This is a genomic window from Klebsiella sp. MBT K-1 (assembly GCF_002556465.1).
In the GTDB taxonomy this organism is placed as follows: domain Bacteria; phylum Pseudomonadota; class Gammaproteobacteria; order Enterobacterales; family Enterobacteriaceae; genus Klebsiella; species Klebsiella grimontii.
Genome location: NZ_PDEL01000019.1, coordinates 1 through 55,661, shown reverse-complemented (window position 1 = coordinate 55,661; position 55,661 = coordinate 1). Strand labels below are relative to the sequence as shown.

Here is a 55,661-nt window from a genome sequence, read left to right as displayed (position 1 = left end):
ACAATCTTCGTGTGATAGACCGCAGGTTCCTGCGCCAGATAGGTCTCAACCAGCGGGAGATAGCCGGGCGCCAGCCCGATGCTGCCGCCCAGGACGGCACACTGGCAGTTAACGCTGGCCTTCATGTCGGCAATCAGCCGGGCGATGGTTTGCGCCGAACGGTGGACTAACGACGTTGCCTGCGGATGGCCGCTCTGCGCAAGAGCAAAAATGGATTTGGCCGTCATCCCCTGCAGATCGTCCGTCGCCAGCGCGGCGATCCCTCTGCCGGAGGCAATAGCCTCTACGCAGCCGGTGCGACCGCAGCCGCAGCGCGGACCGTGCGGATCGGCCAGCGTGTGGCCGATATGCCCGGCCAGCCCTTCGTTCCCGGACAGGAGCCGACCGTTGCAGATGATACCGCCGCCCACGCCCGTTGAGATGGTGATGAATACCATCTCGTCGGCATCGACAGACAGGGCGTGATATTCGGCCCAGGCCGCCGCCTGCGCATCGTTCACGACCAGGCACGGTCGCCCCGTCAGCTGCGCCAGCGTCTCCCGCAGGGGAAACTGCGCCAGTCCGCCAAGGTTATCCGGATTTAACGCCGTCAGTACGCCGTGACGAATGATTCCCGTCGAGGCGGCCGCTACCCGCCGGGCCCGCCCCGCGAAAGGCGCGACCAGCGCGCTCAACGCCTCCGTCAGCGCCGCCGGCGTTTTGCTGGCGGGCGTCGGCAGCGCTCGTTTCTCCAGCACGTGATGCTGCGTGTCAATCAGCGCGGCGGCCAGCTTGGTGCCGCCGATGTCTATCGCCAGCGTTGTCATAGCGCAACCTCAGCCAGCGCATCGCGGTACCACTGGCAAATGTGTTCAATACGCGTAATCGCGGAACCGACGGTCACCGCCCATGCGCCTTGCTTTATGGCCTGCGCCGCCAGGGCCGGAGAGTTGAACCGCCCTTCGGCAATGACCCGGTATCCTTTGGCGCTCAGCGCTTGCACTAGTGGGAAATCCGGCTCATTGGGTACTGCTTCCGTGGTATACCCGGACAGCGTAGTGCCGATAATTTCTGCGCCCAGAGCGTGGCAGCGAGTACCGTCTTCAAGGTTCGAGCAGTCTGCCATCGCGACGCAGCCCTGCTGATGAATGCGCTCGATAGTCGCCTTCACGCTGGCCGGACGCGGGCGATCCGTGCCGTCAAAGGCGATAATATCCGCACCAGCCTGCGCCAACGCGTCCACATCCTCAAGGAACGGCGTGATGCGCACCGGCGAGTCCGGCAGGTCGCGCTTGATGATGCCGATAATGGGTACTGAAATAAGTTCGCGCGTGGCCTTCAGGTTATTAATGCCTTCAATACGTACCGCGACCGCACCCGTCTTGACCGCCGCCAGCGCCATCGCCGCGACGATTTCAGGCTTATCTAACGGGCTGCCCGGCACCGGCTGGCACGAGACAATGAGTCCGCCCAATTCTTTAACCTTCACATCCAAAGTATCAAATAAAGACATAGCGCTATCCCTTACTTCCGTTTGCGCCCGACAGCGCCGGGCGCATGAATTTAATGTTTACTGCAAAGCGGTGCGTCCGCTTTGTCGTGACGAACCTTTGCCCCACTGAATGGTTTGCCATCAATGGCGTCATGGGTTCGCAGCGCTTCCGGGCGAATCCAGCGCTGCACGCGGGACGGCATATCGAGGCCAATCAGCAGGATCACCACAAACGTCAGTCCGAAGGAGAGCGACCCCAGCGCCGTACCCAGATGCATATGCTGTGCGACCAGCGCGCCGAGGACCGGCGCCGCCGCCCCGCCCAGAGCGCCGACGTTGTAGGTGAAGCCCAGACCGGCAGCGCGCTGATCGGTGTCGAAGTAACCACCGATCAATTTCGGTAGTATTCCCGCGATCCCCTGGCCCAGCATCTGCTGGAAGAAGAGCAGGAGACCCAGGCCCCACAGGCTGGCGCCGCCGATGGCGAAAACAGGGATAATCAGGACCTGCGAGGCCAGCAGGCTGTAAACGTAGGCTTTACGCGTGCCCAGCCAGTCGCCGAGGAACCCGCCGACGATGCAGCCGACGGCCGCGCCGAATCCGCTGAAGAAAAGCACCTTCGCCACCGCTGCCGGATCGTATGCCAGCTCGGTTTTCAGGTAGGTCGGCAGCAGCGCCTGGATAGGCCAGGAATAGAGGAAGGCGAACAGAACGACAACCATCAGCATTACGCCGGTCGGCCAGCGTTTTCCGCTGCTCTGTACCATAAAGCTGATGAAAATAACGGTGCAAACGAGCGCCAGCGCAATCACTACCAGCGGGTTGTGCTGATTACCTGCGAAGCAGAACCACAGCGCCGCCGTTGCGATCAGCGTCGTTGCTATATTCATGGCGCGGTATTTACCGCGATAGAGGATATCCACCATCGTCCGTACTGGCGCTTTCTTCGTCTGCCGCTCTTTCCAGTCTTCCGTTTCCGGAATATTTTTACGCAGCCACAGCGCGAAAATAATCGGCAGAATGCCAAGGAAGAATAAGGCGCGCCAGCCCCAGAGGGGCACCACCAGGCTGTAAACCTGCGCCGCCACAACGGCGCCGACGGAAAAGCCGGATATCAGGAAGCCGCTGGCTTTGTTACGCAAATGTTTTGGCCAGCTTTCAATAACATAGGTTGCGCTGGAGCCGTACTCGCCGGCCATCCCCATTCCGATCACCATTCGGGCAATAAACATCGAGGTGTATCCCGGCGCAAAGCCGCAGGCCAGCGTACCGACGGAGAAAAGAATAATACTGCTGACCATCGCCAGGCGGCGGCCATAACGGTCGCCCATCGCCCCCAGCAGCAAGCCGCCGAACCAACGGGAGATAAACGCCGCGGAGATAATACTCGCCGCTTGGACCGTGGTGAGCTGAAATTCGCTTTGTACTTCGGTGAGCACCAGAGCGATTAAAACGAAATCAAAACCATCCAGTAAATAGCCCAGCCAGGCTGCAGAGAAAGCCCGCCATTGGGACTTATTGAGGTGCTTATACCATGGTTTGGTACTTATTATTTCACTCATATGCTCTCCTGTGATGAGCAGCGTTTTTATGCTGTCGGGCCTAAAACAGCAGGGAGGCGCACAGCCAAATGAAGTTAAACTCCATTTAATATATTTTTTAGAAGTTAAACGCCACAAGAGCATTTCATGAAATGTGTGAACAAGATCATGGACAAAGAAGAGGAGAAACGAAAAAAGGCGATCTGACTCACGCCATGAGACGTACAATGTTTGCGCCGCTCAGGATATAGCCGCGGCGTCGCGGCGTTTTTAAAAATCCATATTGCCTGGTGATGCGCTGTACTTCATCATTAGCGCCTGATAATCGCGTAAACAGTAGGGAAGAGATGACGACTCCGACTTCGCCGGTCAAAGCCGGGAAAATACTTGATACCCTGGGAGCGATGCAAAGCAGTATGACCCGCGTCGGGAAAAGCATTGCGCAGTTTGTGATGACTTCCCCCCACAAGGTGACGCAGCTTTCCATCGCCGACCTCTCAGAGGAAGTGAACGCGGGCGAAGCGTCGGTGATCCGTTTCTGTCGACAGCTGGGCTATAAAGGCTTTCAGAATTTCAAAATGGAGCTGGCTATTGAGCTGGCCATGACCGATACCGATGACAACAGCACGCTTCTGGAGGCTGAAATTCAGAAAGCCGACGATGCGCACACCATTGGTCTCAAGCTCCAGGGCGCTATCTCGACTGTTCTCTCGGAAACGCTCAACCTTCTGGATATGGAGCAGGTTGAACGGGTCGTGGAGGCGCTGCATAGCTGCAATAGCACCTTTATTTTCGGCGTCGGCGCCTCCGGGCTGACCGCCGAAGAGATGAAGCACAAGCTGATGCGAATCGGGATGCGCGTCGATGCCTTAACGAATAATCACTTTATGTATATGCAGGCCGCGCTGCTCAAGGCTGGCGATGTCGCTATCGGTATCAGCCACTCCGGGCATTCGCCGGAAACCACCCACGCCCTTAGTCTGGCAAAGCAGGCCGGAGCCGTCACCGTCGCCTTAACGCATAACCTCGGGTCGCCATTGAGTAAAGTCGCGGATATTACGCTGATTAACGGCAACCGCCAGGGACGCCTGCAGGGCGACTCCATTGGCACCAAAACGGCACAGCTTTTCGTACTGGATCTCATTTATACGCTGCTGGTGCAGAAAGACCCGGAAGCCGCCCGAGCCAATAAACTGCGCACGATGGATGCCCTGTCCACGCTCAAATAGAGCGAGTTTTGTGCGATTCATCACAATCTGCTACTCCCGTTTTCCTCCCTGCCGGTATCCAGTTGCAACCGGCATGGTTACCTTTTAGAGTGGAGTAATACTTCAAAATAAATTTATTTAAGAAGAAAAACACCACCAGAGGTTTACATGACAAAGCTAACCGGCCTTATTGCCGCTCCCCACACGCCTTTTGATGCTAATGGCGAAGTCAACTATCCCGTTATCGATCGAATCGCCGAGCACCTGATTCGCCAGGGCGTTAAAGGCGCTTACGTCTGTGGGACAACCGGAGAAGGTATCCACTGTTCTGTTGAAGAGCGTAAAAAAATCGCCGAGCGCTGGGTCGCGGCAAGCCAGGGACAACTAAGCATTACGCTACACACCGGGGCGCTCAGCATCGCCGATGCGCTGGAGCTGAGCCGTCATGCTGAAACCCTGGATATTTTTGCCACCTCGGTCATCGGCCCGTGCTTCTTTAAACCGTCTACCGTCGACGATCTGGTGGAATATTGCCGCATTATCGCCGCCGCGGCGCCGTCAAAAGGCTTCTATTACTACCATTCCGGCATGTCGGGTCTAAGCCTCGATATGGAGCAGTTTCTGATCGCCGCGGCGGATAAAATTCCGAACCTGTCCGGTATGAAGTTTAACTCCGCGGATATGTATGAGTTCCAGCGCTGCCTGCGCGTCAACAATCGCCAGTTCGATATTCCGTTCGGCGTGGATGAGTTTTTACCCGCAGGCCTGGCCTGCGGCGCCGTCGGCGCGGTGGGCAGTACCTATAACTACGCGGCGCCGCTCTATCATCGTCTGATCGAGAGCTTCAACCGGGGGGATCATCAGGACGTTGCCGCCTGTATGGATAAAGTCATCGCGATTATTCGCATCCTGGTTCAGTACGGCGGCGTGGCGGCCGGGAAGCTGGCTATGCAGCTGCACGACATTGACGTCGGCGATCCGCGCCGCCCGCTGCGCCCGATGACCAGCGAGCAAAAGCGCGTCGCGCTGGAAGCTTTTCGCGCTGCCGACTTTATTAAATCCTGATAGCATCACCGGCATCCGGGAGACGCCGCAGCCCCGGATGCTTCTTTACCAGCGAAGTTAATTCCAGACCTTCGCCATACCCTCACTTTCCGGCATGACGCTGGAAAACCCAAATTTTGCGTACAGCTCGGGAACATCCGCCACCAGCGAGACGTATGCCCCTTTAAACGCGTTGCCATCAAGCCAGGCGACGATTTTCTGCACGATCTGGCGACCGAGACCTTTTCCCTGATGGGCCGGGTCCACGGCGACGTCGACGATTTCAAAGTTCAGCGCGCCGTCGCCGACGATGCGCCCCATACCAACGGGCACGCCCTCATAGAGAATATGCACGCCGTAGCAGCTACGCGGCAGGCCAGCACGGGCGCCTTCCAGCGGTCGCGGCGACATACCTGATATGACGCGCAGGCGGCAAAAGTCTTCTGCAGAAGGAACGGTATCAATAAAGGTGTAATCGATGGTCATGGTTGCATCCGGTACGTTAAGAGCGGCGATGCCGATAAGGGTAATAGATAAACCAATCTACCGTGAAGATGATAAATAAAAACCCGCTTTAACAGGATGTTAAGGCGGGTTAGTCAATGCTCACAAACGGAGCTTACTTACCGATACAGAAACTGGAGAAAATGCGCCCCAGCAGGTCATCAGAGGTAAACTCGCCGGTGATTTCGCTCAGGTTCTGCTGGGCCAGGCGCAGCTCTTCCGCCAGCAGCTCGCCAGCCCAGGCGCCCAGCAGCTGCGCTTTCCCCTGCTGCAGATGCTCTGCGGCGTCCGACAGCGCCTGCAGATGGCGGCGGCGCGCCAGAAAACCGCCTTCCATATTGGTTTCAAAGCCCATGCTCTGCTTGAGATGATTGCGCAGCACGTCTACGCCCTCGCCGGTACGTGCCGAAAGGCGAACAAGTGAGTGGTCATTTACTTCGCTCAGCCCCAGCGTTTCGCCAGTGATATCCGCTTTGTTACGCACGACGGTAATCGGCAGGTTTTTCGGTAGACGGGCAATAAAGTCCGGCCAGATATCCGCCGGATCGGTCGCGTCGGTGGTGGTGCCATCGACCATAAACAGCACGCGGTCGGCCTGTTCAATCTCCTGCCAGGCGCGCTCGATACCGATGCGCTCAACCTCGTCGTTCGCATCGCGCAGGCCGGCGGTATCGATGATGTGCAGCGGCATACCGTCGATATGGATATGCTCGCGCAGCACGTCGCGGGTGGTACCGGCAATATCGGTGACGATAGCCGCTTCCCGGCCCGCCAGCGCGTTCAGCAGGCTTGATTTGCCGGCGTTCGGCCGCCCGGCAATGACGACCTTCATCCCTTCGCGCAGCAGGCTGCCCTGGCGCGCTTCGGCGCGCACGGCGTCAAGATCGGCGATCACGTTGTTGAGCTGGGCTTCGATTTTTCCATCGGAGAGGAAGTCGATCTCTTCGTCCGGGAAATCAATGGCCGCTTCCACGTAGATGCGCAGGTGCGTCAGCGCTTCCACAAGATGGTTTACGCGAGTAGAGAATGCGCCCTGCAGCGAATTCAGCGCAGAACGCGCCGCCTGCTCGGAGCTGGCGTCGATCAGGTCGGCTATCGCTTCAGCCTGGGCTAAATCGAGCTTGTCGTTCAAAAACGCGCGCTCGGAGAACTCGCCTGGCCTGGCGATGCGCACGCCCGGCAGCGTCAGAATGCGTTTCAGTAACAGGTCGAGGATAACGGGGCCGCCGTGGCCCTGCAGTTCCAGCACGTCTTCGCCGGTAAAGGAGTTCGGGCCGGGGAACCACAGCGCAATCCCCTGATCCAGCGCGCTGCCGTCGCTGTCTTTAAACGGCAGGTAGTCGGCGTAGCGCGGCTTCGGCAGCTTGCCCAGCACCGCCTGCGCAACGTCGCGCGCCTTCAGGCCAGAGATGCGCAGAATGCCCACACCACCGCGTCCCGGTGGGGTTGCCTGGGCGACGATAGTGTCGTTATGGCTCATGGTGACTCTCTATGTAGATGTAAAAAAGGCGGTCTATTGACCGCCTTCTCTGGCATTAACGTTACCGTAAATACTCAAAATAATTCAAGAGTATCAGGATTTTTTCTTCTCGCGGCTATGCAGGCCACGCTTCTCCAGACCACGGTAAATCAACTGCTGCTGAATAATGGTGACCAGGTTGCTGACGATATAGTAAACCACCAGACCGGACGGGAACCACAGGAAGAACACCGTGAAGATGACCGGCATAAAGGTCATGATCTTCTGCTGCATCGGGTCGGTCACGGTGGTCGGAGACATCTTCTGGATGAAGAACATCGTCGCGCCCATGATGATCGGCAGGATGTAGTACGGGTCTTGCGCAGACAGGTCGTGGATCCACAGGATAAACGGCGCATGACGCAGTTCAACCGAGGCGCTCAGCATATAGTACAGCGCAAGGAAGATTGGCATCTGGATAATCAGCGGGAAGCAGCCACCCAGCGGGTTAACCTTCTCAGCTTTATACAGGGCCATCATCTCCTGGCTTTGACGCTGCTTGTCGTCGCCCAGACGCTCGCGCATCGCCTGAATCTTCGGCTGCAGCATACGCATCTTCGCCATGGAGGTGTACTGCGCTTTGGTCAGCGGGTACATGATGCCACGAACGATAAAGGTGATAACGATGATGGAGAAGCCCCAGTTGCCCAGGAAGCTATGGATCCATTTCAGCAGTTTGAACAGCGGCTGAGAGATAAACCACAGCCAGCCGTAGTCGACGGTCAGGTCAAGATGCGGCGCAACGGCGGCCATTTTGTCCTGAATAGCCGGGCCGACCCACAGGGTGCTTTCCAGCTTATCGGTTTGACCCGGCTGCACCAGAACCGGCTGCGATTTGTAGCCGATCGCCACAATACCGTTGCCGAGATTCGCGGTGTAGAAGTTGTTAGTACCGTTGTTCTGCGGAACCCATGCGGTTGTGAAGTACTGCTGCAGCATGGCAACCCAACCGTTTTTGGTGCTGACGTTCAGGTTTTCGTTATCGACGATAGTATCGAATTTGTATTTTTCGTACTTCGTTTCAGACGTTGAGTACGCCGCGCCGCGGAAGGTGTGCATCGTTGTCAGGCCGCCGGTCTGCGTGTCGCGATGCGTCGGCAGGTTGGCGGTTTGCTTCAGCTGGCCAAACGTAGACACTTCCAGCGGTTTTTCGCTGGCGTTCTGCACGCTATAGCCGACGTTTACCGCATATTCACCGCGCTTCAGGGTGAAGGTTTTGGTGAATACGTTGCCTGCTTTATCGGTGTACATCAGAGGAATGACGATTTCGTTCTGGCCATCAGCCAGCACAAACGCATCTTTATCGACGTTATACAACGGACGCGGTCCGTTAGCCGGGTTGTCCGGGCCATCACGACCGGTCAGGCCGCTCTGCGCCTGATAGGTAAACTGCGGCGTGGTTTCCAGTAACTGGAACGGCTCAGTCGACTTCAGCTCTTTCGGATAATCCAGAAGCAGCGCTTGCTCAACATCACCACCGCTGGTGTTGATGGTCAGGTCAAGCACATCGGTTTTTACCGTAATCAGTTTCCCCTGGCCACTGGCCGGTACGCCCTGGTCGGCGGCGCTACCCGTTGCTGTGGTCGTTGTCTGCGTGGTCTGCTGCTGGGGTTGAGGATTGTTATCCTGCTCCCAGGCTTGCCAGATCATGAAAGACACGAACAACAAAGCGATGATAAGAAGATTGCGTTGCGAATCCATCGTTAGTGTTCTCTGGTATCAAATGGTCCAGGCGGGACGGGATCGTCACCACCAGGGTGTAAAGGGTGGCATTTTAATACGCGTTTCACCGTCAACCAACTGCCTTTTATCAATCCAAACCTGCGCAATGCCTCAATTCCGTATTGAGAACAGGTCGGCGTGAAACGGCAATGCGGCCCGAGTAGCGGACTAATCAGGCGCTGATAGACCCGAATCAGGCCTATCAGGACCCGCGAGCCAGGCGACAGTGGCGGCGCCATAATTTTTCCAACGCTTCCGAGAGAGCACGGTTATCGAGGTCGGCAACCCCTTTCTTCGCCACCACCACGAAATCCATTGGCGGGAGTTCATGTTGACGTAAACGGAAGCTTTCACGCGTCAGACGTTTAATCCGATTGCGCTCATGCGCTCGCTTGACGTTCTTCTTGGCGACGGTAAGACCGATGCGGGGATGCCCCAGCGAATTTTGGCGGCCGAGGATGGTGATTTGCGGCGTGCCAGCCCGTAATGGCTGCTGGAAGACGAAAGTGAAATGACTGGGAGTTAACAAGCGTAACTCCCTGGGAAATGCGAGCTTAACCACTCAGGGTTAGCTTTATTACTTGGAAACGGTCAGACGAGCGCGGCTTTTAGCACGACGACGTGCCAGAACCTGACGACCATTTTTAGTAGCCATACGAGCACGGAAGCCGTGAGAACGGTTGCGCTTCAGTACAGACGGTTGAAAAGTGCGTTTCATGGCGATTTCTACCTAAACTTGAATAATTTCACTGACTTTCGCGTAAATCCGAACGAATTTCGAACGGCCTACGCCTCAGCGTGGGTGATTAAAGAGGCCGGATTGTAATAATTGTACACTCCGGAGTCAATTCTCTTTCCTTATTTCTCGCACCTTGCCGCACAAAAAACAGGCGATGGCACGTTACGGAAAACGGGCATTACGCGCCGGGTGGTGGATTATACGACCTGGTGGATAAAGCGCAAGGATCGCAAAGGATCTTTGTTAGATCGATTAAGCCCAAAACCAGGATAGTTCATTAATTTTTCCAATATGCGGCTGAAATCGTGCTCCACTCCCGCCAGGATCGATTACACTTACCCAGCTTCGATCCTTCCTGTGGATAAATCGGGAAGAATCTGTTGAGAAACACAAGATCTCTTTCTCAGTTTAGGCTATGATCCCCGGTCCCGATCGGGATCCAGAGATCCGCATCGGGTAATAACCGCAGATAGCGGTTCGCACGTCACCCCTTTAGTGCAGGGGCTTTTCGGCTATGCAGGGTCTTGTCGACGTGTGCCAACAATCACGATTGTTTCAGTTTCTCTTTTTATATATCGATTTTTGTTCGAGTGGAGTCCGCCGTGTCACTTTCGCTTTGGCAGCAGTGTCTTGCCCGATTGCAGGATGAGTTACCAGCCACAGAATTCAGCATGTGGATACGCCCTTTGCAGGCGGAGTTGAGCGATAACACGCTGGCACTGTATGCGCCAAACCGTTTTGTGCTCGATTGGGTAAGGGATAAATACCTCAATAATATCAATGGACTCCTCAATGATTTTTGCGGTGCGGATGCCCCACAGCTGCGGTTTGAGGTAGGCGCTAAGCCAGCCGTTCAGATGCAGAGAGGTACGGTAAGCGTTGCGGCCGCAGCGCCCGCGCAGCAGATCCAGACGGCGCGCGTTGCGCCGACGATCGTGCGTCCGGGCTGGGATAACGTTCCGGCGCCGGCAGAACCGACCTACCGCTCTAACGTCAATGTAAAACACACGTTTGATAACTTCGTCGAAGGTAAATCCAACCAGCTGGCTCGCGCGGCGGCGCGTCAGGTTGCGGATAACCCCGGCGGCGCGTACAACCCGCTGTTCCTTTATGGCGGCACCGGCCTGGGTAAAACCCACCTTTTACATGCGGTTGGTAACGGAATTGTGGCGCGTAAACCCAATGCGAAAGTGGTTTACATGCACTCCGAGCGCTTTGTACAGGACATGGTAAAAGCCCTGCAAAACAACGCTATTGAAGAATTTAAGCGCTATTACCGCTCCGTTGATGCCCTGCTGATCGATGACATTCAGTTTTTCGCTAATAAAGAGCGCTCGCAGGAAGAGTTTTTTCACACCTTTAACGCCCTGCTGGAAGGCAATCAGCAGATCATCCTGACGTCGGATCGCTATCCGAAGGAGATCAACGGGGTTGAGGATCGTCTGAAATCACGCTTCGGCTGGGGGCTGACGGTCGCGATCGAGCCGCCAGAGCTGGAAACCCGCGTGGCGATCCTGATGAAAAAAGCCGATGAAAACGACATCCGCCTGCCGGGCGAAGTGGCGTTCTTTATTGCTAAGCGCCTGCGCTCTAACGTACGTGAGCTTGAAGGGGCGCTGAACCGCGTTATCGCCAACGCCAACTTTACCGGCCGGGCGATCACCATCGATTTCGTGCGCGAAGCGCTGCGCGATCTGCTGGCTTTACAGGAAAAACTGGTCACCATCGACAATATTCAAAAGACGGTGGCGGAGTATTACAAAATTAAGGTAGCGGACCTGCTGTCTAAACGCCGCTCCCGTTCGGTGGCGCGCCCCCGCCAGATGGCGATGGCGCTGGCAAAAGAGCTGACCAACCACAGTCTGCCGGAAATCGGCGACGCGTTTGGCGGCCGCGACCATACCACCGTCCTGCACGCTTGCCGCAAGATTGAGCAACTGCGTGAAGAAAGCCACGATATCAAAGAAGATTTTTCCAATTTAATCAGAACATTATCCTCGTGACGCTATGAAATTTACCGTAGAACGTGAACATTTATTAAAACCGCTGCAACAGGTGAGCGGTCCTTTAGGTGGTCGTCCGACGCTACCGATTCTTGGCAACCTGCTCCTACAGGTTACCGATGGCGCGCTGTCGCTGACCGGTACCGATCTGGAAATGGAAATGGTCGCGCGCGTTGCGCTGATTCAGCCGCACGAAGCGGGAGCTACAACCGTTCCGGCGCGTAAATTTTTTGATATCTGCCGCGGCCTGCCTGAAGGCGCGGAGATCGCGGTCCAGCTGGAAGGCGAGCGCATGCTGGTGCGTTCCGGACGCAGCCGCTTTTCGCTCTCGACGCTGCCTGCGGCGGATTTCCCGAACCTCGATGACTGGCAGAGCGAAGTTGAATTTACCCTGCCGCAGGCGACCATGAAGCGCCTGATCGAAGCGACGCAGTTTTCGATGGCGCACCAGGACGTTCGCTATTACTTAAACGGTATGCTGTTTGAAACCGAAGGTAGCGAACTGCGCACCGTGGCGACAGACGGCCACCGCCTGGCGGTCTGCTCGATGCCACTGGAAGAGTCCCTGCCCAATCATTCGGTGATCGTGCCGCGTAAAGGCGTGATTGAGCTGATGCGTATGCTCGACGGCGGCGATACGCCGCTGCGCGTGCAGATCGGCAGCAATAATATTCGCGCTCACGTTGGCGACTTTATCTTCACTTCAAAGCTGGTGGATGGTCGTTTTCCTGACTATCGCCGCGTACTGCCGAAGAATCCGGATAAGCATCTGGACGCCGGCTGCGATATTCTCAAGCAGGCCTTTGCCCGCGCGGCGATTCTTTCTAACGAAAAATTCCGCGGCGTGCGCCTGTACGTCAGTGAAAATCAGCTGAAAATCACCGCCAATAACCCGGAACAGGAAGAAGCGGAAGAAATTCTTGATGTCACCTATGCCGGGACCGAGATGGAAATCGGCTTTAACGTCAGCTATGTGCTGGACGTCCTGAACGCGCTGAAGTGTGAGAACGTGCGCATTCTGCTGACCGATTCCGTTTCGAGCGTGCAGATTGAGGATGCGGCCTCCCAATCCGCAGCATACGTCGTCATGCCTATGAGGCTGTAGAAAATATCGGGCTATCTTACTTGTTATTCTGGCTCCGGGCAGTGCTCGCAATCCTCACGTACTTTAGTACGCTCCGGTTGCTGCGCGCTGGCCGTGACCAGACTAACTGCGCCGATAACGCCCTGCTTATGAGCTGATATGTCGCTATCCCGACTTCTAATCAAAGACTTCCGCAATATTGAAAATGCGGATCTCGCCCTCTCTCCCGGCTTTAATTTCCTGGTTGGCGCCAACGGCAGCGGCAAAACCAGCGTACTTGAAGCTATCTATACGCTCGGCCATGGTCGGGCGTTTCGTAGTTTGCAGATTGGCCGCGTGATTCGTCACGAACAGGAGTCCTTTGTCCTGCACGGTCGCCTGCAGGGTGAAGAGCGTGAAGTATCTATCGGCCTGACGAAAGATAAGCAGGGCGACAGCAAGGTGCGTATCGACGGTACCGACGGGCATAAAGTGGCTGAGCTGGCGCACCTGATGCCGATGCAGCTGATTACGCCGGAGGGGTTTACTTTACTCAACGGCGGCCCCAAATACAGAAGAGCGTTCCTTGACTGGGGATGCTTTCACAACGAAGCCGGATTCTTTACCGCCTGGAGCAACCTGAAGCGCCTGGTGAAGCAGCGCAACGCCGCGCTGCGTCAGGTCAGCCGCTATGCCCAGCTGCGGCCATGGGATCTGGAGCTGATCCCGCTGGCAGAGCTGATTAGCCGCTGGCGGGCCGAATATAGCGCCGCTATCGTCGAAGACATGGCGGATACCTGTCGGCAGTTTTTGCCGGAGTTCGCTCTCACCTTTTCTTTCCAGCGCGGCTGGGAGAAAGAAACGGATTATGCCGAGGTGCTGGAGCGAAATTTCGAACGCGATCGCATGCTAACCTATACCGCCCACGGCCCGCATAAAGCGGATTTCCGCATTCGTGCCGACGGCGCGCCGGTAGAGGATACATTGTCACGCGGGCAGCTTAAGCTGCTGATGTGCGCCCTACGACTGGCGCAAGGCGAGTTTCTGACCCGCGAAAGCGGGCGGCGGTGCCTGTACCTGATAGATGATTTTGCCTCGGAACTTGACGACGCGCGGCGCGGGCTGCTTGCCAGCCGCTTAAAAGCCACGCAGTCGCAGGTTTTCGTCAGCGCCATTAGCGCTGAACACGTTATGGACATGTCGGACGAAAATTCGAAGATGTTTACCGTGGAAAAGGGTAAAATAGCGGATTAACCTAAGATAAAATGAGCGAGAAACGTTGATGTCGAATTCTTATGACTCCTCCAGTATCAAAGTCCTGAAAGGGCTGGATGCGGTGCGTAAGCGCCCGGGTATGTATATCGGCGACACGGATGACGGCACCGGTCTGCACCACATGGTATTCGAGGTTGTGGATAACGCTATCGACGAAGCGCTCGCAGGTTACTGTAAAGACATCGTTGTTACTATCCACAGCGATAACTCCGTCTCCGTCCAGGATGATGGTCGCGGTATTCCGACCGGTATTCACCCGGAAGAGGGCGTGTCGGCGGCGGAAGTGATCATGACCGTTCTGCACGCGGGCGGCAAATTCGATGATAACTCGTATAAAGTTTCCGGTGGTCTGCACGGTGTAGGCGTTTCCGTGGTTAACGCCCTGTCGCAGAAGCTGGAACTGGTCATTCAGCGCGATAACAAAATTCATCGTCAGATGTATGCGCACGGCGTGCCGCAGGCGCCGCTGGCGGTGACCGGCGAAACCGAAAAAACCGGCACCATGGTGCGTTTCTGGCCGAGCTACGAAACCTTCACTAACGTGGTCGAATTCGAATACGAGATTCTGGCAAAACGCCTGCGCGAGCTGTCGTTCCTGAACTCCGGGGTGTCGATTCGCCTGCGCGACAAGCGCGACGGTAAAGAGGATCATTTCCACTACGAAGGCGGTATTAAAGCGTTCGTAGAATATCTGAATAAAAACAAAACGCCGATCCACCCGAATATCTTCTATTTCTCCACCGAAAAAGACGGCATCGGCGTTGAAGTTGCGCTGCAGTGGAACGATGGTTTCCAGGAAAACATCTACTGCTTTACCAACAACATTCCGCAGCGCGACGGCGGTACCCACCTTGCAGGCTTCCGTGCGGCGATGACCCGTACCCTGAACGCCTACATGGATAAAGAAGGCTACAGCAAGAAAGCGAAAGTCAGCGCCACCGGCGACGATGCCCGTGAAGGCCTGATCGCTGTGGTCTCCGTGAAGGTGCCGGATCCGAAATTCTCCTCGCAGACCAAAGACAAGCTGGTCTCCTCTGAGGTGAAATCGGCGGTCGAACAGCAGATGAACGAACTGCTGAACGAATACCTGCTGGAAAACCCGTCTGACGCCAAAATCGTGGTCGGTAAAATCATCGACGCGGCGCGCGCGCGCGAAGCCGCACGTCGCGCGCGTGAGATGACCCGCCGTAAAGGCGCGCTGGACCTGGCGGGCCTGCCGGGCAAGCTGGCGGATTGTCAGGAACGCGACCCCGCGCACTCTGAACTGTACTTAGTGGAAGGGGACTCGGCGGGCGGTTCTGCGAAGCAGGGGCGTAACCGTAAGAACCAGGCGATTCTGCCGCTGAAGGGTAAAATCCTCAACGTTGAGAAAGCGCGCTTTGACAAAATGCTCGCGTCTCAGGAAGTAGCGACGCTGATTACCGCGCTGGGCTGCGGCATTGGCCGCGATGAGTACAACCCGGACAAACTGCGCTACCACAGCATCATTATCATGACCGATGCGGACGTCGACGGCTCGCACATTCGTACGCTACTGTTGACCTTCTTCTATCGCCAGATGCCGGAAATCGTCGAGCGCGGCCACGTCTACATCGCCCAGCCGCCGCTGTATAAAGTGAAGAAAGGCAAGCAGGAACAGTATATTAAAGACGATGAAGCGATGGATCAGTACCAAATCTCCATCGCGCTGGATGGCGCAACCCTGCACACCAACGCCAACGCGCCGGCCTTAGCCGGCGAGCCGCTGGAGAAACTGGTTGCCGAGTATAACGCCACGCAGAAAATGATCGGTCGTATGGAGCGTCGCTTCCCGAAAGCGCTGCTGAAAGAGCTTGTCTATCAACCGACGCTGGCGGAAGCCGACCTGAGCAACGAGCAGGCGGTGACTCGCTGGATCAATACCCTGGTGAGCGAGCTGAATGAGAAAGAGCAGCACGGCAGCCAGTGGAAATTTGATATCCGCGAGAACGCAGAGCTGCAGCAGTTTGAGCCGATTGTTCGCGTGCGTACCCATGGCGTGGACACCGACTACCCGCTGGATCACGAGTTCATTACCGGGCCGGAATACCGCCGTATCTGCGCGCTGGGCGAAACGCTGCGCGGCCTGATTGAAGACGATGCCTTTATCGAGCGCGGCGAGCGCCGCCAGCCGGTTGCCAGCTTCGAGCAGGCGCTGGACTGGCTGGTAAAAGAGTCCCGTCGCGGCCTCTCTATCCAGCGCTATAAAGGTCTGGGCGAGATGAACCCGGATCAGCTGTGGGAAACCACTATGGACCCGGATAGCCGCCGCATGCTGCGCGTGACCGTGAAGGATGCGATTGCCGCTGACCAGCTGTTCACCACCCTGATGGGTGACGCCGTTGAACCGCGCCGCGCCTTTATCGAAGAGAACGCCCTTAAAGCGGCGAACATCGACATTTAATCGTTGTTACACCGCCAGACTCAGGCCGCGCGTTTAGCGCGGCTTTTTTATGGGCGCAGGCATATCCAGCGACATCGCGGACGGTAAACGGCTGGCGAGCGTATCGACGGCAATTCGCACCCTCAGCGGTAGATGCGGCGTCTGTTGCCAGACCGCGTGAATGTCGAAGCGCACATCCGGCGCCTGCTTTAACAGCGGGACGAGTTTTCCCTCATGAATGTCTTTGCTGACCATCCAGCAGGGCAGCCATGCAATGCCGTGTCCGGCCAGCGCAGCGTCGCAGATCGCCTGCAAATCATCCATATTGAGCGATGAATGGGGTGTAAAGGTATGCGAGGCACCTTCGTTATCCATCAGCTGCCAGGATAGCACTCTGCCTGCCTGCAGATAGTTAATGGCCGCATGATGGGGCAAATCATCAACGCTTTGCGGGGTACCCTTCTTCTGCAGATAATCCGGCGCGGCGCACAGTACCATGCGGTGTTCTCCCAGCCTTCTGGCGACCAGAACGCTGCTGTCCTGAAGCGTGCCGTTACGTACCGCCATATCAAACCCTTCCTCGACGAGATCCACGACCCGGTCGCTGAATGACATCTCCAGCTCAAGGCCTGGATGTTCCTGCGCCAGCGCGATCAGCAGCGGGGCGACGCACTGGCGACCAAACAGCACCGGCATGGCAACGCGCAGGCGGCCGCTGACCTGCTGTTTGCCCGTTTCCAGCAGCGATTCTGCGCCCCGAATTTCCTCCAGCGCCCGCAGGCAACGTTCATAAAAAAGGGCGCCGTTGTCGGTCAGGCTTTGGCTGCGGGTCGTACGTTGAAACAGACGTACCCCCAGTCGTTCCTCAAGGCGAGCGATGCTCTTTCCCACCGCCGAGCGCGACAAATGTAAACGGATTGCGGCCTGCGCAAAACTGCCCGCCTCAACGGCGGCTACAAAAACCGGAATATCCTTCAGCGTATTGGACATAGATTGTTTCTTTTCTGGCGTCAATAGTGGGAAAAGTTATCGCCACTGGTGACGCTGAGTCAACGGTAGACTGTCGATACTGAAGCTTATTTGATGCCAGGAGAAAAAAATGACAGAGACAATGCAGCGCTGGTCGATGAACGCCCTCGGGCGCGAGAATCTCAAACTCACCCAGGCGCCCGTGCCGCAGCCAGGGCCAGGAGAAGTCCGCGTACGGGTGAATGCCGTTGCGCTCAACTACCGCGATAAAATGGTTATCGAAGGCTCCATGCCGATCGCGCTTTCCTTCCCGTTTACCCCGGCATCCGATATGGCAGGCGTGGTGGAAAGTACGGGAGAGGGCGTCACGCGTTTTAAACCCGGCGCTCGCGTCATCTCGACCTTTTTCCCTGAGTGGATCGACGGTAGGCCAACAGCGGACGCCCGCACTTTGCCCTATAAAACGACCGGCGGTTACTTTCAGGGGATGCTGGCTGAGTACGTGATTGTGAATGAAAACGGGCTGGTGGCCGCCCCGGAAACCCTGGATGACGCAGAGGCCAGCACCTTACCCTGCGCCGGGCTTACCGCATGGTTCGCGCTGGTGGAGCGCGGTCATTTGCGCGCCGGACAATCGGTGCTGGTGCAGGGCACGGGCGGTGTGGCGATATTCGCTTTGCAAATTGCCAAAGCGCAGGGGGCGGAGGTTTTTGTCACGTCGGGAAGCGATGAAAAACTGGCGCGGGCCAAACAACTCGGCGCCGATTATGGCATCAACCGGCTTAAAGGCGACTGGGCTGAAGGGATATACGAACTGACAAACGATCGCGGCATTGACCATATTATTGAAACCGTTGGTGGGGAGAACCTGAGGCATTCCCTGCGCGCCGTGGCGGTTCATGGGCGTATTTCGGTCATCGGCGTGCTGGCCGGCAGTGAAATCTCGCTGTCCGCGGGCGAACTGTTGCTGAAATCCCCCGTGATTCAGGGGATTGGCGTCGGGCACCGTCGTGCGCTGGAAGATTTCGTTCGCGCCGTTGACGTGACCGGGTTGAAACCTGTGATCGAGCACCGTTACCGCTTTAACCAGCTTGAACAGGCGCTAGAACACCTCGATCGCGGCGCGTTTGGTAAAATTGTCCTCACCCGCGAGTAATATCTCGTCCCCGGGTTTTGCCTAAAAGGGGGGATTCTGCTGTGCAATGTAGCTCTATTTTTGTGGGCTTAATCGCGTTAGCATGAGTAAGGACTCATCTTACCCGGGGATTTCATGGCTATTAAACTGATTGCAATCGATATGGACGGCACGCTGCTGCTGCCTGACCATACTATCTCTCCTGCGGTGAAAACTGCGATTGCCGCAGCCCGTGAACGCGGCGTCAACGTGGTACTGACCACCGGCCGCCCTTACGCTGGCGTGCACAACTATCTGAAAGAACTGCATATGGAGCAGCCAGGGGATTACTGCATCACCTATAACGGCGCTTTAGTGCAGAAGGCGAGCGACGGCAGTACCGTTGCGCAGACCGCGCTGGGCTACGACGACTACCGCTATCTGGAACAGCTGGCCCGCGATGTCGGCTCCCACTTCCACGCGCTCGATCGCAACACTCTGTACACCGCGAACCGCGATGTGAGCTATTACACGGTACATGAATCCTATGTGGCGACGATCCCGCTGGTTTTCTGCGAAGCCGAAAAGATGGATCCGAATATCCAGCTGCTGAAAGTGATGATGATCGATGAGCCGGCGATTCTGGACAAGGCTATCGCCCGCATTCCGGCTGAAGTGAAAGAGAAATACACCGTGCTGAAAAGCGCGCCGTACTTCCTTGAAATTCTTGATAAACGTGTCACCAAAGGCACCGGCGTGAAATCGCTGGCCGATGCGTTGGGTATCAAAGCGGAAGAGGTGATGGCGATTGGCGATCAGGAAAACGACATTGCGATGATTGAATACGCTGGCGTCGGCGTGGCGATGGACAACGCGATTCCGGCCGTCAAAGAAGCGGCAAACTTTATCACCAAATCCAACCTGGAAGACGGTGTGGCATATGCTATTGAAAAGTATGTCCTAAACTAAAGATCTCTTTCTGAAAAACCCGCGTTTATCGCGGGTTTTTTTATGCGCTGAGTTTACCCCACCGCAAAATCCCCAAACCGGATTGTCGTTTTTGTGATCTAAATTGTAGTACAACATGTTTGTGTTGTACTACATTGTGTCCATGGCGATGACGAGTGGTATCACGTTAGTACTACAAAGTTGCGGTTAAATCCGCCGGTCGCGGTAAAGTAGAGGGAGATATCCAGAGCACAAGGACTCTCCATGACTCTCAATAAAACCGATCGCATCGTCATCACGCTGGGCAAGCAGATTGTCAGCGGCAAATACGTTCCCGGCTCTGCGCTGCCCGCGGAAGCCGACCTGTGTGAGGAGTTTGCCACCTCGCGCAATATCATTCGCGAAGTGTTCCGTTCGTTGATGGCTAAGCGGCTGATTGAAATGAAGCGCTATCGCGGCGCGTTCGTTGCGCCGCGTAACCAGTGGAATTATCTCGACACCGACGTTTTACAGTGGGTGCTGGAGAGCGATTACGACCCGCGGCTGATTAGCGCGATGAGCGAGGTACGTAACCTGGTTGAACCCGCGATTGCCCGCTGGGCGGCCGAGCGCGCGACGTCGAGCGACCTGGCGCAAATAGAAGAAGCGCTCAACGACATGATCGCCAACAACCAGGACAGGGAGGCGTTTAACGAAGCGGATATTCGCTATCACGAGGCGGTGCTGCAGTCGGTGCATAACCCGGTTCTGCAACAGCTCAACGTGGCGATCAGTTCGCTACAGCGGGCGGTATTTGAAAGGACCTGGATGGGCGATGAGGCCAACATGCCGAAAACGCTCCAGGAACATAAGGCGCTGTTTGACGCCATCCGGCATCAGGACAGCGAAGCGGCGGAGCAGGCGGCGCTCACCATGATCGCCAGCTCGACACGAAGGTTAAAGGAAATCACATGACATCTCGCTACATCGCAATTGACTGGGGATCGACCAACCTGCGCGCCTGGCTTTATCAGGACGACCAGTGCCTGGAGAGCAGGCAATCGGCAGCAGGCGTCACGCGTTTGAACGGAGAATCCCCCGCGGCGGTGTTTAGCGAAATAACCCGGGGCTGGCGCGACGGCGCGACCCCGGCGGTGTTGGCAGGAATGGTCGGTAGCAACGTCGGCTGGAAGGTGGCGCCCAATTTGCCCGTTCCCGTTGATTTCTCCGCCATTGGCCAACAATTGACGTCCGTTGGCGACAAAGTCTGGATTATTCCCGGGCTGAGCGTCTCCCGCGACGCTAACCAGAATGTGATGCGCGGCGAAGAGACTCAGCTCCTCGGCGCGCGGATGATTGCCCCTTCTTCCATCTACGTGATGCCCGGCACCCACTGCAAATGGGTGCAGGCCGACCGCCAACAAATTAACGACTTTCGCACGGTGATGACCGGCGAACTGCATTATCTGCTGCTGCGCCACTCGCTGGTCGGCGCCGGGTTACCGGAGCAGGTCTCCGCTCCCGGCGCGTTTAACGCCGGGCTTGAGCGCGGCCTGCATTCGCCAGACATCCTGCCGCGGCTTTTTGAGGTGCGCGCTTCGCACGTGCTGGGGTCGCTGCCGCGCGAGCAGGTCGGCGAGTTTCTGTCGGGGCTGCTGATTGGCGCGGAAGTCGCCACCCTGAGCGAACGCTTTCGCGACCCGCAGGTCACCATTGTCGGCGGCGAGGCGCTGGCGAACCGCTATCAGCAGGCCCTGAGCGCCATTGGCCGTCAGACCACCGTGGTGTCAGGTGATAACGCATTTCAGACAGGAGTAAGGAGCATCATCCATGCAGTGGCAAACTAACTTACCGCTTATCGCTATCCTGCGCGGGATTACGCCGGAAGAGGCGCTGGCGCATGTGGGGGCGGTGATTGACGCCGGATTTGACGCCGTTGAAATTCCGCTCAACTCACCGCAGTGGGAAAAGAGTATTCCCGCCGTTGTTGAGGCTTATGGCGATAAAGCCCTGATTGGCGCAGGCACCGTGCTTAATACAGAACGGGTGGACCAGCTTGCCCAAATGGGCTGCAGGCTTATCGTCACGCCCAATATTCAGCCCGAGGTCATTCGTCGTGCGGTGAGCTACGGCATGACGGTTTGTCCGGGATGCGCGACGGCGACGGAAGCGTTCGCCGCGCTGGACGCCGGGGCTCAGGCGTTGAAAGTCTTCCCTTCTTCGGCTTTTGGCCCTGACTACATCAAAGCGTTAAAAGCCGTTTTGCCGCCGGAGGTTCCCGTTTTTGCGGTGGGCGGCGTGACGCCGGAAAATCTGGCGCAGTGGATAAAAGCAGGCTGTACCGGCGCCGGGCTGGGCAGCGATCTTTATCGCGCCGGCCAATCCGTAGAGCGTACCCAACGGCAGGCGGTAGCATTTGTTAAAGCGTATCGAGAGGCAGTGCAATGAAAATAACCAAACTCACCACGTATCGTTTACCCCCGCGCTGGATGTTTTTAAAAATTGACACCGACGAAGGCGTGGTTGGCTGGGGCGAGCCCGTGATTGAAGGGCGCGCGCGCACCGTAGAGGCGGCGGTGCATGAGCTCGGCGATTATTTGATAGGCCAGGATCCGGCGCGGATTAACGACCTGTGGCAGGTGATGTACCGCGCGGGCTTTTACCGCGGCGGTCCGATTTTAATGAGCGCCATCGCCGGTATCGATCAGGCGCTGTGGGATATTAAAGGCAAAGTGCTGAACGCGCCGGTCTGGCAGCTGATGGGCGGCCTGGTGCGCGACAAAATCAAAGCCTACAGCTGGGTTGGCGGCGACCGTCCGGCAGAGGTGATTGATGGCATCAAGAAGTTGCGCGGTATTGGTTTTGACACCTTTAAACTCAACGGCTGCGAAGAGCTGGGGCTTATCGATAACTCTCGCGCGGTGGATGCGGCGGTGAATACCGTCGCGCAAATTCGCGAAGCGTTCGGCAATGAAATTGAGTTCGGCCTCGATTTCCACGGCCGCGTTAGCGCGCCGATGGCGAAAGTACTCATTAAAGAGCTGGGACAGTATCGTCCGCTGTTTATTGAAGAGCCGGTGCTTGCCGAGCAGGCAGAATATTATCCCCGGCTGGCGGCGCAAACCTCGATTCCTATTGCGGCGGGCGAACGTATGTTCTCGCGCTTCGAGTTTAAGCGCGTGCTGGAAGCCGGTGGGCTGGCTATTCTGCAACCCGACCTGTCGCATGCCGGCGGTATTACCGAGTGCTATAAAATCGCCGGAATGGCCGAAGCCTACGACGTGGCGCTGGCGCCGCACTGTCCGCTGGGACCCATTGCGCTTGCCGCCTGCCTGCACGTCGATTTTGTCTCTTATAACGCTGTCTTCCAGGAGCAAAGTATGGGTATTCACTATAACAAGGGCGCGGAATTACTCGACTTTGTGAAAAATAAAGAGGACTTCAATATGGAAGGCGGTTTCTTTAAACCATTAATGAAGCCCGGACTTGGCGTAGAAATAGATGAAGCGCGGGTTATGGAATTAAGTCAGAACGCGCCGGACTGGCGTAATCCATTGTGGCGTCTGGAAGACGGTGTTGTTGCTGAATGGTAGTATCTTAATTAGTTCATTAGTTTCTCAATATCAATCTCTGCCTTCTGTCAGAGGGATTCTTACTGCTGAAGGCAGGATGATGAGGTAATAATTTATGAGCATTGAACTCTATACATCTACACTAAAAAAACTCAATAGCAAAATAATACCTTTTGTGATTATTTGCTATTTTGTTGCAAACCTTGATAAAACCAATATTTCTATTGCGGCCTTACAAATGAATGCGGATTTAGGTCTGACAGCCAGCATGTATGGTCTCGGGGTGGGAATGTTCTATATCTCCTATATTATTTTTGAAATTCCCAGTAATGTTATTATGACCCGCATAGGTGCCCGTATTTGGATTGCGAGAATAATGATAACCTGGGGTATTGTAAGCGCAGGGATGTCGCTGGTACATACCCCAACGCAGCTCTATGTGATGCGCTTTTTGTTGGGAATGGCAGAGGCTGGGTTTACCCCCGGGATTATTTATTATATTTCCTGCTGGTTCCCTAAAAGTAATCGAGCTCGCGCTATGTCATTCTTTTATATGGGGTCGGTTCTGGCATCAATTATTGGTTTACCAATATCCGGGTTTATTTTGAATATGCACGGTATTGCTGATATCGCTGGTTGGCGTTGGTTATTTGCGATAGAAGGAATCCCGGCTATTATCCTTGGTGTGATGGTTTTATGGTTGCTGCCATCGAGTCCTGAAAAAGCACACTGGTTAACGGGTTCAGAAAAAGAATGGTTAGTATCACAATTAGAGGAAGATAATCGAAATGTAATGGTCAATAAAAATCATTCGTGGCTGAGCGCTTTGAAAAATAAAGTTGTGCTCTTATTAAGTTTGGTGTGGTTTTTACAAGCTTTCGGTTCTATTGGTATTACCTTGTTTTTACCTTTGATTCTAAAAAGCATCGCCAGCGAGCAAAGCAATTTTGTTATTAGCTTACTATCCGCGGTGCCGTTTATTTTTGCCTGCTTATTTATGTATCTTAACGGCCGGCATTCCGATCTCACCAAAGAGCGATCGTTGCATATGGGGTTACCATTGATTCTTGCCGGCGTATCGCTGGGGGTGGCTATCTATTCAGATAACCTACTGATCTCTTATATCCTGCTGGTGCTTACCGTTGGGTTCAACTTTGCTCTGACCCCCGTTTTTTGGGCGGTCACCACTGAAAAGCTTGCTGGCGTTGCAGCAGCAGCCTCAATTGCTTTTATTAACACTATCGCGAATTTTGTTGGCTTAGGCCTGCCTCCTGTTTTAGGCAAGATTAAAGATGTGACCCATAGCTATCACTACGGCCTGCTTATTGTTGCTATCGCACTGGTATTAGGAGGAATTATCGGTATAGCCGTTTCGCGTACTGGTAAAGATACCTCCTTAAAGCACTCTGCCCACTCTTCCTTATAAGCGAATAGATAAGTATGAAACTGAAAATATTAAAGCAAGCATCATTGCCTGACCAACTTACGGCGGAGCTGAACAGTCTGTATGAAGTTTATGAATATGAGGCGCTTACACGCGAAGAGTTGGCAGTCCTGGCTGAACAATTCACTATTATGATCACCAATGGTGAGGCCACCGTAACGCGCCAGCTGATTTCCAGCCTACCCTCTCTGGAGCTTATTGCTGTGTTTGGCGTGGGTTATGATGGGGTTGATGTTCGTGCTGCGGCAGATCATCGTGTGGCTGTCAGCCATACGCCGGGCGTATTAACGGATGATGTTGCTGATTTAGCGATGGGGCTGATGTTGGCGACATCGCGACAAATCGTTTCTGCACAGAAGTTTATTGAGGCGGGAGGCTGGCGTCAGGGGGGCTTTCAGTGGACGCGTAAGGTCTCGGGCTCGCGTGTTGGGATCGTTGGGATGGGGAGAATTGGGCAGGCAATAGCCCGACGCTGCGAAGGGTTTGCGATGCAGATTGCTTATAGCGATCGGAAAGCAATACCGGGGCTGGATTATCCGTGGATTGAGGATATTTCAACACTGGCGTCACAAACAGATTTTTTAGTGATATGTACGCCAGGAAGTGCGGAAAACCAGGCGCTTATTGATGAACGGGTACTCTCGGCTCTGGGCGCGAGCGGCATTTTAATCAACATTTCTCGCGGCAGCGTTGTTGATGAATTTGCTCTGATAAAAGCCCTCGAACAAGGAATTATCGCCGGAGCAGGATTGGATGTTTTTAGCCAGGAGCCAGAAGTGCCGCAGGCGCTCCTGCGCCGCGCGAACGTGGTGGTCACGCCACATATGGCAAGCGCGACCTGGAGTACCAGGGAGGCTATGTCCAGGTTAGTTCTTGAAAACGTGTCGGGATGGGCAAAAAATAAGACTTTGGTTACGCCTGTTCCCGCGCTTGAACCATAGTCATTTTTTGGCGGATCAACTACTCTGAAGCGCAACTTAGGCTTCAGAGTTTATCTCCCATGAAACAAGTCACCTTTGCTCCCCGTCATCATCAGCTTACCAACACCCGCACCTGGACGGCGGACAGCCGGTGGCTGGTTTTTGACGTTCGTCCCTCTGGCGCCTCTTTTACCGGCGAAACGATCGAGCGGGTGAATGTCGAGACGGGAGAGGTTGAGATCCTCTACCGTGCCGGACAAGGCGCGTACGTTGGCGTGGTGACCGTTCATCCATCGGTAGATAAATATGTCTTCATCCACGGTCCGGAAAACCCGGATGAACGCTGGCATTACGATTTTCACCATCGCCGCGGCGTGGTGACGTATCAGGGGGAAACGCGCAACCTTGATGCGATGGATATCACTCCGCCCTATACCCCCGGCGCGCTGCGCGGCGGCAGCCATGTGCATGTTTTCAGCCCGAACGGCGAGCTCGTCAGTTTTACCTATAACGACCACGTGCTGCATGAACGCGATCCGGCGCTGGATTTACGCAACGTTGGCGTGGCGGTTCCCTATGGCCCGGTAACACCCCGTGGGGATCATCCACGGCAATACGACGGCAGCCACTGGTGCGTGCTGGTCAGCCGCACAACGCCGTCCCCCGCGCCGGGCAGCGACGAGATTAATCGCGCCTATGAAGAGGGCTGGGTCGGTGACCGGGCGCTGGCGTTTATTGGCGATACGCGAGCGTTAAACGGCGACAAAGTGCCGGAGCTGTTTATTGTCGAGCTGCCGCAGAGCGAGCAGGGCTGGAAGCAGTCTGGCGATGCGCCGCTTGCTGGAACGGACGCCACGATGCCGGCTCCCCCCGCCGGCGTGGTCCAGCGCCGCTTAACGTTTACCCATGAACGTCGTTACCCGGGGCTGGTGAATACGCCGCGACATTGGGTGCGGGCCAACCCGCAGGCAACGGAGATGGCTTTTCTGCTGCGCGACGATGCCGGGGTGGCGCAAATGTGGCTTATCTCGTCGCAGGGTGATGGGCTGCGGCAGCTGACCCACAACCGCTCTGATATCCAGTCGGCGTTTAACTGGCATCCGTCGGGGAAATGGCTGGGCTTTGTGCTGGAAAACCGAATCGCGCTTTGTGATGCGCTGAGCGGGGACATCCTCTTTTTGACCGACGAACATGCCAATCCGCCATCGGCCGATGCGATCGTCTTTTCGCCAGACGGCAAACAGCTTGCCTGGATGGAGGAGGTAGACGGTTACCGCCAGCTATGGGTAACCGCAACGGGGCGCTAAATTACTGATTAGTCATCCGCGCTGGCGGGATCACGGAGTTGGTCGCCAGCGTCTCTTTCTCGCTCTTTTCAACGCGCGATTTGACCGAGCTGTCGGTGCGGAACATATCCCACGGCAGCAGCAGCGTGTCCATTACCGCCGTAAGGGGCATATCCAGCGCCACAAGGGATTTCGTTCCCCAGTTGGCATCGCTATCTCCCAGCATTTGCGCGCTGGCGCGCGTTCCCGGATAGGTTCCTTCCTTACCGCCGGTATGTGACATCACGCTGGAGCAACCGCCTAAACTTATCATCCCGCTAAACAGGACCAGCTTTAACAGACCGTTTTTCATCATTTTTCCGTCATCGTTACGGGCGTTGATAGAACCTTCAATGTACAAAAATTTCAGAGCGCCGCCGGTAAAGACGCGGTCTGAAGAATGGCGTACATATCGGTTATATCGGGCCATTCCATGGATGCATAGTGCGATTGCGCCGCACTGTGGCAGGCGTCGCACTTTGCCTTTTGTGCTGTCACTCCAGTCTAAGCAATAGACCGCAAACTGCAAAAAAAATTGCCCTCTTCACCTTGAAAAGGGCATGGATATACCCATTTTAGGAATGTGTCACTCAGAGAATACGCCGAATGGGTATTCCGCTTAATAACGACCTGTCCATGATGGAAGGTCAGATAATTCTCGCTGATTTCAGGAGCTATGTATTATGCGTAATTTCGATCTCTCCCCGCTGTATCGTTCTGCTATTGGTTTCGACCGCCTTTTCAATCTGTTAGAAAATAATCAAAGCCAGAGTAATGGCGGCTACCCTCCGTACAACGTTGAGTTAGTAGACGAGAACAACTACCGCATCGCGATTGCGGTGGCCGGTTTTGCCGAGAGCGAACTGGAAATTACCGCTCAGGATAATCTGCTTATCGTGAAAGGCGCCCATGCCGCCGAACAGAAAGAGCGTACTTACCTCTATCAGGGCATCGCTGAACGCAATTTTGAGCGTAAATTCCAGCTGGCGGAAAATATCCATATTCGCGGCGCCAACCTGGTAAACGGCCTGCTGTATATCGACCTCGAGCGAGTGATTCCCGAAGCGAATAAACCGCGCCGTATCGAGATCAACTAATTTCCTTGGGCCGCCAACGCGGCCCAGTATTAATGCAAAAATCTGCCTGCCGTCAGGGGGCAAATGCGAATCCGCAGGATTTGCAGCTAACCACTCGCTTCTTAGAAGGAGAAACACAATGCGTAACTACGATTTATCCCCGCTGCTGCGTCAATGGATCGGTTTTGACAAACTGGCCAACGCGCTGCAAACCGCCGGTGAAAGCCAGACCTTCCCGCCTTATAACATCGAAAAAAGCGACGATAACCACTATCGCATTACCCTTGCGCTGGCCGGTTTCCGTCAGGAAGATTTGGATATCCAGCTTGAAGGCACGCGCCTGGCGGTAAAAGGCGCGCCGCAGCAGCCGGAAAAAGAGACCAAATGGCTGCACCAGGGGCTGGTTAACCAGGCGTTTAGCCTGAGCTTCACGCTCGCCGAAAATATGGAAGTCTCCGGGGCTACCTTTACCAACGGCCTGCTGCATATCGATCTGACCCGCAACGAGCCGGAACAGATCGCCCCGCAGCGCATCGCCATCAGCGAGCGCCCCGCGTTAGATAGCTAATTAAGCGAACCACTCATAAGGCCCCGATTTTCGGGGCTTTTTTGTGCGCGGGAGCGCATTAAATCCCCTTGCTGCAACGGATGTTTCAGTTTAAAAAATAATCAGATTTTATAGGCTCACTGAAACAAAGGATCTGTAATGAACGAACAGCAGCCATTCGAAGCGATCAAAAATAGAGATGAGGCGGGGAGAGAATATTGGTCTGCCCGAAACCTTGGCCATTACTGGACTATAAAGAGTGGAGAAATTTTCAAAAGGTAATCTCAAAAGCGATAATTTCATGTGAGGCGAGCGGTCAGCTACCCTCAGACCATTTTGTTGAGTCCAACAAAATGGTCGAATTGGGTTCCGGTTCCAGCAGGAATCTTGAAGACATTCATCTATCCCGCGACGCCTGCTATCTGGTTGTGCAAAATGGCGATCCGTCGAAACCGGTCATTGCCGCGGGGCAAACCTACTTTGCGTTGCAAACCCGGCGTCAGGAACTGAAGGACGATCAAACCTTTAAATCTCTACGAGAGGATGAGAAGCGGCTATTTTTGCGCAATGAGCTGAAAGAACATAATAAACACCTTGTTGAAACGGCCCAGCTAGCGGGCGTACAGACAACGCTGGATTTCGCTATTTTCCAGAACCATGGCTATAAAGGCCTCTACGGTGGTCTGGATCAACAAGCGATTCATGAGCGTAAAGGGCTAAAGAAAAGCCAAAAAATTCTCGACCATATGGGGTCTACTGAGCTTGCAGCCAACCTTTTCCGCGCTACCCAAACGGAAGAAAAACTGCGCCGGGATGAGGTCGATACGAAGCAGCTGGCCAATCAAACCCATTATGAAGTTGGCCAAAAAGTGCGTCAGACGATTAACGATCTTGGCGATACGATGCCTGAAGCGTTCCCTTCCCCGGAGAAAAGTATTCAGCAGCTGAAAATTGCGGCGAAAAATAAAGGCGTGCCTGAATAGCGAACCCGATCCCGTGATTATTGTGCGCCAGGCGGCATACACCCTGGTCGCTACCGGTCATAATCCTCTTTATTCGTAATGTTATTCACAGGGAAGAGACGATGAGTGATATAGCATTGACCGTTAGCGTATTGGCGCTGGTGGCGGTCGTCGGATTGTGGATCGGCAATGTAAAAGTGCGTGGCGTCGGCTTCGGTATCGGGGGCGTGCTGTTTGGCGGCATCATCGTCGGCCACTTTGTGGACCAGGCGGGCATTACGCTCAGCAGCCCAATGCTGCACTTTATTCAGGAATTCGGCCTGATTCTCTTTGTGTATACCATCGGTATCCAGGTCGGGCCGGGCTTCTTCGCCTCGCTGCGCGTCTCCGGCCTGCGGCTGAACCTCTTCGCTATTCTGATCGTCATTCTCGGCGGCCTGGTCACCGCGGTCCTGCATAAACTGTTCGATATCCCTCTTCCCGTGGTGCTCGGTATCTTCTCCGGCGCGGTAACCAACACGCCTGCGCTGGGGGCCGGACAGCAGATCCTGCGCGACCTTGGCGTACCGCTTGATACCGTCGATCAGATGGGGATGAGCTACGCCATGGCCTATCCATTCGGCATCTGCGGCATTTTGCTGACCATGTGGCTGGTGCGACTGTTTTTCCGCATTAACGTCGAGAAAGAGGCCCAGCAGTTTGACGAGATCAGCGGCAACGGCCATGCGCATCTTCAGACCATCAACGTGCGGGTCGAAAACCCGAACCTGAACAATATGGCGATTCAGGATGTGCCGATGCTCAACAGCGACAAGCTGATCTGCTCGCGCCTCAAGCGTGAGGAGATGCTGATGGTGCCCGCGCCAAATACCCTGATTCAGCTTGGGGACCTGCTGCATCTGGTCGGGCGGCCGGAGGATTTGCACAATGCCCAACTGGTGATTGGCAAGGAAGTTTCCACTTCGCTCTCCACGCGCGGTACCGATCTGAAAGTCGAGCGCGTGGTGGTCACCAACGAAAAAGTGTTAGGTAAAAGGATTCGCGATCTGCACTTTAAACAGCGCTATGACGTGGTGATCTCGCGCCTCAATCGCGCCGGGGTTGAACTGGTGGCCAGCAGCCATGCCAGCCTGCAGTTCGGTGATATTCTCAACCTGGTCGGCCGTCCGGAGGCGATTGACGCGGTGGCCGCCGAGCTTGGCAACGCCCAGCAAAAACTGCAGCAGGTGCAGATGCTGCCGGTATTTATCGGCATTGGCTTAGGCGTGCTGCTGGGCTCTATTCCGCTGTTTATTCCGGGGTTCCCGGCGGCGCTGAAGCTGGGTCTGGCCGGAGGGCCGCTGATTATGGCGCTGATCCTCGGGCGTATCGGCAGCATCGGTAAGCTGTACTGGTTTATGCCGCCCAGCGCCAACCTCGCGCTACGCGAGCTGGGTATTGTGCTGTTCCTGGCGGTGGTTGGGCTGAAATCCGGCGGCGACTTTGTGGCGACGCTGATTGAAGGCGACGGTATGAGCTGGATTGTCTACGGCATTTTTATCACCGCGATCCCGCTGCTGGCGGTCGGTATTCTGGCGCGCATGTTGGCGAAGATGAACTACCTGACCCTGTGCGGCATGCTGGCCGGTTCAATGACCGACCCTCCGGCGCTGGCTTTTGCCAACAACCTGCATGCCACCAGCGGCGCGGCGGCCCTTTCATACGCGACGGTTTATCCGCTGGTCATGTTCTTACGTATTATCACGCCGCAGCTACTGGCGGTGCTGTTCTGGGGGATAGGTTAACGGATTCTCCGCGCGGACGCGCCGCAGGTGGTAGTCCACCTGATAGACGCTGGCGTTACGGAACATCACCGAATAGTTAAGAAACTCGCCGCTGTCGCTGTAGGAAAGAGAGGTAATACGCAGCAGCGGCGTCTGTTCCGGCACGTTCATCGACTGCGCCAGCTGCCTGTCCGCCAGCACCGGCGACAGCGTTTCATAGTTACCGCTGATGGTTAACCCGCACTCCTTCTCGATGTAATCGAACTTCGATCCCTCCAGATGCGCCAGCGACAGATTGCGAAACAGCTTTACCGGCATATAGCTGTCTTCGAGCATGAGCGGCTTGCCATCGACATAGCGCACCCGGCGCGAGAAGTAGATCCGTTCATCAATTTGTATCCGCAGCAGGCTGGCGATAGCCGGAGGGGCGGGCATGACCTCGAAAACCAATACCCGGCTGATCACCTCTTTACCCTGCTTGCGCAGCACTTCGGCCAGCCCGGTCAGATTGGTGGTTTCATGATGCAGGTCTTTACGGGCGACATAGGTGCCGGAGCCGTGCCGACGCACCACCAGCCCCCAGGCGACCAGCAGATCTATCGCCTTGCGGATGGTCATGCGCGCGACGCCAAACTCTTCCGCTAGTTTTTTTTCCCCAGGAAGCGGGCTGCCGACCTCGAAATCGGAGGAATTCAGCCGCAGACGCAATCTGTCGGCGATGGATTTGTAGATCACCAGTAGACCTCTATTCACTCAGTTGAAAACGATTGAGCATGAATTATTCACTATAAAAATACAGTAAATACATGTGGATAAAGACTATTCGTTATAGCGCCTTAAACAGCGCAATTCATCATGTCTAATTTTTAATTAAAAAGTAGACAACATTGGCGTAATTAAAACCATGAAAGCGATCACGAATCGCAACGGCGCCGCATGTTGTTGGAGGGGCAAATTTCTATTCTCATCTCAGGCCAGTACAAATAGTTACCCTGAATAATTCACCGCGGCAGGTGAAGCATGGCGGGTATGAATAAGGCCACTCACCCTATGAGTTGTTACATGAGGATTATCAAATGCTCAGTCAAATACAACGCTTTGGCGGCGCCATGTTTACCCCGGTTTTACTCTTTCCTTTCGCCGGGATCGTGGTGGGTATCGCCATTATGTTGCGCAACCCGATGTTCGTCGGCGAAGCGCTCACAGCACCCGACAGTTTATTTGCTCAGATCGTTCACATTATTGAAGAGGGCGGCTGGACCGTCTTTCGTAATATGCCGCTGATTTTCGCCGTCGGTCTACCGATCGGCCTGGCGAAACAGGCCCAGGGCCGTGCCTGCCTGGCGGTGCTGGTTAGCTTCCTCACCTGGAACTACTTTATTAACGCGATGGGGATGACCTGGGGCCACTTCTTCGGCGTCGACTTTTCCGTTGAGCCAACGGCAGGCAGCGGCCTGACGATGATGGCCGGGATTAAAACGCTTGATACCAGCATTATCGGCGCGATCGTCATTTCCGGGCTGGTGACCGCCCTGCATAACCGCTATTTCGATAAGCCGCTGCCGGTGTTTCTGGGGATTTTCCAGGGCTCCTCGTTTGTGGTGATTGTTGCCTTCCTGGCAATGATCCCCTGCGCCTGGCTGACCCTGCTGGGCTGGCCAAAGGTGCAGATGGGCATTGAATCGCTGCAGGCCTTTTTACGCTCGGCCGGCGCGCTGGGCGTCTGGGTATACATTTTCCTTGAGCGCATTCTGATCCCGACCGGGTTACACCATTTCGTCTATGGCCCGTTTATCTTCGGCCCGGCGGTCGTGGAAGGGGGGATTCAGGTTTACTGGGCGCAGCATTTACAGGCGTTCAGCCAGAGCACCGAGGCGCTGAAAACCCTGTTCCCGGAAGGCGGATTCGCGCTGCACGGTAACTCGAAGGTCTTTGGTTCGGTGGGGATTGCGCTGGCGCTCTACTTTACCGCCGCGCCGGAAAATCGCGTCAAAGTTGCCGGGCTGCTGATCCCCGCCACGCTGACCGCCATGCTGGTAGGTATCACCGAGCCGTTAGAGTTCACCTTCCTGTTTATTTCGCCGCTGCTGTTTGCCGTCCATGCGGTACTGGCGGCCACCATGGCAACGGTGATGTATATCTGCGGCGTGGTAGGCAACTTCGGCGGCGGCCTGCTGGACCAGTTCCTGCCGCAAAACTGGATCCCGATGTTCCACAACCACGCGTCGATGATGTTTATCCAGATCGGCGTTGGCGTGTGCTTCACCGCACTCTACTTCGTCATCTTCCGCACGTTGATTCTGCGCCTGAACCTGAAAACGCCTGGCCGTGAAGAGAGCGAAATTAAGCTCTACAGCAAAGCGGATTACCAGGCCGCGCGCGGTAAAACTAGCGCCGCCGGGGCAGCGGACACCAAACTGGGCCAGGCCGCCGGCTTCCTGCAGGCGCTGGGCGGAGCGGGCAATATCGAAAGCATCAATAACTGCGCCACCCGACTGCGCATCGCGCTGGTCGATATGGCGAAGACCCAAAGCGACGACGTTTTTAAAGCGCTGGGCGCCCACGGCGTAGTCCGCCGCGGCAACGGGATTCAGGTCATCGTCGGCCTGCACGTTCCCCAGGTCCGCGACCAGCTCGAAACCCTGATGAAAGATTCTCTACAGACCGAACAAACCACCATGACGGAGGCAGTATCATGAAAAAATTCTCAGTTGTTATCGCAGGCGGCGGCAGTACCTTTACCCCGGGCATCGTGCTGATGCTGTTAGCGAACCAGGATCGCTTCCCGCTGCGGGCGCTGAAATTTTACGACAACGACGGCGCGCGTCAGGAGACCATCGCCGAGGCGTGCAAGGTGATCCTTAAAGAGCAGGCGCCGGAGATTGCGTTCAGCTACACCACCGACCCGCAGGCGGCCTTTACCGACGTTGATTTCGTGATGGCGCATATCCGTGTGGGCAAATACCCGATGCGTGAAAAAGATGAAAAAATCCCGCTGCGCCACGGCGTGCTGGGCCAGGAAACCTGTGGCCCTGGCGGGATCGCCTACGGTATGCGCTCCATCGGCGGCGTCCTGGAGCTGGTGGACTATATGGAAAAATATTCGCCGAACGCCTGGATGCTGAACTACTCCAATCCGGCGGCCATTGTGGCGGAAGCGACCCGTCGCCTGCGTCCGAACGCTAAAATTCTCAACATCTGCGATATGCCGATCGGTATCGAAGGACGGATGGCGCAAATCGTCGGCCTGAAGGACCGTAAGCAGATGCGCGTGCGCTACTACGGGCTGAACCACTTCGGCTGGTGGACCTCGATTGAAGATCTGCAGGGTAACGATTTGATGCCGAAACTGCGCGAATATGTGGCGAAATACGGTTATGTTCCGCCGTCAAACGACCCGCACACCGAAGCCAGCTGGAACGACACTTTCGCCAAGGCGAAAGACGTACAGGCGCTGGACCCGGATACGATGCCGAATACTTACCTCAAGTACTACCTGTTCCCGGACTACGTCGTGGCGCACTCCAATCCGGAACGCACCCGCGCCAATGAGGTGATGGATCATCGTGAGAAAAACGTCTTTAGCTCCTGCCGGGCGATTATTGCGGCGGGCAAATCCTCCGCCGGCGATCTGGAAATTGACGAACACGCTTCCTACATCGTCGATCTGGCGGCGGCGATTGCCTTTAATACCCAGGAACGGATGCTGCTGATTGTGCCGAACAACGGCGCGATTCATAACTTTGACGCCGATGCGATGGTCGAAATTCCGTGCCTGGTGGGCCACAACGGACCGGAGCCGCTGACGGTCGGCGACATTCCTCACTTCCAGAAAGGGATGATGAGCCAGCAGGTGGCGGTGGAAAAACTGGTGGTGGATGCCTGGGAACAGCGCTCTTACCATAAGCTGTGGCAGGCCATCGCGCTGTCGAAAACCGTGCCGAGCGCATCGGTTGCCAAAGCGATTCTTGATGATCTGATCGCGGCCAATAAAGCGTACTGGCCGGAACTGCATTAATCCCGCTGACCGGCATCCGTGCGGTGACGGTCATTCATTTATCGGCCTGATAACCTGATGTTAAACGGTTATCAGGCCTGAACTTTTTCTGCAACGGGGCGATTATTGATGCCTTCCGCTTTGGCTGTCAGGTAGAATCGGCGGTATTTTACGCAATCGGCAACCCATCACGGAGTCATGATGAAAATATCCCGCCTTGGCGAAGCGCCGGATTACCGCTTCTCGCTGGCGAATGAACGTACCTTTCTGGCGTGGATCCGCACTTCGCTTGGCTTTTTAGCCGGCGGCGTCGGCCTGGACCAGCTGGCGCCGGATTTCGCGACGCCGCTGATCCGCGAAATTCTCGCTCTGCTGCTGTGCCTGTTTGCCGGCGGCCTGGCGATTTACGGCTATATACGCTGGCTGAGCAATGAAAAGGCGATGCGGCTTAAACAGGACCTTCTCTATACCCGCACCCTGCTGCTGATCAGTATTCTGCTGACTATCGTTATCGTGGTGGTCATGGCGCTGGTGCTCTATGCCGGATAATCGCCGGGCGCGCCGCGAGAACGACCCGGGCCTACAGCCGGAGCGCACGTCGCTGGCCTGGTTTCGCACCCTTTTAGGCTATGGCGCGCTGCTGGCGCTGGCGATTAAGCACCACTGGCATCAGGCGGGGCTTCCGTTCTGGATTTCGCTGTGCATATTGCCGTTCGTCGCCGTCATCCTCTGGCGCTATACCCGCAGCCGCAATGTGATGGACGTTGAGCACAGTGATTTCGTCCAGCGGCAGGCGGTTCGTGACAAATTTTTGATCGCATTCGCAGTACTTTCCCTGTCATTGTTGTTTGCTGTAACCCATATACGACAAGTGATTTTGTTTATTAAGGATGTGATATGACAGGATGTCAGGCCGATTACGGTGACGATCGGCACTGCGGTAACTGCCAGTCTCTGGCGAGCGATATCCCGGTACGGGAAGTGATTATCCATCGTCAGGAGTGTGAGCGCCCAGAACGCGTCTACCACCAGCTCAGCGCGCAGGGGGCAGCGGCTATCAAGTTTATTCCCCATCTGCAACCTTCCGACGCCCGGCTGTGGGGGGATTTTCTCTGCGCGGTGTTTGCTATTTGGATCAAAGAAGACGCTAACCGCATCGTCGTGCCGCTGTTTGAGGCCACGCTGCGCGCCTGGCGCGGTGAGACAGTACGTTATGAGAATAATCCGCCGGGACCGGCCTGCGCGGGCTGCGCCTGGCTAAGATTATGCGGTGGCGGCTGCCCGCAGCTGCGACTGGAGGATGGCTCCAACGCGCTATGCGAGGGATACCGGCAGTTTTATAGCTGGAGCGCCCCCTATATGCGCGTTCTGCGCGATTTACTCAACCAGCACCGCTCGCCGGTTGAGCTCATGCATCTGCTGCGCTAAAAAAATGGCGACGAGAGAGCCTTCGTCGCCATGGTGTTTACCTGCCGGGAGGGTTACCGCCCCTTCGCCAGATACTGCGCCATCTCCTCTTCCGGCACCATGCCGCCGCCGGTCGCCCACACCAGATGGGTCGCGTTGCGCATCTGCTCCGCGGTGAAACCGTGCATCCGCTGATACGCCTCGCTGGCGCAGACCCGCTGCGGCCCGGCCATGCCGGCCAGCGCGGATGGCTCCAGGCGAATACCTTCTTCTTCGGCTAACCAACCCAGCATATCGTACATAGTCTGGTCATCGAGAGAGTAGAACCCATCCAGCAGGCGCTCCATTGCCCGGCCCACGAAACCGGAAGCGCGGCCGACCGCCAGACCGTCGGCGGCGGTCAGATTATCGATCCCCAAATCCTGAACTGAAATCTGGTCATGCAGGCCGGTATAGACCCCCAGCAGCATGCAAGGGGAGTGGGTCGGCTCGGCGAAGAGGCAGTGGACGTGGTCGCCAAATGCCAGCTTCAGGCCGAACGCCACCCCGCCGGGGCCGCCGCCCACGCCGCACGGCAGATAAACAAACAGTGGATGACCGGCGTCCACCACGCGCCCTTCGCGGGCAAACTGCGCCTTTAGCCGCTCGCCGGCCACGGCGTAGCCGAGGAACAGGGTGCGCGAGTTCTCATCATCGATAAAGAAGCAGTTCGGGTCAGACTCGGCGGCTTTGCGCCCCTGCTCAACCGCCACGCCGTAATCCTCTTCGTACTCCACGACCGTCACGCCGTGGCTGCGCAGTTTGGCCTTTTTCCACGCCCTGGCGTCGGCGGACATATGGACCGTCACCTTAAAGCCGATGCGCGCGCTCATAATGCCAATCGACATCCCCAGATTACCGGTGGAGCCGACGGCGATGCTGTACTGGCTAAAGAAATCCCTGAACTCAGGAGTCAGCAGCTTGCGATAGTCGTCGGAAGTTTTTAATAACCCCGCGCCGATCGCCAGTTTCTCCGCATGGGTCAGCACCTCATAAATGCCGCCGCGGGCCTTAATGGAGCCGGAAATCGGTAGGTGGCTGTCTTTTTTCAGCAGCAGATCGCCGCTAATCGGCTGGCTAAAAGTTTTTTCCAGCCGGGCCTTCATTACCGGAATAGCCACCAGCTCAGACTCGATAATACCGCCGGTGGCCGCGGTTTCCGGAAAGGCTTCCGCCAGATAGGGCGCAAAGCGATCGAGCCGGGCGTGGGCGTCCTGAACGTCTTCTGTCGTCAGGCCAACGTAGGGTAACCCTTCCGCCAGCGACGTCGTTGACGGGTTAAACCAGGTAGTTTCTTTCAGGGCAATCAGCTCCTCCAGTAGAGGAAACTGTGCGAGTAAAGTGGTCATGTCAGCGTTTTTCATATTACGTCTCTTTGCGCTCAGATGATGAAAGAAAGCAGGAATGTACCGGCCAGTGCAAGCAGCGAAGCGATAAAGGTCGCCGTGGTATAGTATTTGAACGTTTCGTTAAGGCTTGCCCCGCAGTATTGTTTAACCAGCCAGAACAGGGAATCCGTTACGATAGTGCAGCCAATCGCGCCGGAGCCGATGGCGATAGCGATGATTTCCGGGCTCACGCCGGGATAGAGCGGCAGCATCGGCGCGACGATGGCGGTTGCGCCCATCATTGCGACGGTGGCGGAACCGACCGCGGCGTGCAGAATCAGCGCCACCAGCCAGGCCAGCAGAATCGGGTGCATATCGAGGTTCGACAGAATCACCGCCAGCGTATCGGCCAGGCCGCTGGTTTTCAGGATGGCGTTGAAGGCCCCGCCTGCGCCGATAATCAGCAGAATGTTGGCAATCGACCCGAAGCAGTTTTCCGTATGCGTCAGCAGGGTACTCATCCCCATATCCTGGCGGATACCCAGCACGTAGTAGGCCACGAAGACGGCGATAAACATGGCGGTGATCGGGTTGCCGATAAACTCCAGCAGCATATACAGCGTGCCGCCTTTGGTCATATTCAGTTCGGCGATGGTTTTGACCAGCATCAGGCCGATCGGCAGCAGCACCGTAAACAGCGTGGCGCCCAGCGACGGCAGGGTCTCTTCTTTGCGCACTTCGAGGTTAGCAAATTCAGCCGGAACCGCTTTAAACGGCAGGCGGTTGCCGAGCAGCCGCAGGAACAGCGGGCCGCCGACCAGCGAAGCCAGCAGGCCCACCAGCAGACCGTATACGATCACCGTGCCGATATCCGCGCCCAGCTTATTGGCGACAAACAGCGCCGCCGGATGCGGCGGCACCACGCAGTGCACCGCCATCAGCGCCGTACACAGCGGGATGGCCAGCTTGAGTAGCGACGTGTTGGTTTTTTTGGCAATGGAAAACGCCAGCGGGATCAGCAGCACCACGCCCACTTCAACGAACAGCGTGATCCCGCAAATCAGGCCCACCAGCACCATAATGACGTCAGCGGACAGCCAGCGGCAGCGCTGGAGCGTCAGGCCGATACGCTCAGCCGCGCCGGAGACCTCCATCATTTTGCCGAGAATCGTCCCCAGCCCAATCACCGCCGCCAGGAAGCCCAGCGTGCCGCCAATCCCGCTCTCGATGGCGTTAACCATATCCAGCGGGCTCATTCCCATCATGGCGCCGACGAAAAAGCTGGCCAGCAGCAGCGCCAGAAACGGGTGAAACTTCAGTTTGACGATAGTTAACACAATCAACACGATGCTAATCAGCAGCGTGCTCACAACCCAGATCTGAGATTCCATACCCCACCTCGCCTGTGAATAATCTATGGGTATTGAACAGAAAAACGGCACGTGCTGACAAACGATATAAACGGCTCTTCAGGTGAATCAAATTGAATCAAAAAGGTGATTTCGCTCTAATGTTGCCTATTTATTGTGCTATGAATCACTTTTTTTCATCTTTAAGCGCTCGGCAGGGCGATAATTTTCTTACACTCGGCGAGGAAAATTAAAGGAGTAGGTGATGGAGACGCTAAAAGATCTGGGTAATCGGCTGCTCAACGGCTGGCAGCTTTCGAAGCTGTATACGTTTGAAGTCGCCGCCCGCCATGAGTCGTTCGCCCTGGCGGCGGAGGAGCTGTCGCTGACGCCCAGCGCGGTGAGCCACCGTATCAATCAGCTGGAAGAAGAGCTGGGGATTCAGCTGTTTGTGCGCTCGCACCGCAAGGTGGAGCTGACGCATGAGGGCAAACGGGTGTTCTGGGCGCTGAAGTCCTCGCTGGACAGCCTGAACCAGGAGATTCTGGATATTAAAAACCAGGAGCTGTCGGGAACGTTAACGGTCTATTCGCGCCCGTCCATCGCCCAGTGCTGGCTGGTGCCCGCGCTCGGCGATTTTACCCGCCGCTATCCGTCGATCTCGCTTACCGTGCTGACCGGCAACGATAACGTCAACATGCAGCGCGCGGGCATAGACCTGGCGATCTACTTTGATGACGCGCCTTCCTCGCAGCTTAGCCATCATTTTTTGATGAATGAGGCTATCGTGCCGGTGTGTACGGCGGATTACGCGCGCCAGCATCAGCTGCAGCAGAATCCCGCCAACCTTCGCCACTGCACGCTGCTGCACGATCGTCAGGCCTGGAGCAACGATTCCGGTACTGACGAGTGGTTCAGCTGGGCGCAGAAATTTAGCATCGATTTGCCGCAATCGTCAGGAATTGGCTTCGATCGTTCGGATTTGGCAGTCATTGCGGCGATGCACCACGTCGGCGTGGCGATGGGGCGTAAGCGGCTGGTGCAAAAGCGCCTGGAGAGCGGCGAGCTGATTGCGCCGTTCGGCGAGATGACCCTGGAGTGCCATCAGCACTACTACGTGACGACCCTGCCGGGCCGTCAATGGCCGAAAATCGATGCCTTTATCAACTGGCTGCAGGGTCAGGCGCAATTATGATGACCGGCTTAGTTTCATCCCGGTGGCGCTGCGCTGACCGGGCTACGGGTTTACCGCTGTCTGCCGGTCGGTAGCCCGGACAGGCGCGTCAGGCGCCGCCTCCGGGAAATATGCCGGGACTGATACTTCGCCTCCGCTTCCCGGCTCGCGCTGCGCTTAGCCGGGCTACAGAGTCCCGGCAGCCTGCCAATCCGGTAGCCCGGACAAGGCGCGTCAGGCGCCGCCTCCGGGTTGTCCACGAGGCCTTAAACCGGCTGCTGGTGTTGATGAAAGCGCGACGCCAGCGGCAGCCAGCATAGCAGAATCAGCAATCCCATCAGCATCATCAGCAGGCCAAGGCTGCCCTGGCCGGTTTGCGGCATCATTGCCGACAGCCACGCCAGCACGCCGGAACCAATATTCTGCAGTCCGCCCACCAGCGCCCCGGCGGTACCGGCGAGGAACGGGAAGGGCTCCATCGCGCCGCTGGTCGCCAGCGGGAACAGCATCCCGGCGCCAAAAAAGAACAGCGCGGCGGGAACCAGTAGGGTCCAGACGGTCATCACGCCCAGCAGGCCAGGGATCCACATCAGCACGCCCGCCAGCAGGCAGCAAATCACCGACTGCCACATCAGCGTCGGGAAGCGCTTGTTCGGCCGGCCGGCAAACCAGGCGCCAAAGAACGCCGCCGGAATCGGTAGAATAAACAGAATGCTGACCGACATGCTGCTCAGACCCAGCACCGCGCCCATCAGTACGCCGGAACAGGCTTCGAATACGGCAATGCCCGCCAGGCCGCCGATCAGCATCAGCAGATAGCAGTTGAACGCGCCGGTACCGAACAGCGTTTTATAGTTGGTGATGAGCCGGGTACGCGGTGCGCCGGTGGGCCGGGTTTCCGGCATCCAGCGCGCCATGCTAAAGGTGACGCCGGCGCAAAGCACCAGCAGGAACACGAAACAGGCCCGCCAGTTCCACAGAGTATCGAGAATGCCGCCAATCAGCGGCGCCAGCAGCGGGCTGACCAGAATCCCCATATTCAGCAGACTATTGGCGTGCCTGAGCTGCGCGCCTTCATACAGATCGCGCGGCAGGGTACGCGCCATGACGCCGCCGACGCCGGTGCCCATGCCCTGCATCGCGCTGGCGGCAATCAGCACCGGCAGGCTATGGGTGGTGATGGCAACCAGCGTCGCCAGCATAAAAATAGACATCCCAACGAGGATCACCGGGCGGCGGCCAACGCGATCGGACAGCGGGCCGTAGAAGAGCTGCGAGACGCCGTAGGTCAGCAGATAAGCGGCCATCACGCTCTGCACCGCGCCTTCGCGAACGTTTAGCGATACCGCCATATCGGCAATCGCCGGAATATAAATGGTCTGCGCCATCTGGCCTACGGCCACCAGCAGTACCAGCATCAACAACAAATTGAAGTTCTTATGCCGTTTCATGTCGATGAATACTTTGTATAAAGTTGAGTATAGAGAATATGTGACTGGCACACCCGCAAAACGATGGAGGAATCTACCACATAATAATGACAGGACAACCACGTGACGGTGATTGTGGGAGGATTTTCAGGCAGGTTTTGTAAACAACAATCGGCAACTAATGTTGCCATGTATTGCTTATGACAGCCGCAGCAAAATCGCCCCGGCGGCGATACCGCAGGCGGCAACGATACGCACTGGAACCATCTTCTCTTTCAACAGGATAAATGCGATAACCGCGCCGAAAAGAATCGAGGTTTCGCGCAGGGCGGCAACCACCGCCAGCGGCGCCTGGGTCATTGCCCACAGCGCCAGACCATAGGAGCCCATGGTGCCGACGCCGCCGACCATGCCTTTCTTCCAGTGCTGGCGCAGATAGCGGCTGGCCTGCGGGCGTCGGGCAATCATCGCCCAGCCCAGCAGGCAGAAGCCGTTCATAAAAAAGGTCCACAGGGTATAGCCCAGCGCGGTTTCTGAAAGCCGTACCCCGGTTCCGTCAACCAGCGTGTAGCCGGCAATGAAGCAGGCGTTGATTAGCGCCAGTACGATACCCTGGCTTGAACTGGCGCGGCCGTTAAAAGCCATCGCCAGAATCGCCAGACAGATGACGCCGATGCCCAGCCACGCCAGCGGGGAAAGATGGTCGCCCAGGAAGATGACGCTGATTATTGCCACCAGTAGCGGCGCGGTCCCGCGCATCAGCGGATAGGTCTGGCTCATATCCGAGACCTGATAGGTTTTTGCCACCAGCACCGTATACACCACCTGCAGCGCGCAGGAAACCGCAAGAAACGGCACGCTGGCCAGCGTCGGCTGGGGAGAAAAGGGGAGCAGAATCAGGGCGATGAGCGACGCTGAGCCACTAACGCCGACCGCCGCGTACAGCTTATCGCCGCTGGCTTTTACGATAGCGTTCCAGCTGGCGTGAAGCAGGGCGGCGAACAGCAAAATAGAGAATACGGTAATGGTCATTGCGGCCTGGCGCTGAGGAAAAAAATCGTCACCGGACTGTAACATGCGTGCTTGTCGTCAGCCAGCGGCGGCTAGAGCGAACAGAAGAGACGATGCGTAACCCGGGGCTCATCATGCACCGGGCGAAACCCCAGATTTTCATAAAACGACCAGGCCGTTGACGGCGCATGGGTGTTGAGAAAATCAAAGCTAGCACCGGAATGGGTGATAACCGAGACCAGCAGCTGATGCCCGATCCCCTGTCGACGGTGGCGTTCGCCGATGTATAAATGACGAATGCGGCCAGCCCGTAGCTGCTGGCTAAACGGGTCGGCATTCAGCCCGCACACGCCGACCAGCTGCCCGTAGGCAAAGGCCCCCAGTAGCTTTTCTCCGGGGGCGTTAAAGCGATTTTCCCCATTTTGCCAGTTCTCCGCCAGGCGGCGCAGCATATTCAGGTTTTGCGCCTGGCTTTCGGCGCGCAGTGCCGAAAAACCGGGTTCGTCCGGGGTGATGGCGGCAATCAACAGCGGTGGCATGGTTTTCTCCATCGGGTTAGCCTGTAGAGGGGCGGTTTCCCGCCCCTCCCAGGTGCGACTTGAACCTGAATCAGCGGAACTGCTTCAGGACTGCATCAAGTAGTTGCAACACGGCAACCATGAGTTTCAGGATCAGAACAATGATATCCACTCCGCCCATACGCGTCTCCTCTGGTTCAGGAGCACGACCGGCTGGCGTACCTTTCCGCCGCCTGTTGCCAGCCAGGGATACCCGTCATATTTCAGGCGCCGGCTTGTCGGCGGCGGGCTAAACTATTCGGGGTACTTGTTGACGTAACACAGTGTGCTCTTCTGGGGTTAAGGCGCTGACGGCACCACCCGTTTCAGCCAGGACTTCTTTGCGCCGGTAAAAGTGCGGCCCCAGATTCACCCTGCGTACCCCCTCAGTATAGAATGAATACTGTATGCATGAACAGTATTTTTTGGACAAATTTACGTGGACGATCCATACTCTACATCAGCTAAAACCGTCGTGAAAATTGCGCCTTCTTCGCCGATCGCGTATACTTTTTTCGTTGACGTAATACAGTGTGCTTGCGGCTACCAACCGTAAAAACACCGAACAGAAAACCTCGCCGCGGCGGGGTTTTTTGTTTTTCATCCCTCCGCAAATTAATGTGATCCTTAACGCAGTTTCTTGTGGTTGAAAATAAATCGATTGTGAAATGACACAAGCTGTGTTTGTATAAATTCATTCACTTTTTGAGACAACAGGTCCCTCATGAACGCTACCACGCTGACTTCGACCCTACTACTAACCGCGCCTGCCGCGGTGGTCGTCGTGTCTGTGGTGGTCGTCGTCGGCAACGCGCCGTAGGGTCCGGAACAACACGAATTCCAAACCCCGCCGGCGCAAACCGAGCGGGGTTTTTCGTTTCATGCCCCCCGGTAAGTCGGCCCAGAATAAAAGGACTGGAGCATGGCAAGTTCGGGCACAACATCAGAAAAAATGCGCTTCACTGGCGCACAGTTAGTCGTTCATTTACTGGAGCGTCAGGGGATCACCACGGTCAGCGGCATTCCGGGCGGCTCCATTCTTCCCATTTACGACGCGTTAAGCCAAAGCACGCAGATCCGCCATATTCTGGCGCGTCACGAGCAGGGGGCGGGATTCATCGCCCAGGGCATGGCGCGCACCGAAGGCAAACCCGCCGTCTGTATGGCCTGTAGCGGACCGGGGGCAACCAACCTGATCACCGCGATCGCCGACGCCCGCCTGGATTCGATTCCGCTGGTGTGCATTACCGGCCAGGTTCCGGCCTCGATGATCGGCACCGACGCTTTCCAGGAAGTCGACACCTACGGTATCTCTATCCCCATCACCAAACATAACTACCTGGTGCGCAATATTGCTGAACTGCCGCAGGTGATGAGCGACGCGTTTCGCATCGCGCAGTCCGGGCGACCAGGGCCGGTGTGGATAGATATTCCTAAGGATGTTCAGGCGGCAACCATTGAGCTCGACGCCCTGCCGGAACCCGGCGCCCGCATGGCAGCCCCGGAATTCGATAGCGCCAGCGTACGTGAAGCGGCGGCGATGATTAACGCCGCGCAGCGTCCGGTGCTCTACCTGGGCGGCGGGGTGATCAACGCGCCTGAGCATATTCGCCAGCTGGCGGAAAAGGCCAACCTGCCGACTACCCAGACCCTGATGGCGCTGGGGATGCTGCCGAAAGCGCATCCGCTGTCGCTGGGCATGCTGGGGATGCACGGCGCGCGCAGTACCAATTTTATTCTGCAAGAGGCTGATTTACTGGTTGTTTTAGGCGCGCGTTTTGATGACCGGGCGATTGGTAAAACCGAGCAGTTCTGCCCGAACGCGAAAATTATCCACGTTGATATCGACCGTTCAGAGCTGGGTAAAATCAAGCAGGCGCACGTGGCGATTCAGGGCGACGTTGGCGAAGTGCTGGAACAGCTGATCCCCCAGGTTGAGGCGCAGCCGCGCAGCGCATGGCTGCAGCTGGTGGCCGAACTGCAGCGGGAGTTCCCCTGCACCATCCCGCAGGAGCAAGACCCACTTTCCCATTATGGCCTGATTAACGCCGTCGCCGCCTGCGTTGACGACGAGGCTATCGTCACCACCGACGTGGGCCAGCACCAGATGTGGGTCGCGCAGGCGTATCCGCTGAACCGCCCGCGCCAGTGGCTGACCTCCGGCGGTCTCGGCACCATGGGCTTTGGCCTGCCTGCCGCGGTCGGCGCGGCGCTGGCCAACCCGCAGCGCAAGGTCATCTGCTTCTCCGGCGACGGCAGCCTGATGATGAACATTCAGGAAATGGCTACCGCGGCGGAAAATCAGCTGGATGTGAAAATCATCCTGATGAATAACGAAGCGCTGGGGCTGGTTTATCAGCAGCAGAGCCTGTTCTACAAGCAGGGCGTGTTCGCCGCGACCTATCCGGGGATGGTTAACTTTATGCAGATTGCCTCCGGTTTTGGTCTGCAAACCTGTGATTTAAATAACGAAGCCGATCCGCAGGCGGCGCTGCAGGCGATTATCGACCGCCCGGGTCCGGCGCTGATCCACGTGCGTATCGATGCCGAAGAAAAAGTGTATCCGATGGTACCGCCGGGTGCGGCCAATACTGAAATGGTGGGGGAATAAGCCATGCAACAAGCGACTCATGAAAACGTTATTCTACAGCTCACCGTGCGCAACCATCCCGGCGTGATGACCCACGTTTGCGGCCTGTTTGCCCGTCGTGCTTTCAACGTGGAAGGCATTCTTTGTCTGCCGATTCAGGACAGCAACCAGAGCCGCATCTGGCTGCTGGTCAACGACGATCAGCGCCTCGGGCAGATGATTAGCCAGATCGAAAAGCTGGAAGATGTTGAGAAAGTGGTGCGTAACCAGTCCGATCCCTCTATGTTCAGCAAAATCGCGGTCTTTTTTGAGTAACTAGTCTTCCCGGCGGGAATATTCTTGCCGGGAAGTAAAGCCTACTCTGAGTTTATTCAGAGCAGATTTTACTGTACTCATTCAAAGATGATGCTTTAGATTTCTTATCCATATCATCAGGCCACTTCACTTTGCGTCCATAAATACCTGGTTTCGTGTTAACGGACATATCTAATAACTCATCGTTAAATTTCATATAATTACTAATCCATAACCACAGCTTGTAGTTAGGCATAAACAGCGCATCCGTACCCGCGTCCGTCGATATCAGGTTAAAGGAATCGATCATAGTGGTACTGATGCTGGAGTCATAAACGACGCAGCGAATTGTGGAGTATGATGAGTGCTTATTGCGTGAATATATACTGATGGCTTGAATCTGGCTCCAGTCATACTCTTTGCACTCAGGTTTAGTTCGTTTATAAAAAGGATGATGCCACCAGAAAGTATAGGTTAATTTATAAGTGATACTATACATCACGTAATCGTAAACATAAACCTTGCCGGTTTTTCTATTAAAACGAACCGGATAATGCTGGGGCGCGAAGATAAAATAGTTTACGATGGCTGCGAAAATAAACGTCATGAAAAATGAAAGAAAAAATCCAAAACATAGTAAAAGATAATCGCCCGACCTGGAATTCCAGCTTTCAACATGTCGTTCAAAATTGAATGTTATATCATATAAGGAAAATAAAATACCCACAAAACACAAAATAACAACAGGCAAGAAAAGCACAATGCCCAGGATGTTCATCCCATAAAATGAAGTGTAATTACGCGTTATCTCGCAGTAGTCATCGTTGATATAAGCTAATTTTTCGCTGTGCGATAACTTTTCCGTTTTACTCTGCGTTTTTGTATTTGGCTGGTTAAGCAAACGTGCATCGATCGTTTGCTTAGCTAAATGAGGTCGTTGGTGCATATATATTCCCTTGCTGATTTTACAGGGACGATATCATTTAGGTTACTTCCTGTACATAATGGATGTAGTGATCTTAGGCAATAATGGCATCAATATATTTTACATGTGAATAATTGGCAGCGTTATATTGCGATTGTAGCCATAACACATAGAGATTAAATATCGCACCCGCCGTTGTGAATGACTTGCTGGCAACTCAATCAGTCGTGCCATCAAGGCGGCAAGTCTGCGCAGAGGCAGCTTGAAGGATGAAGTGTATATCGTTAAGGTAAGCGCGTTTTTTAACCCGTCAGGAAACGCCATGACTACTATCGCCCTTATTGACGATCACCTTATCGTCCGCTCCGGCTTTGCCCAACTGCTGGGGCTGGAAGCCGATTTTCAGGTCGTTGCCGAATTCGGTTCCGGGCGCGAGGCGCTGGCGGGGCTGCCCGGTCGCGGCGTGCAGGTCTGCATCTGCGATATCTCGATGCCGGATATCTCCGGGCTTGAATTATTAAGCCAGCTGCCGAAAGGGATGGCGATCGTCATGCTGTCGGTACACGACAGCCCGGCGCTGGTGGAGCAGGCGCTGAACGCCGGGGCGCGCGGTTTTCTCTCCAAGCGCTGCAGCCCGGATGAGCTGATCGCCGCCGTGCGCACCGTGGCGGCTGGCGGCTGTTACCTGACGCCGGATATCGCCATGAAGCTGGCGGCCGGACGACGGGACCCGCTGACCAAACGCGAACGCGAGGTGGCGGAAAAGCTGGCGCAGGGGATGGCGGTAAAAGAGATTGCCGCCGAGCTGGGCCTGTCGCCGAAAACCGTCCACGTTCATCGCGCTAACCTGCTGGAAAAGCTGGGCGTCAGCAACGACGTCGAGCTGGCGCGCCGCATGTTCGATAGCTGGCAATGAAAGCCTTTTTCTCGCGGCTGCTCTCGGTTGTCGGCTGTTGCTTTATCTTTTCCGCCGCGTGGTTTTGCCTGTGGAGCATCAGCCTGCACCTGGTGGAGCGCCCCGATCTTGCGGTGCTGCTTTTCCCCTTTGGCCTGCGGCTTGGCCTGATGCTGCAGTGCCCGCGCGGCTACTGGCCGGTTCTGCTGGGCGCGGAGTGGCTGCTGATCCTCTGGCTGGCGCAGGAAGTGGCGCTGGCGCACCCGATAATATTGATGACCGGAAGCCTCTTGACCCTGCTGCCGGTGGCGCTGATTTCCCGCTATCGCCAGCAGCGCGACTGGCTCACCCTGCTGCGTCAGGGGGGCGCGCTGATCGCCGCCGCGCTGCTCCAGTCGCTGCCGTGGCTGCTGGAGGGCAAAGAGGGACTGAACGCGCTGCTGCTGACCCTGACCGGCGGCCTGACGCTGGCGCCCACCTGTCTGGTTATCTGGCACTATCTCACCAGCACCGTCTGGCGGCCGCTGGGGCCATCGCTGGTCTCGCAGCCGGTGAACTGGCGCGGGCGGCATCTTATCTGGTACCTGCTGCTGTTCAGCGTCAGCCTCTGGCTCCAGCTGGGGCTGCCCGCCGAGCTCTCACGATTTACGCCCTTCTGCCTGGCGCTGCCGATTATCGCTCTGGCCTGGCACTACGGCTGGCAGGGAGCGCTGATCGCGACCCTGATGAACGCCATCGCGCTGATCGCCAGCCAGACCTGGCACGATCATCCGGTGGATTTACTGCTTTCGCTGCTGGCGCAAAGCTTGACCGGCCTGCTGCTGGGCGCCGGAATACAGCGGCTGCGCGAGCTGAATCAGTCGCTGCAAAAGGAGCTGGTGCGTAACCAGCGGCTGGCGGAACGCCTGCTGGAAACCGAGGAGAGCGTGCGCCGCGAAGTGGCTCGCGAGCTGCACGATGATATCGGCCAGACCATTACCGCCATCCGCACCCAGGCGGGGATCGTCCAGCGGCTGGCGCCGAATAGCGCCAGCGTCAGGCAGAGCGGCCAGCTGATTGAGCAGCTTTCGCTCGGCGTCTACGATTCCGTGCGCCGCCTGCTGGGCCGCCTGCGCCCGCGCCAGCTGGACGACCTGACGCTTGAGCAGGCGGTGCGCTCGCTGATGCGCGAAATGGAGCTGGAGGATCGCGGTATGGTCAGCCATCTGGCGTGGCGTATCGATGAGTCGCTGCTGAGCGAAAACCAGCGCGTCACTCTGTTCCGCGTCTGCCAGGAGGGGCTGAATAATATCGTCAAACACGCCAGCGCTAGAGCCGTCACGCTGCAAGGCTGGCAGCAGGAGCAGCGGCTGATGCTGGTGATCGAGGACGACGGCTGCGGCCTGCCACCGGGCTCCGGTCAGCAGGGCTTTGGCCTCACCGGCATGCGCGAGCGCGTCACCGCCCTGGGCGGCACCCTGACCATCTCCTGCACCCACGGCACTCGCGTTTGCGTCAGCCTGCCGCTGCGCTACGCTTGAGGAACGATAATGTTTGCCTTTTTAAAATCCCCGCCCGATGCTCCGCCGATTACCGACAAACAGGCGCTGGACGAGCGCTACCGCTACTGGCGTCGGCATATTCTGCTGACCATCTGGCTGGGCTATGCGCTGTTTTACTTCACCCGCAAAAGCTTTAACGCGGCGGTGCCGGAAATCCTCGCCAGCAACGTTTTGACCCGCAGCGATATCGGTCTGCTGGCGACGCTGTTCTACATCACCTATGGGCTATCGAAATTTTTCTCCGGTATCGTCAGCGATCGCTCTAACGCCCGCTATTTTATGGGCATCGGCCTGGTCGCTACCGGCGTAGTGAATATTCTGTTTGGTTTTTCCACTTCCCTGTGGGCCTTCGCGCTGCTGTGGGCGCTGAACGCCTTCTTCCAGGGCTGGGGCTCGCCGGTATGCGCCCGCCTGCTGACGGCCTGGTATTCGCGTACCGAGCGCGGCGGCTGGTGGGCGCTATGGAACACGGCGCATAACGTCGGCGGGGCGCTGATCCCAATGGTGGTTGGCGCGGCGGCGCTGCACTACGGCTGGCGAACGGGGATGATGATTGCCGGGACGCTGGCGATCCTCGCCGGGCTGTTTCTCTGCTGGCGGCTGCGCGACCGGCCGCAGGCGGTCGGGCTGCCCGCAGTGGGCGACTGGCGGCATGATGAGCTGGAGATTGCCCAGCAGCAGGAGGGCGCTGGCCTGACCCGCAAAGAGATCCTCACCAAATACGTGCTGCTGAATCCCTATATCTGGCTGCTCTCGCTGTGCTACGTACTGGTATACGTGGTGCGCGCGGCGATTAACGACTGGGGCAACCTGTATATGTCGGAAACGCTCGGCGTCGATCTGGTGACGGCGAATTCGGCGGTCACCATGTTCGAAGTGGGCGGTTTTATCGGCGCGCTGGTGGCGGGCTGGGGCTCGGATAAACTCTTCAACGGCAACCGCGGGCCGATGAACCTGATTTTCGCCGCCGGGATTTTGTTGTCAGTTGGCGGGCTGTGGCTGATGCCGTTCGCCAGCTACGTGATGCAGGCGGCCTGCTTCTTTACCGCCGGCTTTTTCGTTTTTGGCCCACAGATGCTGATCGGCATGGCGGCGGCGGAGTGCTCGCACAAAGAGGCGGCGGGGGCGGCAACCGGCTTTGTTGGCCTGTTTGCCTATCTTGGCGCATCGCTCTCCGGCTGGCCGCTGGCGCAGGTGATGGAGATCTGGCACTGGAGCGGATTTTTCGTGGTCATCGCCATTGCCGCCGGTATTTCCGCCCTGCTGCTGCTGCCGTTTTTAAACGCCCAGGCGCCGCGAGAAGCGTGACCGACTTCACCTTTCTTCGCCGAATGGCGTAAAACTAAGAAATTTTCCCGGTTTCGCCTGGACGCTGTCTCAGGCGAGTCTCCCGGCTGATTTTTACAATGCCTGCCATTCGCAGGTATTAAATCAGCTCAGGAGTCACCCAATCATGCTGGCCTTCTTAAACCAGGTGCGCAAGCCAACCCTGGACCTGCCGCTCGAAGCGCGGCGCAAAATGTGGTTCAAACCGTTCATGCAGTCGTATCTGGTGGTTTTCATCGGCTATCTGACCATGTACCTGATCCGCAAAAACTTTAATATCGCGCAGAACGACATGATCTCCACCTACGGGTTGAGCATGACGCAGCTGGGGATGATCGGCCTCGGCTTTTCTATCACCTACGGTGTGGGTAAAACGCTGGTCTCCTACTACGCAGACGGTAAGAACACTAAGCAGTTCTTGCCGTTTATGCTGATTCTCTCGGCCATCTGTATGCTCGGCTTCAGCGCCAGCATGGGCGCGGGGTCGACCAGCCTGTTCCTGATGATCGCCTTCTACGCTCTGAGCGGCTTCTTCCAGAGCACCGGCGGCTCGTGCAGCTATTCGACCATTACCAAGTGGACGCCTCGCCGTAAGCGCGGCACCTTCCTCGGCTTCTGGAATATCTCCCACAACCTCGGCGGCGCCGGCGCGGCGGGCGTGGCGCTGTTTGGCGCCAACTACCTGTTCGACGGCCACGTGATTGGCATGTTTATCTTCCCGTCGATTATTGCGTTAATCGTCGGTTTTATCGGCCTGCGTTTTGGTAGCGACTCCCCGGAATCCTACGGCCTCGGTAACGCCGAAGAGCTGTTTGGCGAAGAGATCAGCGAAGAGGATAAAGAGACGGAAGAGAACGCCATGACCAAATGGCAGATCTTCGTCGAATATGTGCTGAAGAATAAAGTCATCTGGCTGCTGTGCTTCTCCAACATCTTCCTGTACGTGGTGCGCATCGGTATCGACCAGTGGTCCACCGTTTACGCTTTCCAGGAGCTGAAGCTCTCCAAAGAGGTGGCGATTCAGGGCTTTACCCTGTTTGAAGTGGGCGCGCTGGTCGGCACGCTGCTGTGGGGCTGGCTGTCGGATCTGGCAAACGGTCGCCGCGCGCTGGTGGCCTGCGTTGCGCTGGCGCTGATTATCGCCACGCTGGGTGTTTATCAGCATGCCAGCAATCAATACGTTTATCTCGCATCGCTGTTTGCGCTGGGTTTCCTGGTGTTTGGCCCGCAGCTGCTGATCGGCGTCGCCGCGGTAGGCTTCGTGCCGAAAAAGGCGATTGGCGCTGCCGACGGGATCAAGGGCACCTTCGCCTATCTGATCGGCGATAGCTTCGCCAAGCTGGGACTCGGGATGATTGCCGACGGTACGCCGATTTTCGGCCTCACCGGCTGGGCGGGCACCTTTGCGGCGCTGGATGCGGCGGCAATTGGCTGCATCTGTCTGATGGCCATCGTTGCGGTGTTTGAAGAACGTAAAATCCGCCGCCAGAAAAAGACACAAACTTTGCAGACTGCCTGAGTCATTGGGTGTGAGTCACTTTGCCCGGCCTCTGCGCCGGGCTTTTTTATGCTTCTTGCCGGGCGGTTTGATGTAGCCGCTCCCCGGGTGGGATCGGTGATTTCATGAACGCGCCAGGGGGCCGCGATAAGTCACATTCTGGTATTTCCGACAGTCGACAGCGGGCAATTTCCCATTATGATAGTGGGGCTGCGATTGAGTGAGAGGATGCATGATCTGGTTAGGACTGGCCACGCTGATAGTGGTATTTGTTGTGGGATTTCGGGTGCTTACCTCTGATTCACGCCGTGCGATTCGCCGTCTGAGCGAACGATTAGGCATTACGCCGGTACCGCTGGAATCGATGATCGATCAGCTAGGAAAAACCGCCGGTAACGAGTATTTACGCTACCTGGAACGGCCTAATGAGGCGCATTTGCAAAATGCCGCGCAGGTGCTGCTGATCTGGCAGGTCGCTATCGTCGATGGCAGCGAGCAGAACCTGCACTACTGGTACCGGTTGATGAAAAAGTCCCGCCTCGGGGCGCCGATTACCGAAGCGCAAATCCGCCTCGCGCAAGGTTTCCTTCGCGAGCTGGAGCCGGAAGTGAGCGAGCTGCACGCTTTGCAGGAGCGCTATAACGCGCTGTTTTTGCCGGAGGATGGCGTCCACTGGCTGCACTGATATCACTTCCCGGTGTACTGTTGGCTTCGTTAAACGTCACGCTGACGAGGCCAACTATGCAAATTCATCGCAACAAAGCGGCATTATCTGGCTGCACTTCCAACGAAATCATCGTTAGCGAGCTGACGACCGCGGCATGTGAACGCAGATTAGCCAATGCGTAAGTCATTTTCTAAAGAGATGGATTGCTTTTATAGCCAATAGGCTATAGTTTATTCATGGCTTATTGGCTATGAGGGATCGCTGATGTGGGATGTTGAAACAACGGAGGTTTTCGACAAGTGGTTTGAGGCGCAGATCGAAGCGCTTAAAGAGGATATGCTCGCCGCTATGGTGATCTTATCCGAGTATGGCCCCCAACTCGGAAGGCCGTTTGCGGATACAGTAAACGATTCTGCTTTTTCGAATATGAAAGAGCTGCGCGTTCAGCATCGAGGTAGCCCGATCAGAGCTTTCTTTGTATTTGACCCTTCTCGTCGCGGCATCGTGTTATGCGCCGGAGATAAAACAGGGTTAAATGAAAAGAGATTCTATAAAGATATGATCAAGCTTGCAGATGCTGAGTACCGTAAGCACCTTAATCAGTAAGGAAAAAATATGGCGACCCTTAAAGAATTAATGGCCAAACAGAGCCCGGAAAGCCAGGCGCGTATTGCTGAAAAAGTCGAAGAAATGCGCCAGGCTATCGCATTAAGTATGTTAAGGGAAGAACTCAATATGTCTCAGGCAGAGCTGGCTAAGGCAATGGGCGTTAAACAACCCACCATTGCAAAAATGGAACAGGCTGATAACGACCCGCGTTTGTCAACGCTGAAGCGTTATGTTGTAGCGCTCGGGGGGGAACTCAGTATTGATGTTAAGCTGCCAACCGGTAAGCGAATCGCATTCCATCTTTGATCCTGCGAACCTTGTGTCCGTTGGCGATGCTGGTGAAAAGTTGTCAAAACGTTAAATTCGTCACATTTTAAATGTTACACTGCGCGGCTCCTCCGTATTCAACCATGCAGGTAACTTATGACTCCTTCGAATGCCTCTGCGCCGCAGGCTAATCAGGCGGCGCGACCCAACTGGTCGGCGGTTTTTGCGGTGGCCTTCTGCGTTGCCTGCCTGATTACCGTTGAGTTCCTGCCGGTCAGCCTGCTCACGCCGATGGCGCAGGATTTAGGCATCTCCGAAGGCGTTGCCGGGCAGTCGGTTACCACCACGGCGTTCGTGGCGATGTTCGCCAGCCTGTTTATCACCTCGATCATCCGCAATACCGATCGCCGCTACGTGGTGATCCTGTTTTCGGTTCTGCTGACCCTTTCCTGCCTGTTGGTCTCGTTTGCCAACAGCTTTTCGTTATTGCTGCTGGGCCGCGCCTGCCTTGGTCTGGCGCTGGGCGGCTTTTGGGCGATGTCGGCGTCGCTCACCATGCGGCTGGTGCCGATGCGCGTGGTGCCCAAAGCGCTATCGGTTATTTTCGGCGCGGTATCGATAGCGCTGGTGATCGCCGCGCCGCTGGGCAGCTTCCTTGGCGGTATTATCGGCTGGCGTAACGTCTTTAACGGCGCGGCGGTCATGGGCGTGGTCTGTACGATTTGGGTGCTGAAGGCGCTGCCTTCTCTACCGGGCGAGTCGACCTCGGCGCAGCAAAATATGTTCGGCCTGCTGAAGCGGCCCGGCGTGATGGCCGGGATGTGCGCCATCTTTATGGCCTTCGCCGGCCAGTTTGCCTTCTTTACCTATATCCGCCCGGTGTATATGACCCTGGCGGGCTTTGACGTCGACGGTCTGACGCTGGTGCTGCTCAGCTTCGGCATCGCCAGCTTTGTCGGCACCTCGCTCTCCTCAATGCTGCTCAAGCGCTCGGTGAAAGCGGCGCTGGCGATTGCCCCGGTAGTGCTGGCTATCAGCGCCGCGGTGCTGGTGCTGTGGGGGGAGAGTAAAATCGTGGCGTCGACGGTGGCGGTGATCTGGGGCTTTGCCTTCGCGTTGATACCGGTAGGCTGGTCAACGTGGATTACTCGCTCCCTGTCCGATCAGGCGGAAAAAGCCGGGTCGATTCAGGTGGCGGTGATCCAGCTGGCTAACACCTGCGGCGCAGCGGTTGGCGGCGTGGCGCTGGATCACCTCGGTTTGCTCTCGCCGCTGGTCCTCTCCGGTACGTTGATGCTGATTACCGGCCTGCTGGTGGCGACGAAAGTGCGGGTGTAATGGGGCTACGGGTTCACCGCAGTCTGCGGTCGGGTTGCCCGGACAGGCGCGCAGCGCCACCTTCGGGAATGCGCACCCGGGTCTGGCTCTTACACCGCGACCCGGGATGGTTTCACTCTTAGAACCACGCTTCAAACATGCCGCCGACGTTCAGCGAATCCAACTGTTCGTCTTTGGTGCCGTTGACCTTCGCGGTGCGCTTGTTATCCACCTGGCCGCCGGTCACGTAGAAACGCAGCATCGGGCGGAACTCCGGCCCCATTCCGATGGCGATGTTCTGCGACAGCGTCAGCTTCCAGCCGTGGTTATC

At 56.4% G+C, this 55,661-nt stretch carries 54 protein-coding genes, 2 pseudogenes and 1 other annotated feature (1 of these 57 running past the window's edge); of the genes and pseudogenes, 36 read left to right on the top strand and 20 right to left on the bottom strand.

What is annotated here, in order from left to right; genetic code table 11:
* The 3 genes in view from CMQ96_RS24155 to CMQ96_RS24145 are tightly spaced (at most 50 nt apart) and all read right to left on the bottom strand, a layout consistent with a single transcriptional unit that may run on beyond the window.
* Window positions 1–806, bottom strand: the 5' portion of a protein-coding gene (locus CMQ96_RS24155) for an N-acetylmannosamine kinase (RefSeq protein ID WP_049087039.1). It extends 70 nt beyond the left edge of the window; 806 of the gene's 876 nt are visible here — the first part of the coding sequence; its start codon is at window positions 804–806; the stop codon falls past the left edge of the window.
* Window positions 803–1,492, bottom strand: coding sequence for an N-acetylmannosamine-6-phosphate 2-epimerase (locus tag CMQ96_RS24150; protein WP_004871839.1), 690 nt, complete (start codon window positions 1,490–1,492; stop codon window positions 803–805). The genes CMQ96_RS24155 and CMQ96_RS24150 overlap by 4 nt, the downstream gene beginning before the upstream one ends.
* A 50-nt stretch (window positions 1,493–1,542) precedes the next feature.
* Window positions 1,543–3,033, bottom strand: coding sequence for an MFS transporter (locus CMQ96_RS24145; protein ID WP_064343360.1), 1,491 nt, complete (start codon window positions 3,031–3,033; stop codon window positions 1,543–1,545).
* Between the two features lie 326 nt (window positions 3,034–3,359).
* Between CMQ96_RS24145 and CMQ96_RS24140 the strand changes: the two genes are divergently transcribed.
* Complete coding sequence (locus tag CMQ96_RS24140) at window positions 3,360–4,241, top strand: MurR/RpiR family transcriptional regulator (RefSeq protein WP_004871837.1); 882 nt, start codon at window positions 3,360–3,362, stop codon at window positions 4,239–4,241.
* A gap of 147 nt (window positions 4,242–4,388) precedes the next feature.
* Window positions 4,389–5,285 (top strand): dihydrodipicolinate synthase family protein, encoded by an 897-nt coding sequence (locus CMQ96_RS24135; protein WP_004871836.1) that lies wholly within the window; start codon window positions 4,389–4,391, stop codon window positions 5,283–5,285.
* A 57-nt stretch (window positions 5,286–5,342) separates the two neighbouring features.
* Here CMQ96_RS24135 and CMQ96_RS24130 read toward each other — a convergent pair whose 3' ends face one another.
* From CMQ96_RS24130 to rpmH, 6 genes are all read right to left on the bottom strand, one after another.
* Window positions 5,343–5,750: a GNAT family N-acetyltransferase gene (locus CMQ96_RS24130; RefSeq protein ID WP_024360545.1), complete on the bottom strand. Its 408-nt coding sequence runs from the start codon at window positions 5,748–5,750 to the stop codon at window positions 5,343–5,345.
* A 133-nt stretch (window positions 5,751–5,883) separates the two neighbouring features.
* Complete coding sequence (mnmE, locus tag CMQ96_RS24125) at window positions 5,884–7,248, bottom strand: tRNA uridine-5-carboxymethylaminomethyl(34) synthesis GTPase MnmE (protein WP_024360546.1); 1,365 nt, start codon at window positions 7,246–7,248, stop codon at window positions 5,884–5,886.
* A gap of 93 nt (window positions 7,249–7,341) precedes the next feature.
* Window positions 7,342–8,988: a membrane protein insertase YidC gene (gene yidC, locus CMQ96_RS24120; RefSeq protein WP_098067445.1), complete on the bottom strand. Its 1,647-nt coding sequence runs from the start codon at window positions 8,986–8,988 to the stop codon at window positions 7,342–7,344.
* Between the two features lie 2 nt (window positions 8,989–8,990).
* Window positions 8,991–9,248 (bottom strand): membrane protein insertion efficiency factor YidD, encoded by a 258-nt coding sequence (gene yidD, locus CMQ96_RS24115; RefSeq protein WP_004871831.1) that lies wholly within the window; start codon window positions 9,246–9,248, stop codon window positions 8,991–8,993.
* Window positions 9,212–9,571 (bottom strand): ribonuclease P protein component, encoded by a 360-nt coding sequence (gene rnpA, locus CMQ96_RS24110; protein WP_004871829.1) that lies wholly within the window; start codon window positions 9,569–9,571, stop codon window positions 9,212–9,214. Before rnpA ends, yidD begins: the two co-directional genes overlap by 37 nt.
* 15 nt (window positions 9,572–9,586) lie before the next feature.
* Window positions 9,587–9,727, bottom strand: a complete 141-nt coding sequence (rpmH, locus tag CMQ96_RS24105; RefSeq protein WP_004871828.1) for a 50S ribosomal protein L34 — start codon at window positions 9,725–9,727, stop codon at window positions 9,587–9,589.
* Between the two features lie 623 nt (window positions 9,728–10,350).
* Between rpmH and dnaA the strand changes: the two genes are divergently transcribed.
* The 4 genes from dnaA (at window position 10,351) to gyrB (ending at window position 16,511) form a co-directional block, all read left to right on the top strand.
* Window positions 10,351–11,751 carry a chromosomal replication initiator protein DnaA gene (dnaA, locus tag CMQ96_RS24095; RefSeq protein WP_004871826.1) on the top strand — a complete coding sequence of 467 codons (1,401 nt, stop codon included), beginning with the start codon at window positions 10,351–10,353 and terminating at the stop codon, window positions 11,749–11,751.
* Between the two features lie 4 nt (window positions 11,752–11,755).
* Window positions 11,756–12,856: a DNA polymerase III subunit beta gene (gene dnaN / locus CMQ96_RS24090; RefSeq protein ID WP_004107206.1), complete on the top strand. Its 1,101-nt coding sequence runs from the start codon at window positions 11,756–11,758 to the stop codon at window positions 12,854–12,856.
* Between the two features lie 138 nt (window positions 12,857–12,994).
* Window positions 12,995–14,068, top strand: a complete 1,074-nt coding sequence (gene recF / locus CMQ96_RS24085) for a DNA replication/repair protein RecF (RefSeq protein ID WP_004871824.1) — start codon at window positions 12,995–12,997, stop codon at window positions 14,066–14,068.
* A gap of 28 nt (window positions 14,069–14,096) precedes the next feature.
* Window positions 14,097–16,511 carry a DNA topoisomerase (ATP-hydrolyzing) subunit B gene (gene gyrB / locus CMQ96_RS24080; protein ID WP_024360548.1) on the top strand — a complete coding sequence of 805 codons (2,415 nt, stop codon included), beginning with the start codon at window positions 14,097–14,099 and terminating at the stop codon, window positions 16,509–16,511.
* 33 nt (window positions 16,512–16,544) lie between these two features.
* Here the strand turns inward: gyrB and CMQ96_RS24075 are convergent, their stop codons facing one another.
* On the bottom strand, window positions 16,545–17,480 hold the full coding sequence (locus CMQ96_RS24075) for a LysR family transcriptional regulator (protein ID WP_024360549.1): 936 nt from the start codon (window positions 17,478–17,480) through the stop codon (window positions 16,545–16,547).
* A gap of 109 nt (window positions 17,481–17,589) precedes the next feature.
* Between CMQ96_RS24075 and CMQ96_RS24070 the strand changes: the two genes are divergently transcribed.
* From CMQ96_RS24070 to CMQ96_RS24030, 9 genes are all read left to right on the top strand, one after another.
* Window positions 17,590–18,615, top strand: coding sequence for an NAD(P)-dependent alcohol dehydrogenase (locus tag CMQ96_RS24070; RefSeq protein WP_024360550.1), 1,026 nt, complete (start codon window positions 17,590–17,592; stop codon window positions 18,613–18,615).
* A 114-nt stretch (window positions 18,616–18,729) separates the two neighbouring features.
* A complete protein-coding gene (gene yidA, locus CMQ96_RS24065; RefSeq protein ID WP_098067444.1) occupies window positions 18,730–19,542 on the top strand; it encodes a sugar-phosphatase in 813 nt (270 codons plus the stop codon).
* 243 nt (window positions 19,543–19,785) lie between these two features.
* A complete protein-coding gene (dgoR, locus tag CMQ96_RS24060; RefSeq protein ID WP_004126932.1) occupies window positions 19,786–20,475 on the top strand; it encodes a D-galactonate utilization transcriptional regulator DgoR in 690 nt (229 codons plus the stop codon).
* Window positions 20,472–21,347 (top strand): 2-dehydro-3-deoxygalactonokinase, encoded by an 876-nt coding sequence (locus tag CMQ96_RS24055; RefSeq protein ID WP_098067443.1) that lies wholly within the window; start codon window positions 20,472–20,474, stop codon window positions 21,345–21,347. Before dgoR ends, CMQ96_RS24055 begins: the two co-directional genes overlap by 4 nt.
* On the top strand, window positions 21,331–21,948 hold the full coding sequence (locus CMQ96_RS24050; protein ID WP_098067442.1) for a 2-dehydro-3-deoxy-6-phosphogalactonate aldolase: 618 nt from the start codon (window positions 21,331–21,333) through the stop codon (window positions 21,946–21,948). Before CMQ96_RS24055 ends, CMQ96_RS24050 begins: the two co-directional genes overlap by 17 nt.
* Window positions 21,945–23,093 (top strand): galactonate dehydratase, encoded by a 1,149-nt coding sequence (dgoD, locus tag CMQ96_RS24045; protein WP_098067441.1) that lies wholly within the window; start codon window positions 21,945–21,947, stop codon window positions 23,091–23,093. The genes CMQ96_RS24050 and dgoD overlap by 4 nt, the downstream gene beginning before the upstream one ends.
* 94 nt (window positions 23,094–23,187) lie before the next feature.
* Complete coding sequence (locus tag CMQ96_RS24040; RefSeq protein ID WP_004871812.1) at window positions 23,188–24,498, top strand: MFS transporter; 1,311 nt, start codon at window positions 23,188–23,190, stop codon at window positions 24,496–24,498.
* Window positions 24,499–24,512: 14 nt separating this feature from the next.
* Window positions 24,513–25,457: a 2-hydroxyacid dehydrogenase gene (locus CMQ96_RS24035; RefSeq protein ID WP_004871811.1), complete on the top strand. Its 945-nt coding sequence runs from the start codon at window positions 24,513–24,515 to the stop codon at window positions 25,455–25,457.
* 59 nt (window positions 25,458–25,516) lie between these two features.
* Complete coding sequence (locus CMQ96_RS24030) at window positions 25,517–26,743, top strand: DUF3748 domain-containing protein (RefSeq protein WP_049132000.1); 1,227 nt, start codon at window positions 25,517–25,519, stop codon at window positions 26,741–26,743.
* 1 nt (window position 26,744) lies between these two features.
* Here the strand turns inward: CMQ96_RS24030 and CMQ96_RS24025 are convergent, their stop codons facing one another.
* On the bottom strand, window positions 26,745–27,074 hold the full coding sequence (locus CMQ96_RS24025) for a YceK/YidQ family lipoprotein (RefSeq protein ID WP_162685356.1): 330 nt from the start codon (window positions 27,072–27,074) through the stop codon (window positions 26,745–26,747).
* A gap of 301 nt (window positions 27,075–27,375) precedes the next feature.
* Window positions 27,376–27,451, top strand: a sequence feature (ROSE (Repression Of Heat Shock gene Expression) occurs in the 5'-region of heat shock genes and acts as an RNA thermometer to modulate expression.).
* Here CMQ96_RS24025 and ibpA point away from each other — a divergent pair.
* From ibpA to CMQ96_RS24005, 4 genes and pseudogenes are all read left to right on the top strand, one after another.
* Complete coding sequence (gene ibpA / locus CMQ96_RS24020; RefSeq protein ID WP_004126917.1) at window positions 27,445–27,858, top strand: small heat shock chaperone IbpA; 414 nt, start codon at window positions 27,445–27,447, stop codon at window positions 27,856–27,858. (Overlaps the previous feature by 7 nt.)
* A gap of 118 nt (window positions 27,859–27,976) precedes the next feature.
* Window positions 27,977–28,405: a small heat shock chaperone IbpB gene (gene ibpB / locus CMQ96_RS24015; RefSeq protein WP_082237956.1), complete on the top strand. Its 429-nt coding sequence runs from the start codon at window positions 27,977–27,979 to the stop codon at window positions 28,403–28,405.
* A 138-nt stretch (window positions 28,406–28,543) separates the two neighbouring features.
* Window positions 28,544–29,367 (top strand): annotated as a pseudogene (gene dinD, locus CMQ96_RS24010) (DNA damage-inducible protein D).
* Between the two features lie 101 nt (window positions 29,368–29,468).
* Entirely contained in the window at window positions 29,469–31,130 is a 1,662-nt protein-coding gene (locus tag CMQ96_RS24005; protein WP_004126911.1) for a putative transporter, read from the top strand.
* On the opposite strand, the gene CMQ96_RS24000 is transcribed toward CMQ96_RS24005, so the two are convergent.
* Entirely contained in the window at window positions 31,098–31,844 is a 747-nt protein-coding gene (locus tag CMQ96_RS24000; protein WP_004871803.1) for a GntR family transcriptional regulator, read from the bottom strand. The two genes, CMQ96_RS24005 and CMQ96_RS24000, sit on opposite strands and share 33 nt — an antisense overlap.
* Window positions 31,845–32,185: 341 nt before the next feature.
* On the opposite strand from CMQ96_RS24000, the gene CMQ96_RS23995 reads away from it, so the two are divergent.
* From CMQ96_RS23995 to CMQ96_RS23975, 5 genes are all read left to right on the top strand, one after another.
* Window positions 32,186–33,808, top strand: coding sequence for an alpha-glucoside-specific PTS transporter subunit IIBC (locus CMQ96_RS23995; RefSeq protein WP_004871802.1), 1,623 nt, complete (start codon window positions 32,186–32,188; stop codon window positions 33,806–33,808).
* Entirely contained in the window at window positions 33,805–35,127 is a 1,323-nt protein-coding gene (locus CMQ96_RS23990; protein ID WP_049087034.1) for a 6-phospho-alpha-glucosidase, read from the top strand. Before CMQ96_RS23995 ends, CMQ96_RS23990 begins: the two co-directional genes overlap by 4 nt.
* Before the next feature lie 180 nt (window positions 35,128–35,307).
* Window positions 35,308–35,655: a YidH family protein gene (locus CMQ96_RS23985; protein ID WP_098067440.1), complete on the top strand. Its 348-nt coding sequence runs from the start codon at window positions 35,308–35,310 to the stop codon at window positions 35,653–35,655.
* The gene (locus CMQ96_RS23980; RefSeq protein WP_049087033.1) at window positions 35,645–36,007 is read left to right on the top strand and encodes a DUF202 domain-containing protein; all 363 of its coding nucleotides are present in this window, start codon (window positions 35,645–35,647) and stop codon (window positions 36,005–36,007) included. Before CMQ96_RS23985 ends, CMQ96_RS23980 begins: the two co-directional genes overlap by 11 nt.
* Entirely contained in the window at window positions 36,004–36,534 is a 531-nt protein-coding gene (locus CMQ96_RS23975; protein ID WP_004871787.1) for a hypothetical protein, read from the top strand. Before CMQ96_RS23980 ends, CMQ96_RS23975 begins: the two co-directional genes overlap by 4 nt.
* Before the next feature lie 53 nt (window positions 36,535–36,587).
* Here CMQ96_RS23975 and dsdA read toward each other — a convergent pair whose 3' ends face one another.
* Both dsdA and dsdX read right to left on the bottom strand, forming a co-directional pair.
* Window positions 36,588–37,916 carry a D-serine ammonia-lyase gene (dsdA, locus tag CMQ96_RS23970; protein ID WP_049099785.1) on the bottom strand — a complete coding sequence of 443 codons (1,329 nt, stop codon included), beginning with the start codon at window positions 37,914–37,916 and terminating at the stop codon, window positions 36,588–36,590.
* 17 nt (window positions 37,917–37,933) lie between these two features.
* Window positions 37,934–39,271 (bottom strand): D-serine transporter DsdX, encoded by a 1,338-nt coding sequence (dsdX, locus tag CMQ96_RS23965; protein WP_004126868.1) that lies wholly within the window; start codon window positions 39,269–39,271, stop codon window positions 37,934–37,936.
* A gap of 223 nt (window positions 39,272–39,494) precedes the next feature.
* Here dsdX and dsdC point away from each other — a divergent pair, with 223 nt between their 5' ends.
* Entirely contained in the window at window positions 39,495–40,424 is a 930-nt protein-coding gene (dsdC, locus tag CMQ96_RS23960) for a DNA-binding transcriptional regulator DsdC (protein WP_049132004.1), read from the top strand.
* 245 nt (window positions 40,425–40,669) lie between these two features.
* On the opposite strand, the gene emrD is transcribed toward dsdC, so the two are convergent.
* The 4 genes and pseudogenes from emrD to tisB form a co-directional block, all read right to left on the bottom strand.
* On the bottom strand, window positions 40,670–41,854 hold the full coding sequence (gene emrD / locus CMQ96_RS23955; protein ID WP_024360558.1) for a multidrug efflux MFS transporter EmrD: 1,185 nt from the start codon (window positions 41,852–41,854) through the stop codon (window positions 40,670–40,672).
* Between the two features lie 177 nt (window positions 41,855–42,031).
* Window positions 42,032–42,865, bottom strand: a complete 834-nt coding sequence (locus CMQ96_RS23950) for a DMT family transporter (RefSeq protein WP_024360559.1) — start codon at window positions 42,863–42,865, stop codon at window positions 42,032–42,034.
* Between the two features lie 71 nt (window positions 42,866–42,936).
* Window positions 42,937–43,383, bottom strand: coding sequence for a GNAT family N-acetyltransferase (locus CMQ96_RS23945; RefSeq protein ID WP_004133098.1), 447 nt, complete (start codon window positions 43,381–43,383; stop codon window positions 42,937–42,939).
* 70 nt (window positions 43,384–43,453) lie between these two features.
* A pseudogene (gene tisB, locus CMQ96_RS23940) lies at window positions 43,454–43,568 on the bottom strand (type I toxin-antitoxin system toxin TisB); the annotation flags it as partial.
* A 557-nt stretch (window positions 43,569–44,125) separates the two neighbouring features.
* Between tisB and ivbL the strand changes: the two are divergent.
* The 3 genes from ivbL (at window position 44,126) to ilvN (ending at window position 46,306) form a co-directional block, all read left to right on the top strand.
* A complete protein-coding gene (gene ivbL, locus CMQ96_RS23930; protein WP_004107123.1) occupies window positions 44,126–44,221 on the top strand; it encodes an ilvB operon leader peptide IvbL in 96 nt (31 codons plus the stop codon).
* A 102-nt stretch (window positions 44,222–44,323) separates the two neighbouring features.
* Complete coding sequence (ilvB, locus tag CMQ96_RS23925) at window positions 44,324–46,012, top strand: acetolactate synthase large subunit (RefSeq protein ID WP_064343356.1); 1,689 nt, start codon at window positions 44,324–44,326, stop codon at window positions 46,010–46,012.
* A 3-nt stretch (window positions 46,013–46,015) separates the two neighbouring features.
* Window positions 46,016–46,306, top strand: a complete 291-nt coding sequence (gene ilvN, locus CMQ96_RS23920) for an acetolactate synthase small subunit (protein WP_004107116.1) — start codon at window positions 46,016–46,018, stop codon at window positions 46,304–46,306.
* A gap of 52 nt (window positions 46,307–46,358) precedes the next feature.
* Here ilvN and CMQ96_RS23915 read toward each other — a convergent pair whose 3' ends face one another.
* Window positions 46,359–47,231 carry a DUF6708 domain-containing protein gene (locus CMQ96_RS23915; protein ID WP_098067439.1) on the bottom strand — a complete coding sequence of 291 codons (873 nt, stop codon included), beginning with the start codon at window positions 47,229–47,231 and terminating at the stop codon, window positions 46,359–46,361.
* Window positions 47,232–47,532: 301 nt separating this feature from the next.
* On the opposite strand from CMQ96_RS23915, the gene uhpA reads away from it, so the two are divergent.
* The 8 genes from uhpA (at window position 47,533) to nepI (ending at window position 55,351) form a co-directional block, all read left to right on the top strand.
* Entirely contained in the window at window positions 47,533–48,126 is a 594-nt protein-coding gene (gene uhpA, locus CMQ96_RS23910; RefSeq protein ID WP_004107112.1) for a transcriptional regulator UhpA, read from the top strand.
* Window positions 48,127–48,143: 17 nt separating this feature from the next.
* Complete coding sequence (gene uhpB / locus CMQ96_RS23905) at window positions 48,144–49,625, top strand: signal transduction histidine-protein kinase/phosphatase UhpB (RefSeq protein WP_162685357.1); 1,482 nt, start codon at window positions 48,144–48,146, stop codon at window positions 49,623–49,625.
* A gap of 9 nt (window positions 49,626–49,634) precedes the next feature.
* Window positions 49,635–50,954, top strand: a complete 1,320-nt coding sequence (locus CMQ96_RS23900; RefSeq protein ID WP_004133107.1) for an MFS transporter — start codon at window positions 49,635–49,637, stop codon at window positions 50,952–50,954.
* Between the two features lie 145 nt (window positions 50,955–51,099).
* A complete protein-coding gene (gene uhpT, locus CMQ96_RS23895; RefSeq protein ID WP_004126843.1) occupies window positions 51,100–52,491 on the top strand; it encodes a hexose-6-phosphate:phosphate antiporter in 1,392 nt (463 codons plus the stop codon).
* Window positions 52,492–52,702: 211 nt separating this feature from the next.
* Window positions 52,703–53,155 (top strand): DUF1198 domain-containing protein, encoded by a 453-nt coding sequence (locus CMQ96_RS23890; RefSeq protein WP_024360563.1) that lies wholly within the window; start codon window positions 52,703–52,705, stop codon window positions 53,153–53,155.
* 246 nt (window positions 53,156–53,401) lie between these two features.
* Window positions 53,402–53,743 (top strand): type II toxin-antitoxin system RelE/ParE family toxin, encoded by a 342-nt coding sequence (locus CMQ96_RS23885; RefSeq protein WP_024360564.1) that lies wholly within the window; start codon window positions 53,402–53,404, stop codon window positions 53,741–53,743.
* A 9-nt stretch (window positions 53,744–53,752) separates the two neighbouring features.
* Window positions 53,753–54,052 (top strand): helix-turn-helix domain-containing protein, encoded by a 300-nt coding sequence (locus tag CMQ96_RS23880; RefSeq protein WP_024360565.1) that lies wholly within the window; start codon window positions 53,753–53,755, stop codon window positions 54,050–54,052.
* Between the two features lie 117 nt (window positions 54,053–54,169).
* Window positions 54,170–55,351: a purine ribonucleoside efflux pump NepI gene (nepI, locus tag CMQ96_RS23875; RefSeq protein ID WP_024360566.1), complete on the top strand. Its 1,182-nt coding sequence runs from the start codon at window positions 54,170–54,172 to the stop codon at window positions 55,349–55,351.
* 118 nt (window positions 55,352–55,469) lie between these two features.
* Here the strand turns inward: nepI and CMQ96_RS23870 are convergent.
* A partial coding sequence (locus CMQ96_RS23870) for a carbohydrate porin (RefSeq protein WP_141522395.1) occupies window positions 55,470–55,661 on the bottom strand: 192 nt, incomplete at its 5' end.

What these genes read in the sequence shown, in the direction of transcription:
- dsdX (WP_004126868.1), bottom strand. Translation starts at nt 39,271, where the DNA reads ATGGAATCTCAGATCTGGGTTGTGAGCACGCTGCTGATTAGCATCGTG.
- CMQ96_RS24140 (WP_004871837.1), top strand. Translation starts at nt 3,360, where the DNA reads ATGACGACTCCGACTTCGCCGGTCAAAGCCGGGAAAATACTTGATACC.
- CMQ96_RS23880 (WP_024360565.1), top strand. Translation starts at nt 53,753, where the DNA reads ATGGCGACCCTTAAAGAATTAATGGCCAAACAGAGCCCGGAAAGCCAG.
- mnmE (WP_024360546.1), bottom strand. Translation starts at nt 7,248, where the DNA reads ATGAGCCATAACGACACTATCGTCGCCCAGGCAACCCCACCGGGACGC.
- CMQ96_RS24130 (WP_024360545.1), bottom strand. Translation starts at nt 5,750, where the DNA reads ATGACCATCGATTACACCTTTATTGATACCGTTCCTTCTGCAGAAGAC.
- CMQ96_RS24005 (WP_004126911.1), top strand. Translation starts at nt 29,469, where the DNA reads ATGAGTGATATAGCATTGACCGTTAGCGTATTGGCGCTGGTGGCGGTC.
- CMQ96_RS24055 (WP_098067443.1), top strand. Translation starts at nt 20,472, where the DNA reads ATGACATCTCGCTACATCGCAATTGACTGGGGATCGACCAACCTGCGC.
- ilvN (WP_004107116.1), top strand. Translation starts at nt 46,016, where the DNA reads ATGCAACAAGCGACTCATGAAAACGTTATTCTACAGCTCACCGTGCGC.
- ibpB (WP_082237956.1), top strand. Translation starts at nt 27,977, where the DNA reads ATGCGTAACTACGATTTATCCCCGCTGCTGCGTCAATGGATCGGTTTT.
- emrD (WP_024360558.1), bottom strand. Translation starts at nt 41,854, where the DNA reads ATGAAACGGCATAAGAACTTCAATTTGTTGTTGATGCTGGTACTGCTG.
- dsdA (WP_049099785.1), bottom strand. Translation starts at nt 37,916, where the DNA reads ATGAAAAACGCTGACATGACCACTTTACTCGCACAGTTTCCTCTACTG.
- CMQ96_RS23975 (WP_004871787.1), top strand. Translation starts at nt 36,004, where the DNA reads ATGACAGGATGTCAGGCCGATTACGGTGACGATCGGCACTGCGGTAAC.
- CMQ96_RS23990 (WP_049087034.1), top strand. Translation starts at nt 33,805, where the DNA reads ATGAAAAAATTCTCAGTTGTTATCGCAGGCGGCGGCAGTACCTTTACC.
- CMQ96_RS24150 (WP_004871839.1), bottom strand. Translation starts at nt 1,492, where the DNA reads ATGTCTTTATTTGATACTTTGGATGTGAAGGTTAAAGAATTGGGCGGA.
- dnaN (WP_004107206.1), top strand. Translation starts at nt 11,756, where the DNA reads ATGAAATTTACCGTAGAACGTGAACATTTATTAAAACCGCTGCAACAG.
- CMQ96_RS24035 (WP_004871811.1), top strand. Translation starts at nt 24,513, where the DNA reads ATGAAACTGAAAATATTAAAGCAAGCATCATTGCCTGACCAACTTACG.
- CMQ96_RS23945 (WP_004133098.1), bottom strand. Translation starts at nt 43,383, where the DNA reads ATGCCACCGCTGTTGATTGCCGCCATCACCCCGGACGAACCCGGTTTT.
- dgoR (WP_004126932.1), top strand. Translation starts at nt 19,786, where the DNA reads ATGACTCTCAATAAAACCGATCGCATCGTCATCACGCTGGGCAAGCAG.
- CMQ96_RS24030 (WP_049132000.1), top strand. Translation starts at nt 25,517, where the DNA reads ATGAAACAAGTCACCTTTGCTCCCCGTCATCATCAGCTTACCAACACC.
- CMQ96_RS23915 (WP_098067439.1), bottom strand. Translation starts at nt 47,231, where the DNA reads ATGCACCAACGACCTCATTTAGCTAAGCAAACGATCGATGCACGTTTG.
- CMQ96_RS24135 (WP_004871836.1), top strand. Translation starts at nt 4,389, where the DNA reads ATGACAAAGCTAACCGGCCTTATTGCCGCTCCCCACACGCCTTTTGAT.
- yidA (WP_098067444.1), top strand. Translation starts at nt 18,730, where the DNA reads ATGGCTATTAAACTGATTGCAATCGATATGGACGGCACGCTGCTGCTG.
- CMQ96_RS23980 (WP_049087033.1), top strand. Translation starts at nt 35,645, where the DNA reads ATGCCGGATAATCGCCGGGCGCGCCGCGAGAACGACCCGGGCCTACAG.
- rpmH (WP_004871828.1), bottom strand. Translation starts at nt 9,727, where the DNA reads ATGAAACGCACTTTTCAACCGTCTGTACTGAAGCGCAACCGTTCTCAC.
- uhpA (WP_004107112.1), top strand. Translation starts at nt 47,533, where the DNA reads ATGACTACTATCGCCCTTATTGACGATCACCTTATCGTCCGCTCCGGC.
- ibpA (WP_004126917.1), top strand. Translation starts at nt 27,445, where the DNA reads ATGCGTAATTTCGATCTCTCCCCGCTGTATCGTTCTGCTATTGGTTTC.
- gyrB (WP_024360548.1), top strand. Translation starts at nt 14,097, where the DNA reads ATGTCGAATTCTTATGACTCCTCCAGTATCAAAGTCCTGAAAGGGCTG.
- CMQ96_RS23950 (WP_024360559.1), bottom strand. Translation starts at nt 42,865, where the DNA reads ATGACCATTACCGTATTCTCTATTTTGCTGTTCGCCGCCCTGCTTCAC.
- CMQ96_RS24050 (WP_098067442.1), top strand. Translation starts at nt 21,331, where the DNA reads ATGCAGTGGCAAACTAACTTACCGCTTATCGCTATCCTGCGCGGGATT.
- CMQ96_RS24040 (WP_004871812.1), top strand. Translation starts at nt 23,188, where the DNA reads ATGAGCATTGAACTCTATACATCTACACTAAAAAAACTCAATAGCAAA.
- recF (WP_004871824.1), top strand. Translation starts at nt 12,995, where the DNA reads ATGTCGCTATCCCGACTTCTAATCAAAGACTTCCGCAATATTGAAAAT.
- CMQ96_RS24145 (WP_064343360.1), bottom strand. Translation starts at nt 3,033, where the DNA reads ATGAGTGAAATAATAAGTACCAAACCATGGTATAAGCACCTCAATAAG.
- nepI (WP_024360566.1), top strand. Translation starts at nt 54,170, where the DNA reads ATGACTCCTTCGAATGCCTCTGCGCCGCAGGCTAATCAGGCGGCGCGA.
- CMQ96_RS23885 (WP_024360564.1), top strand. Translation starts at nt 53,402, where the DNA reads ATGTGGGATGTTGAAACAACGGAGGTTTTCGACAAGTGGTTTGAGGCG.
- ilvB (WP_064343356.1), top strand. Translation starts at nt 44,324, where the DNA reads ATGGCAAGTTCGGGCACAACATCAGAAAAAATGCGCTTCACTGGCGCA.
- CMQ96_RS24075 (WP_024360549.1), bottom strand. Translation starts at nt 17,480, where the DNA reads ATGTCCAATACGCTGAAGGATATTCCGGTTTTTGTAGCCGCCGTTGAG.
- dgoD (WP_098067441.1), top strand. Translation starts at nt 21,945, where the DNA reads ATGAAAATAACCAAACTCACCACGTATCGTTTACCCCCGCGCTGGATG.
- CMQ96_RS24070 (WP_024360550.1), top strand. Translation starts at nt 17,590, where the DNA reads ATGACAGAGACAATGCAGCGCTGGTCGATGAACGCCCTCGGGCGCGAG.
- CMQ96_RS23985 (WP_098067440.1), top strand. Translation starts at nt 35,308, where the DNA reads ATGAAAATATCCCGCCTTGGCGAAGCGCCGGATTACCGCTTCTCGCTG.
- uhpT (WP_004126843.1), top strand. Translation starts at nt 51,100, where the DNA reads ATGCTGGCCTTCTTAAACCAGGTGCGCAAGCCAACCCTGGACCTGCCG.
- CMQ96_RS24025 (WP_162685356.1), bottom strand. Translation starts at nt 27,074, where the DNA reads ATGAAAAACGGTCTGTTAAAGCTGGTCCTGTTTAGCGGGATGATAAGT.
- CMQ96_RS23900 (WP_004133107.1), top strand. Translation starts at nt 49,635, where the DNA reads ATGTTTGCCTTTTTAAAATCCCCGCCCGATGCTCCGCCGATTACCGAC.
- yidD (WP_004871831.1), bottom strand. Translation starts at nt 9,248, where the DNA reads ATGGCGCCGCCACTGTCGCCTGGCTCGCGGGTCCTGATAGGCCTGATT.
- ivbL (WP_004107123.1), top strand. Translation starts at nt 44,126, where the DNA reads ATGAACGCTACCACGCTGACTTCGACCCTACTACTAACCGCGCCTGCC.
- CMQ96_RS23995 (WP_004871802.1), top strand. Translation starts at nt 32,186, where the DNA reads ATGCTCAGTCAAATACAACGCTTTGGCGGCGCCATGTTTACCCCGGTT.
- dsdC (WP_049132004.1), top strand. Translation starts at nt 39,495, where the DNA reads ATGGAGACGCTAAAAGATCTGGGTAATCGGCTGCTCAACGGCTGGCAG.
- CMQ96_RS23890 (WP_024360563.1), top strand. Translation starts at nt 52,703, where the DNA reads ATGATCTGGTTAGGACTGGCCACGCTGATAGTGGTATTTGTTGTGGGA.
- yidC (WP_098067445.1), bottom strand. Translation starts at nt 8,988, where the DNA reads ATGGATTCGCAACGCAATCTTCTTATCATCGCTTTGTTGTTCGTGTCT.